We start from the raw sequence: 57,671 nt of genomic DNA on the forward strand, positions 1-57,671 counted from the left end.
GTTGGGTATAAAATTAGACGAGTTTTCAAAGGTAAAACCGGGAATCAATGAAGTGGTTAAGATAGATGTTTCAGGATTGTCTTTATATGATTTAATTATAGCAATTTCTGAAGAACATCAATTAAACGTGAGTGTGGATAACAGTTTGAATACTCCTGTTGTAAATAATTTTCATGATGTTACTGTGAAAGATATCTTTTTGTTTTTAGTCCAAAAATACGATTTGGAAGCTACTTTTATGAGTAATATCATCCTATTTAAGAAACGAAAAGAAGTGCCAATCATTGTAAAAAAAGAACTTAAAGTTGTTGATGTTAGTTACAATGCGCAAAATGATTTCTTATCGGTTAAACTGGAAAACGATTCTTTGCCTGCAGTAGCTCAAGCTATCATTGATAAATCGGGTAAAAATGTAGTTTTAGCTCCAGATATTAAAACGTTAAAAGTTTCCTCTTATATTTTAAATCGCCCTTTTGATCAAGTGATTGAAATGATGGCCAAATCAAATGATTTAATTGCTACTAAAGACGATAATGGGTTTTATTATTTGGAAAAAAACAACCAGCCGAAAGAAGCAAACAATACTATAAATTCAAACAACAGAAATTCATCTAGAAACAAATCTAAACCAGCTTCTGGATCGGAAGGATTCTATGACATTGAAGTTGATAATCAAGGTTTTTTAACAGTAAAAGCCAATGTAGCCGACGCAACCGATTTATTAATTGAAGCGGCTGAAAAATTAAACGTTAATTACTTTATTTACAACAAACCTGAGAACGAAAAAACATCACTTTTAGCCAATAAAATTACGTTTGATGACTTATTAAATCATATTTTTAAAGGAAAAAAATACACCTACAGAAATCAAGAAGGTTTTTATATCATTGGAGAACAATCTACTGAAGGATTGCGCTCTACTGAAATTATTCCTTTAGAAAACCGTTCAATTGAATCCGTTTTACAGTCGTTACCAAAGATTTTTAATGATAAGGTTGAGATCAAAGAATTTATTGAATTGAATTCCTTAATAGTTTCAGGTTCCAAATCAACTATTGAAGAATTAAAATTATATATTAAGCAAATAGACAAAGTTGTGCCATTGGTACAAATTGAAGTCATTATTGTGCAATATAACAAGTCTTATGACATTCAAACGGGTTTAAAAGCAGGATTGGATAAAATTAATAAAGCACAAACTAGTGGTGTCTTATTCCCAACAACTGATATGACTTTAGGAAGTTCATCCGTTAATAACTTAATTGATGCCTTTAATGGTTTAGGATTCATTAAGCTTGGAAAAGTTACTGACGCTTTTTATTTGAACTTACAAGTATTAGAAAACAACTCCATAATCAAAATTGAATCTACTCCAAAAATTGCAACCTTAAGTGGTCATGAAGCGACTTTGTCCATTGGTGAAACTAATTATTACTTTGAACAAAACAACCGTATTTTAAATAATAATCTAGGAAATGGTGGTGATATTTTGCAATCTGGAACTTGGAAACCAACAGAGGCCAACTTAGCGGTTAAAATAAAACCTTTTGTCTCAACCGATGAAAATGTAACTTTGAGTATTAATGTAGAAAAAAGTTCTTTTTTAGGAAGAGCTGGAGAAAATGCTCCTCCTGGAAAAGCAACTCAACAGTTTGAATCGTTAGTAAGGGTTCGTAACAACGAAATGGTTTTGCTAGGAGGTTTAGACGAATTAAAAAGAGAAAATTCTGGAACTGGTGTACCTCTTATCTCTAGAATTCCGATTTTAAAATGGTTTTTTAGTAGTAAAAAGAAAGCGAAAGGGAATTCGAAATTACATATTTTTATTAAACCAACAATAGTTTATTAATGATAACTATTCTTTCTAAAATATTCAAAATTAACTGTATTCAAGTTGTGGGTATCTTTCAAGATGCCGATACTGAGAAATATACGTTGCTTACGTTTAAAAAAACGAAAGATAAATTGGATATAATAGAAAATAAATCTTTTACAAATTTTAATTCTCTAATAGAAGTTATTGATGTAAAAATACCAGTTATACTTTCAGTTGATGTAAGAGGTGTTTTAAATAAAAAGATAGACGTTACCAGCGAAATTGATTTGGCTTGGCAAAAAAATATTGATTTCGACTCTATTTATCACACTAGTTATACTCTGAAAAACAACATTTTTATGAGTTTTTGCAGAAAAAATGTGGTAGAAGATTGGTTGGCAATTTTGGAAAGTAAAAAAATACAAATAATTGAGGTTTATACAGGTTCTCTACTTTCTGTTTTATTAGCTGATAACTTAAATACAAATATTATAGTTTCAGGTAATTTGAGCTTGAATTTGGAGCAAAATGAATTGCTTAACTTTACAAAACTAGAGTCAATTCCTGATTTGAATTATACTATTGGTGAAAACTTGGTTTCCAATTACACATTGCCTTTATATGGTATAGCATTACATTATTTTGTTCAAAACGAGTCGGTTTCAAAATCAGAATGGAAAAATAAGTCAATAGATGAAGTAGTCTATAGGAAAGTTTTTTCAACATTTGGATTGACTATGTTAGTTGTTTTTTTAGTAACCTTACTAATTAGTTATTTGTTAATCCAACATTATTCCTCAAAAAATGCAGAATTAAATATTCAGAATGTTTATTCAAACAAAGCATATCAACGAATAATATCTTTAGAAGAACAAAAAAAAGACAAAGAAAAAATAATCAAAGATTCAGGTTTTTTATCCGATAAATTTTTATCGTATTATTCTTACGAAATCGTCAAATCAATACCTAATTCTATTTCTTTAAATGAATTAAATAGTGCTCCTTTACAAAGAGTAGTAAAACATAATGAAAAAGTAGAAATTACTCCAGGAGTTATCTTGGTAAAAGGAATAACAATTGACGAAGATGGATTTAATAATTGGTTAAGAAATTTAAAAAAATTTGACTGGATAGCTAAATTCGAATTAGAAAGCTTAAAAAAAGACAAAAGAAACAATACACTGTTTAGTCTAAAAATTCTCATTAAATAATGTTTGAACAGTACACATATAAACAAAAATGCATTGCTTTAATGATAGTGTTTTTTATGCTAACTTATACTGCATACAAGCGTTCTTTTAAAAACTTAATTGAAGTTTTTAAAGAAAATAAAGAACTTACAGCACGGTCAAATGATATAGCAAGTAAATCTGAAAACTTAGAGCTTTTAGCAATGGAAATTGCTAGCTATGATAAGTATTTAGGTAACCAAAATATTGCTAGAGATATTGTACAACAAGAAGTCATTGCTTTTTCAACACAACATCAAGGAATTTCTATTAATGATTTACAGGCTATACATATGTTTGAAGGTGAAAATTATTCCATTTACACCAATCAGTTAGATGTTACTGGAAATATTAATGATTTAATGAGACTAGCTTATGATTTTGAAACAAAATTTAACTTTTCAAGAGTTGTAAGCACAAATTATTACACTGTTAAAAAGAATAATAAAAACGAAATATTACATTTGAAAATACTATTTCAAAATTACGAGATGAAATCAAAAAAATAAATTTAGAATAGATGAAAATAATAAACAAATTGATACTAATTGGATTAATAGCAATATCTTTTTCCTGCGAAGATATATTAGAAGAAGATATTACCAATGACATAGTACAAATAGTATATCCTACTGAAGGCATAACTATTGAAAGTAATGTTGCTACATTTCAATGGAATCATTTAGATGGAGCAGATGATTATCGTGTACAAATATATACAGGAAATCAATTTCAAGTATTTGACACTTTGGTAAATACAAACACAGTAACCCTTCCTTTAATTCAAGGAACTTATCAATGGAGAGTAAGAGGAGAAAATTCTGCTTATGAATCTACTTATACTTTCCCTATTACTTTTGATGTTAATGAATCAGAAGATTTAACAAATCAGCTAGTCATTTTATCTGCTCCTTCAAGTACTTTTGCAACGAATCAGAATAGCATAACACTTTCATGGGAAACTTTGACAGCAGCAGATTATTATGAAGTTCTTGTTACTAATACAACTTCTGGAAATATTGCATTTACAGATAACAATGTTACAGCAACAAATATTACTTTAAATAGTTCAAATATAACAGGAGATGGACAATATTCATGGAAAGTGAAAGCTTATAATAATACAACCAGTACAGAAACACAGTTTTCTACTAGGAATTTTTTAGTAGATACAGTTGTTCCAAATCAGCCACAAAATAATCAGCCAGCAAATAATACTTCACAAACTATAAATCAGACTGTTAGTTTTAGCTGGACCATTCCATTAGATTCTGGAATTATACAATCTGCTATTTCTTATGAAATACAAATTGCTTCTGATATTAATTTTACCACCATTATACAGTCTTCTCCTGTTTCAGTAACGAGTTTTCAGCAATCGTTTACTGCTGCTGGGATTTATTATTGGAGAGTTAGAGCAAAAGACGCAGCTTTAAATACAGGAGCTTACAGTTCTGGATATAAATTGACAATTAATTAAAAATGGAAACCAAGAAAGCGATTAATATAGTTTTGATAATTGTAGTACTTTCCTTGTGGGGAACAGTTAGCTATAAGTATATTAATCGCTTTTTTGGAAATGACGAAATTGCTATAAATCTTTCTAATGACTATAATTATAATGCAATTTCAATAATAAAGAAAGATACTTTTGCTTTAGAACCCTTAACTAAAGATCCTTTTTTAAATAAAGTGTTTTCAAAACCTAAAGAGCAAACAATAAGGACAATTACAATTCCAAAACCCAAAATAGATCCGAAACCAAAAGAGGGTATTCTATTTCCCAGTGTTCAATATTTTGGCTATATTAAATCAAAAGATAAAAAAGAAGAACTTATATTGATTAAAATAAATAATCGCTTAGAACGTGTAAGGCTGAATGATAATATTGATGGACTTATAATAAATAAAATATATAAAGATTCGATTGTAGTCCATTTTAATAAAGAGACAAGAAGTTTCAAAAAAAATAAAGGCTAGTACTAAATTTTAGTTTCGTTTTTATATATAAATCTAATTAGCGCATCATTAATACTTGATTTGTTTGGGTAGCAATTGGGTAGCATTGCCATATTTAGCCATATTTAGTAGTATATTTTTTATTTTAAATATTTATTTTGCAAGCTTTTAAAATAAATATTCATGATGAAAAAAATTGGCTGCTTTATTTTCCTTTTTAATGTTTTTAATTTTGTAACTGCGCAAGTTGGAGTGAATACAACTAGTCCAAAAGCGAGTTTGGATATTCAAATTAACGATGCTACAAATCCTACAAACGAAGATGGAATTTTAATTCCAAGAATTGATACTTTCCCTTCTAGCAACCCAACCGCAGATCAAAATGCTATGTTAGTCTATTTAACCACTGTAGTTGGTACAAATAATCCAGGTTTTTACTATTGGGATAATGCCACTACAACTTGGATTGGTTTACAAAAAACAGGCACTATTTCTAAAATTATAGATGCCGATTTAGATACTCAAATTCAAGTGGAAGCATCTGCAGATGAAGATATTATAAGATTTAAAACTACTGGAATTGAGTTCTTTAACATGAATAATGGTCGAATAAATGTTGCAAATACGGGGCATTCAACATTTTTAGGTTTAAATGCAGGAGCAAATGATGATTTAACTACAAATTCTAATACAGCTGTAGGAAGTCATGCTTTATATTTAAATGTAAATGGCATTCAAAATGTAGCATTAGGTAGAACCGCTTTATACAGCAACACATCAAATGGTAATACCGCTGTAGGTACTTTTGCTTCAAGATTATTGACAACGGGTGCATTTAACACATCTATAGGTATTGCAACTTTAGAATTTAATGTTTCTGGTTCTTATAATACTGCTTTAGGAGCAAACGCAGGTAAAAACAATCCAAATGGTAGCAATAATACCTTACTTGGATTTTATGCAGGTGAAAATTCGACAGGTTCAGGAAATGTATTTGTAGGATATTCATCAGGGAGAAATGAGACAGGAAGTAATAAATTATATATCGACAACTCCAATACAACTTCTCCATTAATTTATGGAGAATTTGACAACGATTATTTACAAATAAATGGCAACTTCGATGTAGGGGTTTCTGGAGATGGAACTGTGGCTCGTTCTAATGCTTGGAATACTTTTAGTGACCGTCGTTGGAAAACCAATTTTAAAAAGATTGATAACGCTTTAGATAAATTAAATCAAATTAACGGGTATTATTACAAGTGGAAAGATAAAAAAGACCAATCTCTCCAAATTGGGGTGATTGCTCAAGAAATAGAAGCTGTTTTACCTGAAATAGTTAGTACAGACAAAAACGGCTATAAAAGTGTTGATTATTCTAAAATTTCAGCATTATTAATTCAAGTAGCCAAAGAGCAACAAAGCATCATTGAAAATCAAGAAACAAAAATCGAAGAACTGAGTAACAAATACACCAATTTGGCTAAAGAAATTGAAAACATGAAACAACTATTATCTTCAAAAAAAGAATAAAATTGTAACAATATAAATAAAAAAAACCACTCATTGAGTGGTTTTTTTGTGGTACCTCCAGGAATCGAACCAGGGACACATGGATTTTCAGTCCATTGCTCTACCAACTGAGCTAAGGTACCTTGCTTTGTTTTAGCGAGTGCAAATATAGAACCCTTTTTGTAATTTCCAAAACATTTTTTTAAAAAAATCAATTTGTATATTTGTTAACTCAAAAAACGAAACATGCTTTTAACTATAGATATAGGGAACACAAGAATTAAATGTGCTGTATTTGAACAAAATACACTTTTTGAAAAATTTGTTTTTACTAAAGAAGACGCTTTAAAAAATTTTAAAAAAATTTTAAAAAAAAATAAGACTATTGAGTTTTCCATCTCATCTTCGGTAGGAAAATTAGAAAAAGAGTGTTTAGAATACATAAATGCACATTCAAAATTAATAATCGTTTCACATGAATTAATTTTTCCTTTTAAAAACTTATATAGTACTCCTAAAACGTTAGGAATTGATAGAATGGTTTTAGCTGCTGGAGCAAATCTATTGTATCCAAACTCAAATTGTTTAATCATTGATGCGGGAACATGTGTTACTTATGATTTTATTGATGATAATAATTATTATCTAGGAGGAGCTATTTCTCCAGGAATTAATCTTAGATATCAAGCTTTACACAATTACACAGCAAAACTACCGTTATTAGAAAAAAAAGATATAAATCAATTTATTGGAATTTCAACAGATGAATCTATCCATTCAGGAATAGTTAATGGACTAGTGTATGAAATTGAGGGCTTTGTTACCCAATATTTTCATAAATATGAACATTTAACAATAATTTTAACAGGAGGAGATGCAGATTTTTTGGCTAAAAGATTAAAAAGCACCATATTTGCCAATTCAAATTTTTTACTAGAAAGTTTGAATTTATTATTTAATTATGTACAAACACAAAATGATTAAAAAATGTATAATTTGTATAACACTTTTAACTAGTGTTATTGCTTTTTCTCAAAGGAATACTTCTTCACCATATTCTTTTTATGGATTAGGAGAAGTGAAATTTAGAGGAACGGAGAGTTCTAGAGCGATGGGTGGTTTAGGTATTGAAGGAGATAGTATTAGTTTAAATTTATTAAACCCAGCATCTTACTCTTCATTAAGACTAACTTCTTTTGCTGTTGGTGGGACGACTACTTTTTCAAACTTAAAAAATGAGTCTGAAAAAGAAAAAGCAAAAAGCACGAGTTTGGATTATATCGCTGTTGGTATTCCAATGGGTGATTTCGGAGCTTCTTTTGGACTTATACCTTTCAGTGCTGTAGGTTATAATATATCAAATTCTGGGGAAGACGAATTTGGTAACCAAACAAATAAAACATCTTTTGGAGAAGGAAATATTAACAGATTTTTTGTTGGAGGTTCATATAGCGTGAATAAAAATTTAAGTTTAGGGGTTGATCTACAATATAATTTTGGTAATATTGACACAGAGACCATTGAAGGAATTTCAATATTACAATTGCAGTCTAGAGAAAGAAATTCGTCTAGAATTACAGGAACATCTTTTAATTTTGGTGCTTTGTATAACAGAAAAATTACAGATAAGTACAAGTTATATGCAAGTTTAACTTATTCACCTGAAGCTAAATTAACATCTAAAAATGAAAGAAATTTGGCAACAGTTACCTATTCTTCAAGTGGTTCAGAGAACATTAATAATCAAGAAGATGTTGTTGTAAATGATACAAATTTGAAAATTCCTTCTAAATTAGCAGTTGGACTGGGGATTGGGGAAACAAATAAATGGTTGATAGGAACAGAAGTTACATTTCAGAAGAATAGTCAGTTAGTAAATAGATTTGATGATTTTAATAATGGGACATATGAGGACTCTCAAAAATACGTTATAGGGGGTTATTATATCCCAAAATTTGATTCATATTCAAGTTACTTAAGTAGAGTGGTTTACAGAGCTGGTTTTAGGTATGAGAATATTGGTTTAGTCATTAAAGACCAAAGTATTGAAGATTATGGCATGAATTTTGGACTTGGATTACCACTAGGGTTCTCTAAAATAGATTTAGGCTTTGAAATGGGAGTTAGAGGAACTCAGTACAATAATTTAATTAGGGAAAACTATTTCAACATTAGTGTTGGGTTATCATTAAGTGATAAATGGTTTAAGAAACGTAAAATTGATTAGTAATTTTTTAGAATAATTATAAAATGAAAACTAAATTATCTTTATTATTTGCAATAACTATTGGGTTTTTTACAAATGCTCAAAATAACGAAGCGTGTACGGAAACGCTAAGTTTAATGGCTTCATCAGTTAAAGCTAAAGATCCTGCTGGATACGATTATTTAACAACTTTAAGAAAAGATTGCCCGTCTTTTGATAAAAGAATTTACTCTTATGGTGAATTTGCAATCAAACAAAAAATAGACAAAGCAACTGGTGCTGAAAAAGAAAAGTATGTGCGTGATTTAATGAGCTTTTACGAAGAGAATTATAAATATTTCCCAAGTGAAGGAGCTGGAGTTGATATGAAAAAAGGGTTAGCTTTGTTTAATTACAAACTTGGTACAAATGAGGAAAAATATTCCCTTTTCGACAAGGCATTTACTAATGATAAAGCAAATTTTGATTCAACAAGAGGTCTTTATGCATATTTTGAAATATTTGTAAAAGATTATGAAGCAGGAAATAAAGGAATAGAACTACAACAAGTATTTGATAAATATGATGATATTTTAGAAAAATTAACTGCTCTTGAAAAAGAATATTCTGATGCTAAAGATGTTTTAATAGCTAAAGAAGAAGCTGGACAAGAATTAGATACTAAAGAGGCTAAAGTAAAAAGTAGATATGAGTCAAATTTAGAAGATATTGCAACTGTTACCTCAAGTATGGACGGTATCATAGTGCAACTATCTACTTGTGATAAGTTAATACCATTCTATCAAAAATCATTTGAACAAAACAAAACAAATAAAGTTTGGTTATTAAGAGCTGCAGATCGTTTAGAAGCAAAAGAATGTGATGAAGATCCGTTATTTTCAAAAATCTCTGAAGCACTTCTTAAAGTTGACCCAAGTGCACCTGCTTATGAAAAACAAGCAATGGTAGAATACCAAAAGAAAAATACTGCGAAAGCAATTGAATATTTTAATAAAGCTGCTGAAATGTATTCTGACAATACTAAAAAAGCAAATGTTTACATGAAGATAGCTTCTATTTATTCAAAATCAAACAAGAGTCAATCACGTAATTACGCAAGAAAAGCATTAGCTGTAAAACCATCTTATGGTAAAGCTTATCTATTAATTGCTCAGTTATATGGAGGAAGTATTAATGATTGTGGTAAAGATCAATTTGAAAAAAGAGCGATTTACTGGTTAGCTGCTAGCTATTGTGATAAGGCTGCTATTGCAGATTCTTCATTAAAAGCAACTGCAAGTAAAATGGCTGCTGGATATAGAGCATCAGCTCCATCTAAAACAGAAATATTCAGTCATCCTAGTGGAAATATGTCTGGAAAAAGAATTTCTTTCAATTGTTGGGTTGGAGAAAGTATAACAGTTCCTTCATTATAGGATGAATCAAAAATATAGAAATAGCATATCTAATATAGTCATGATACTTAGTGTCATGACTATATTTTTTTCATGTGAGGGCTCTTTAAAAGATGTGCAAAAGTTCAATCGTTCTTCTTTTCTGCCTTCTGGTGAAGCTGATTCTATTAATTTAAAATATACCGATTCTGGACGTGTAAAATCGATCTTAACGAGTAAAAAAATGCTTGATTATAGCAATATAGAAAATGCATTTACCGAATTTCCAGAAGGTGTCGTAGTAACAATGTTTGATGAAAACAATAATACTACAATAATAGAATCGAATTACGCAATTACTTATAAAAAAACAGATATAATTGATTTACAAGGGGAAGTAACCATAACCTCTTATGATGGAAAAAAATTGGAAACACCTCAATTATATTTTGATCAAAAAAACGAATGGTTTTTTACTGAAAAGCACTTCAAATATTCTGATGGCACTGGTGGGTTTCTTCAAGGTCCAGGTGTAGATTTCAGTAAAGATTTCAAAATATTCAACATGCAAACCAGTAATGGTGAGATTAATAATGTTGAAGAATAAAACAATTGTACTATTGTCGATTTTATTTATTATTTTTGGTAAAAATTAATTAAAATGAAATATACAAAGTATATTCAGTACGCATATATGGTCTTTGCTGTTTTTTTTATTTATGATGCTTTTGTGAAATATCAAAATGATCAAAACTATATTCTTAGTGTTTTTTTTGTAGTCTTGGCAATATTTATGGCTTTCTTTAAAAGAAGATTTTACAATAAAAATGGTCAAAAGTAAAGTATGGGAATAGCCATCATCGTTATTTGTTTACTCTTATCAGCCTTTTTTTCAGGTATGGAAATTGCTTATGTTTCTTCCAATAAAGTCTATTTGTCTATTGAAAAGAAACAGAACAATTTTAATGCAAAAATCTTATCTAAACTCATAGAAAAACCTTCACAGTTCATAACAGCAATGTTGGTTGGAAACAATGTTGTTTTAGTAATTTATGGTATTTATTCAGGAGATTTATTAATGAATTGGATAATTTCTTTTAGTTACGAATTGTCCCCTTTTGTAAATCTTTTAATTCAAACCTTATTATCAACAGCTATAATTTTAATGACAGCTGAATTTTTACCAAAAGTTTTCTTTCAGATTTATGCCAATTCGTTTATTAAATTATTTGCAGCACCTGCTTATTTATTTTACCAATTATTCTTTTGGGTTTCAAAATTTATCATTTGGATTTCCGATTTTATCTTGAAAAAATTCTTTAAAACAGATGGAGATCAAGTACAAGACTATTTTAGTAAAGTAGAATTGGGTAACTATATTAGTGAACAGATGAATAGTTTTTCAGAACATGATGAAATAGATTCTGAAATACAAATTTTTCAAAACGCATTAGAGTTTTCTGATTTGAAAGCTAGAGATATTATGACACCTAGGACAGAGATTTCTGGTGTAGATATTTTGGATTCTGTTTCTGAATTAAAAGAATTATTTGTTAGTACTGGTTATTCTAAAATTATTGTTTATCAAAATTCCATTGATGATATTTTAGGATACGTTCATTCATTCGAATTATTCAAAAAACCAAAAACAATAAAATCAGTAATGATTTCTATTGAATATGTTCCTGAAACCATTTATATTAAAGATTTATTAGATATCTTAACAAAAAAAAGAAAAAGTATGGCGGTAATTTTAGATGAATATGGGGGAACATCTGGAATTATTACTGTTGAAGATATTATTGAAGAGCTATTTGGAGAAATTGAAGATGAGCACGATTTGGATGAAGAATTAATTGATGAAAAAATTGAAGAAGACGTTTATCTTTTTTCAGCTAGACTAGATGTAGAATTTATCAACCAAAAATACAATCTTAATATACCTGAAACAGATTCATACAGTACATTAGGAGGTTTTATCGTTCATAACACGAAAGAAATCCCTCAAAATAAAGAGAAAATTAAAATTGAAAATTTTGAAATAACGATACATTCTGCCTCAAATAAAAAGATAGAATTGGTCAGACTTTCAATTTTAGAGGAAAAACAATAAAAAAATCATAAAAAATTAGTAGAAATTATAACTTTTCTGTTTTATTATTAAATAGATAATTGTATTTTCGCCCACTGAATTAAATTAATATACAAAATGGCAGTTTTAAATAATATTAGAAAACGTTCTGGATTACTTATCATTATTATTGGTTTTGCATTATTTGCATTCATAATTCCGGAGTTATTTAAAAGTGGTTTTAGCATAAACAGCAACAACGTAGGAGAAGTTAATGGTACGGATATTGTTGCTCAAGAGTTTATGAAAAAGACAGCTCAACTTGAAAAACAAAGTCAGCAAAGTCAACAAGGGCAATCTATGAGTGCTACTCAGGCAATGAACTCTGTTTGGGAACAAGAAGTAAGAAGCATTTTAGTAAATGAAGAAATAGAAAAAATTGGTTTAGGTATTGGTAAAGAACAATTAATCAATGTAATTAAAGCTAATCCTTATTTTGCTCAAAATCCTCAGTTTTTGAATGAAGCAGGAACATTTGATGAAAATAAGTTTAAAGAATTTGTAAAATCTATCAAAAACGATCCTAACCAAGAACGTTGGATGCAATGGCAAGATTTTGAAAAAGAAGTTGAAAAATCAGCTGTAGAGCAATTGTATTACAACATGCTTAAAGGTGGAATTTACACAACTAAAGCTGAAGGGAAGTTCAAACATGTCTTAGATACTAAAAAAGTAGATTTTGACTATGTTACTGTATCTTTTTCAACAGTTAATGACGATCAAGTTAAAGTTTCAGACGATGAAATCATGGCTTACATGAAGAAAAATACAAAAAAATACAAATCAGATTTCACAAGAAATGTGGATTATGTGTTTTTCGAAAACAAACCTTCTGAAAAAGATGAGAAAGATTTGGAAACTCAATTTTACGGATATGTAAATGGAAGTGTTGATGGAAATGATTCTATTCTTAGTTTTAAAGATATTAAAGCTGAAAATGTTGCAGATTTCGTAAATAAAGAATCTGAAACACCTTTTGATTCTACTTATGTTGCGAAAAGTAATCTTCCAGTAGAATTTCAAGAACAACTATTTAACTTGACAAATGGTGAAGTTTTTGGACCTTATGTGAATAACGGCTATCAATCTTTATCTAGAATGATGGGAAGGAAATCTAATGCAAGTGCAAAAGCAAGTCATATCTTATTAGCTTATGAAGGTGCACAAAGTTCTTCTGCTACAAGAACTAAAGAAGAAGCAAAAGCATTAGCAAATAGTTTATTATCTCAAGTAAAAGCAGACGCAAACAGTTTTTCTGCTTTAGCTTCAGCAAATTCTGATGATCCAGGATCTAAAAACAACGGTGGTGAGTATGATAACATTACTCCTGGTCAAATGGTGCCAACTTTCAATGACTTTGTATTTGATAATACAGTAGGAACTGTTGGTGTTGTTGAAACAGATTTTGGTTTCCATGTTATTAAAGTATTAGCAAAATATGACGCTGTTCAATTAGCAACTATAACTAAAAAAATCGAGCCATCAGAACAAACAATTGATGAGAACTATAATAAGGCTAGTCAATTTGAATCTGATGTAACTGGTAAAAACTTTGAAGAAGTAGCTAAAACGGCTAAATTAACAATTGTGCCAGCTACTAATTTAAAAGCTTCAGATGAGTATGTACAAGGCTTAGGAGCGCAAAGAGAAATTATTCGTTGGACATTTAATGAAGATACCAATGCTGGAGATGTTAAGCGTTTTGAAACAGCAAAAGGGTACGTAGTAGCTATTTTAAAAAACACAAATGAAACAGGTCTATTAAGTATGGATATCGCTAGACAATCTGTTGGATTAATCTTAAAGAATGAGAAAAAAGCAGAAGAAATTAAAAAGAAAATGGCAGGTACTACTTTAGAAAATGTAGCAAAAGCAACAGGAGGTTCTGTAATGAGTGTTAGTGACGTAACATTAGGAAATCCTACAATTACAAATATAGGCTCTGAACCAAAAGTAGTAGGGACTGCATTTGATTTAGAGGCAGGAAAAACTTCAGGATTAATTGTTGGTAATGGTGGTGTTTTCATGATTAAAACTAAAAAAGTGACTAATGCACCAGAAATTAAAGATTACTCTACTTTAATTACACAGAAACAATCACAAGAAGCAAATTCTGCTCAACAAAGAGTTTACCAAGCTTTAAAAGACAAAGCTGACATAACTGATAATAGAGCTAAATATTAATCAAATAAATGGCTTAAAATATCAAAATCCCTTACTTGAATAAAGAAGGGATTTTTTTATGTCTTTTAGTAAAAAACAAACCCTATTGTAAAAATGATTTTAAAGCCTTCTAAGAAGAGTTGGTAATAAACCCAGTTTGGTTCAGGTAAAGCAATGAATACTTTTGTTAGGCTTCTCTTAGTAGGTTTTAAATCTGTTTGTAAAGCAGATGAAACCACAAACCTTTCCTTTAAAAGACAGAATGGTCATTTTTGTGAAAACCAACTACTAATACACGAAGTAAAAATCCGTACAAAGAGAACGATTGAGTATTACAGGTTGGTTAAAAACCAGAAAAGTATAATTTTAGGAGCATCACAAAAGTATTTCAGTACAAAATCCCACCCGCTTTCCGCGTTACACGGTAACTTGCTACAATCGGAGCTAGAAAAGACGTTGGTTGCTTTTAAAACTTTTTATTGAATAAATTACTTCTATTAATTTTATAATAACTCAAAACAACAAAAGCCACATCATTGTGGCTTTTTGTTTTTATATTCTTTGTGTCCACGAGCTAGAAGCTCGCGGTAGCGTTACCGATTATTTAGAGACGCTCGGACCAACTGGGGTTACTACTGTAAGTGACATTAATTACAAGTGTATTAGCGTAGGTTACAAGTGTAAGTGATATTAATTTCAAGTGTATTAGTGTAGGTTACAAGTGTAAGTGATATTAGTTACAGGTGTATTAGAGCAGGTTACAAGTGTAAGTGACACTAGTTACTAGTGTATTAGCATAGGTAACAAGTGTGTTAGTGTAGGTTACTATGGTAAGCAGTTAAAAACAGGTTTGCTTAAGATATGCTTTGATGACTATTTTTTAAACAACAAAAGCCACAATAATGTGGCTTTATATTTTTATATTCTTTCTGTCCACGAGCTAGAAGCTCGCGGTAGCGATGCCGATTATTTAGAGACGCTCGGACCAGCTGGGGGTTATAACTTCAAAGTAATCATCTCAATTTTTGTATTATAAATATCTTCAATTGAATTCAATATTGTTAAATCTTCGTCAACAACAATATATAATTTCCAATCATTTATTAACTCTACACAATCTTCATCATATTTTAGCTCAATTTTTAACTGTTTAATACAAGATAGTTTTTTATTTAATGAGACTGTCTTTTTATAGACACCACTAAAATCATTATATAAATCGATTCTTTCAAGATTACCAAACTTAACGTCAAACCAACAACAAATACTATCGAAAAAGACATATTTAGTCTTTGATGGAAAAACACTATTTACAGTTAAAAATTTATCATAATAAAAATAGTCAGGTTTGAGAAATTTATTTTCAAAAGAGTCAAAACACATTCCTAATACAAAGTCTCCTACTCGATCATCTTCAATTTTTAAACTTAAAATCTTATGTTTATCCATCTTTATTTTGATAATATTTTTCCTGCTTCTTTTAAAACCTCTCCAGTATTTCCATCAATTATTCTCCATTTCCTTTGGTTAATCCATTCACTCCTTGCATATCTTTTAGGATCAATAATTTTCGTAGGAGTATAATTCGGACCTGTTATTTTGTAATAATATGGATTTTTAGCAATTTTACCACCATGTCTGCCTCCTCCATAATTAACAACAACACTATATCTATTTCCTGCTTTTACTTCTAAAATATACTCTTCAGCATTTGATGTTCCTTTATAATCCTTAGGTTTAAATCCATCCTTTTTTAGTAAATTTTTTAAAATAGTAACATTATCACTATGAAAAAGACTTTTGACTTTCATATTCTTTAACTGAGTCAAAAAAGGTAATACATAGCCTCCAACATTCATAGCAAATTCTAACCTATCATAAAAATGCTCTTTTGCCATAAAATTATCCTCAGCATTTAAATCTCTCGCTCTAATTTGGGCTTTTAGATACATTCTATGTATTGGATCAAAACCTCTTATTTCCATTTGTTCATCAATCCAAGTCTTGTCTTCAATATCTTTTTGAGCCATTGAAATGGGATCTGTGTAATCATAATTAGCAGATGTTTTTAAACCCATAAATCTCTTCTGATAATGACTTGTTTCAAAAAAAGGTTTTTCATGCCCAGGAACGTAATTCCAAACCATAACTTCAATTAAAGGATCATTACCTTCAACCATAAAAGTCTCAGTTTTAGACACAAATAAATCACCATTTTGATGTAAATCCCAATAACAACGTACAAATTTTTTCTCTCCACCCTCTAATTCAATTGCATCAATAACTCTATTTTCACTAAAACTATATGGACTATTCCATGGGAATGAGTGCATGTAAGGATCTTTATTGAAAAACCTACCCACTCTTGGATCATGCATTCTAAAAGTATAGTTCAAAGAATTTCCTTCCCCTTTTAACTCATCATCTTTTTCTTGTCCTTGGAAGCCGTAACGGTAGGCTGTGCTTGAGTGCGTGCGACCTGGCAAGGTCATTCCAAAAGAAGATGTGTATTTACCACTAGATTTATTTGTATGAACGTGTCGTAAAAATAGTTTTTTTATGATTACAACAAAAGCAACTCTTCTAAAAGTTGCTTTTTGTTTTTTATATTCTTTGTGTCCACGAGCTAGAAGCTCGCGGTAGCGCTAACGATTATTTAAAGACGCTCGGACCAGCTGGGGGATATAACCTTTTATATTCCGAAATTATTTGGTTTAAATTCAATCTAAAAGTTTCAATCTCTATTCCATTTATCTTTGGAAAACCATGTGATTTTGCATCAAAATACAATGCTACATTTTCAAATAACAACCTATGTTTGTAGAAATTATTTTCTTCAAATAAATCCATTTGATTTCTCAATTTTTCATCTTTAATATATGCATCTGGTGATAATAAATTAAAACCATCGTTTATGTTGGTAGATGATAATGCACATTCTAAAGCAGGAATATAAAACTTAAAAAAATCTTTTTCAATCATATCTTAAATATTTAAAATCTATCCCAAAAACTCCCGTCATTCCATCCTTTTTCCCATGGTCTATGTCTACGAAGGTTATTACCTCTGCCTCTATGATAATGAAATAATTTTTTGTTTCTTAAAAAATTTGGAATAGACATAGAATTACTTGCTTTTGAAGGGTGTCCTAATTCATGAAAATCAAAACGCGGTTTTGCCCCGTAGCCAGTACCTTTTGATAAGGTGAAACCATTTATTTCTCCACCACTTGCTCTTAACCATTTAAATTTTAATCCAGCAAATAATCTATAAGCTTGATCTCCAGCTAATAAACTATAGGCACCTATATTTAAAGAATGAGATTCCCAAGTTGATTTTATATTTGTTACTTCATAATCAAAACCTACTGTAGGTTCACCATTATCGTTCCAAGCTGTTAGCATATGAATGTTGTAAGAAACCTCATAAGCTTGTTGCCCTTCATTTTTTATTAACCCCCATAAAGCATCAGTAGGAACAGTAAATTCTAATATTCCTGAATGAATTATATCTCCATAAGAAGAATTCCAGTCTAGCATATTTTTATATGCACCCTCAGATGTAGATTCTATATTAAAACCATTACCAGAAAACATATCTCCTCCAATAACATAGTGAGGTGCTCCAGGATAATTTTGACCTGAATAATTATCTAGAACAGAAGCTACATAATTACCCTTATTAGCACCACTAGATAATTTCCATGCAGTTACTAGGTTTCCATCAATCATCCCCTTGTACTGTTTTGATAAATCTACATTACTTTTTTCTACATCTGATGCGGTTGCCTCATCTTCATTCATATCCCATGTTTCATTAACTGGAACCTTTTCTAATCCTTCCAGTTCAACTGAAGCAATAACATCATTCTCACTAAAAGCATAAGGACTATTCCAAGGATAAGATTTACTTAAAGGATCCACTGCAAAAAACCTACCCACTCTTGGGTCGTGCATTCTAAAAGTATAATTTAAAGAATTTCCTCTTCCTTTTAACTCATTATCCATTTCCTGTCCTTGGAAACCATACCTGTAATCCTGCGAAGGATCTGCATGTGACCTTCCAGGCAGTAACTGACCAAAAGGATAGTAGTCAAAATGTGCTTAACATCAATGTTTACAATATGTAACAACTTTTCATAAATGCTAAAAAATGCACTTTTAGGCGCTTTTCGACATTTTTCCGACCTAAAATCGGGCTTTTTTTATGCTATTTGTAAGAACGTTTTGTTATCTCAAATATAGGTATTTTTTTGAGATGTTTTTTGTGTATTTTTTTTATGTTCTAGTAAAACAATTTTCAACATGATCATTTACCATTCCAGTAGCTTGCATGTGTGCATACACTACTGTTGAGCCTACAAATTTAAACCCGTGTTTTTTTAAATCTTTACTCAAAGCATCTGAAAGTGGAGTAGTGGCTGGAACTTCTTTTAAGGTTTCGGGTTTATTGTCTATGGGTTCATTGTTTACGAAAGCCCAAATGTATTTTGAAAAACTGCCAAACTCTTCTTGTACTTTAATAAAGGCTTGTGCGTTTGAAACAGCTGCTTTTATTTTTAAACGATTTCTAATAATTCCAGCATCTTGGCAAAGAAGTTCTATTTTTTCTTCAGAATAGTTAGCTATAGTTTTTACGTCAAAATTATCAAAAGCTTTTCTAAAGTTTTCGCGTTTTGCTAGAACAGTGTACCAACTCAATCCAGCCTGAAAGGTTTCAAGGATTAAAAATTCAAATAGGGTTGGGTCGTCATAAACAGGTTTTCCCCATTCGTTATCGTGATAATTGCGATATAAATCGTCTTTTTCGCACCAAGCACATCTTGTTTTCATTTAAAAATCGTCGTATAAATAGTTGGTATTATAATTTTCTTCTTTTTCTTTTTCATAACTGGCTCTAAAATGAGTATTGTCTAGCGATTCTTTAATAATAGATTCTATTTTTTTCTCTATATCTTCATCTTCTTCTATGGTTCTATCATAAAAAGAGGTGTAAGCTAAAGGGTTTATCTCTTTTCCATTCATGAAAAAGGCAATGGTTTTTAAGGTTTTGGTAAATACTGTATTCTCTTTTTTCTTTACTGTATAAAAATAAAAGCTAATTTTTTCTTTTTGATAATCGACTGTTCTTTTCTTGATAAAAGTTACAGAATCGGATTTGTTTATTTCATAAAAGTTATGCAGGGCAGCAATTGCTATACTGTCATTATTGATTTTAAATGACATGTTTCTATTGGCTAACAATTGTATTGTGATAAAAGTAGTTTTAGGATTATTTAGACCTTTTTTTATAGTTTCGTTTGAAATGTTGTTATTTACAAAATTTAAGCGCATTAATTCCAAGTTTAATTCTTCAATGTCCAGAGCTTTTATTTTGGCAATAAATTCTTCACGATTTTTATCTTTTGGATACTTGTATATGATGTTTAGAAAGGTGATAATGTCTTCCACAGGAGCATTTTCTTCATAATAATCATCAGGATTTTTTTCCTCTTCTTCCAAAATATTATTGGTTTTCCAACTTTTAATTCTTTTGTACTCCAATTTCGCATTGGTCAAAATCATTTTTTGATACGCTTTTATTTTTTTTACGGAAATTAAGTCTTTTTCTAATAATTCATAGCAAAATTCTAGGAGTGGATTTTGATATTCTTTAATGCTGTAAAACTGAAAAATACTAGGAAATAGTTCTTTTGCATTTTCCTGATTTCTACTAAAATTAGTAAACATACTAGTAATATCATACTTGTTATCAGAAAGAGGTAAGTCGTATTCTAGAAGTTCAATTATTTTTTGATAGCTCTCTTTTGTATTTTGATTTGAAAGTGCTATTAAAATGTTAATTTGTGTTTCGGAATTGGTTTTCTCTTCTTTGTATGTTTTTTCTAAAAAAGGAATTACTTTCTTGTTTTTAAGATTTCCCAATTCTTTTATTAAGTTGTTTTTTGCATGTAATTCACTTTTTTTGAAATCATATGAATAAATGAAATTGGCTATTTTATCGAAATCGGTTTCAGTGATTTTTAGTTTGTATATGGCACTAAATGTGTTTTTACGTAAAGTATCATTCTTACTAGAAGCATCTTCAATAAAACGGTCTATTTTAGTATCAAATACAGAATTAGCACCTTTAAATGGTAATGGCTTAAAAGTGTTAAATGCTTTCTCAATAAAGACATCTTCTTTTTTATAGTCTTTTGGTACTAAAGCTTGTAAAATATAGTATCTGTTGGTATCGAATATTAATTTATATTTAACAGCTTGAGTCGCTTTTTTTGTTGAAACTAATGCTTCATAAGTGTAGGTGTTTTTTTCAAATTTTTCTTTTTCTTCCAATATGATTTTTGGTTCCTCTTTTTCTTGGAATAATTTCGACCATGAAGAAATGGTAAATCCTGTTTTTGTGTAAATAGAGTGATTTAATAGTGAGGTTTTATTGGTACTATATTCTTCATAATCATTATGTCTATATGGATTATAAGTGTTGTAATGGAATAAATTATTTCTTACTTCTAAAACATAATCTTTAAAAAAGTGTTTAATAGAATCGATGTTTTTTAAAGTTTCATATTCATGGAATTTAATATATTCAAGAGATACTGTTTTACCACTTTGAGATTTAAAGTCATAGTCACTGATTTTAGCCATCAAAGGATTGTCATTTATTTTGTCTTTGTTAATGTTTAAAAATAATTTCTTGTTTTGATTTTCAGGAATATCAATTTTAAAATGAGCAATCGTATCTGAATAAGTTATAAAAGAATCGGTATAACTGTTTTTCTTTAGTTCAAAAGAATTAAAAAACAGTTCATTATTGCTTGGTGAAGCATTTATAGAACCAAGTAAGTAGTATTTATTTCCAGAAATTACCGATTTCAATTTTATATTTTTGGCTCCAATTTTAGATTCTGACAAGAAAGTGTTTTTGTTAAAAACAGTTTTGGTAGAATCAATATTGTGTTGCAAGTAAAATTGATAATGAATTTGCTTGTGTTCAAATTGAGTGTTCTCCAAGGTGCGATTATCGTTTAAGTTTCTTTCCATTACAAAATAAAAACTGCTATCTTGTTTTAAATACGATTGAACAGTATGACTATTACTTTTTTCATTGTCGTTTTCACGAATGGAATAAAAGCTGGGTAATTTTACTTTGAAAGAGGCTTTTTTTTCATCTAATTCTTCCCAAGTATTTGAAATTTTCTTCAATTTTATTTTTTCAAAAACATCACTTTCAAAAAGTGTAGTGTAATTATTTAATCCAGACATAGAGACCATAATGATTTCTAGAGGAGTGATGTAAAAACGATAATGTTGATTGTTGCCTGTTTTTGAGATATTTTTAATATCATAATAAGAAATGCCCTCTTTTTCATGGTACTCTTTATTGAGTATGGTTCCAGGAATGTTTTCGTAAAATAAGCTATCTAGAGATTTAGGATTGTAAAAATTAGAATCCTTTTTTATAAAATAATTATGATTATTACGGATAATACGAATTAGACCACCATTTGCATAATCTGGAGAGCCAATGATGCCTTCTGCAGTAATTTCGTTAGTTAATAATGGAATTTCCAGCATTTTATCTGGAGTTATATAATTTGAAAAATTGGGTTTTTTAAAGAAATTTTCAATTTGTTTCTTCTGTTTTTCACCTTTTTCAGTCAATTGACTAAAAACAGGTTTTACTGTATATCCTTTTTGAATTAATAAGTTAATAATTCCTTCTTTGCCAGCTAAATGTGCTGCACCGACAGCTGCAAACAAACTACCTCTTTTGGAGATTGAGGAAATACTATCTGTCATTACCTTATTTCTATTAATAATTAAAGCCTCATGTGCTTTTTTAGAAAAGGCAAGCTTATAAATAGAGTCTAATATGGTTATGTTTTTTTCTCGATAGTAATCTACTGTAGCTTCACCAAAAGATTTTCTTTTTAGTATTTTATATAAAAGTTGAATGTTTTCTTCTTTAGGAGTAGCATCATTGGCATTAATTTGAAGAATTGGAATCATAGATGCTACAGCATCTTCAAGACCTGTTATTTCTTTATCATATTTTCTTCCAGCTTGACTTATGAACATGTCTAAAACAGCATTTTCCTCATGATCTGCATTTTTAGTTTCAGAAAGAGATAAATAGTTATAGAAAAAATGACTTTTGTTGTTAAAAATTGCAAGAACGTTTTTTTTACTTATAGGTTTTATATAAAATGAATTGTATAACTGATCAGAATAGATGTATTCTTTTTCTTTCATTAATTCGGAAACTATTCCCCAAGTTTCAGGATTACTTTCATTAGCGACTATATCTGCATTAAGTAATGCTTCGAAAAAGGAATCGGATAGATTATAAGATACTTTATTGCTTACATGCATTGTTCCATATAGGTATGACTTTTTTTGCAAACCATTACCGCTTATTTCCCAGAGCATGCTGTTTTCTGTTTGAGCAAATAGAAAACTATAAATGAATAGAGTTAAGGTTAGGGCGGTTTTTTTCAAAGTGACATAATTTATTATAACAAATATATTATAAAAAAACCTCAATCAGAAGCCTGATTGAGGTTTTGTATTGAATTAAGTAAGTTAAAAAACTATCCTAAAGCAACTCTTTTGAATCCTGTTACTGTTAAATCAGCATTTACTGATTTTACGTAAGTAGCAACATTCATAGAACCATCTTTAATATAATCTTGATTAACTAAAGTATTATCTTTGTAGAAACGTTGGATTTTACCTTTAGAGATATTATCTAACATAGCTTCTGGCTTACCTTCAGCTCTTAATTGTTCTTTTGCGATTTCGATTTCTTTTTCAATTATTGCAGCATCAACACCAGCTTCATTTAAAGCGATAGGGTTCATTGCAGCAGCTTGCATAGAAACATTTCTTGCAGCTTCTTCAGCACCTTCTACATTAGCAGATAAAGAAGTTAAAACAGCAATTTTGTTACCAGCATGAATGTAAGAACCTACGAAAGCTCCTTCTAATCTTTCAAAAGAACCTATTTCGATTTTTTCTCCAATTACTCCAGTTTGTTCAATTAATTTGTCTGCAACAGTAATTCCATTGAAATCTGAAGCTAATAATTCTTCTTTAGTAGCAAAGTTTAATGCTTGATTTGCTATTTCAGTTGCTAATTTTACGAAGCTTTCATTTTTTCCTACGAAATCAGTTTCACAGTTTAATGTAATTACAACACCAGCAGTTTTGTCAGCATTTACAACAGCAATTGCAGCACCTTCTGTAGATTCTCTATCAGAACGATTAGCAGCTACTTTTTGTCCTTTTTTACGAAGGTTTTCGATAGCTAAATCAAAATCTCCATCTGCTTCAACAAGTGCTTTTTTGCAATCCATCATACCAGCACCAGTAGCAGTTCTTAATTTATTTACGTCTGCAGCAGTAATTGTTGCCATATTGTTTTTATTTTAAGATTAAATTTTTTGTAAAAAAAAGAAATTCCAATCATAAAATCCAAATTCCAATTTTATTAAATCATCAACATTAGTTTTTGATTCTTTCGGAATTTGGAATTTTATTTTTGGAATTTATAGTATTTATTCTTCAGTTTCAGTTTTAGGAGCTTGTGCAGCTGCTACTTCTTTAACTGGTTGCTCTTCATCTTTTTCAGACTTTCTATCAGAAAGGCCATCAATGATAGCGTTAGAAACTAAACCTAGAACTTTTTCAATTGATTTAGAAGCATCATCATTTGCTGGAATAACAAAATCAATAGGACGTGGGTCCGAATTTGTGTCAACCATTGCAAAAACTGGAATGTTTAATTTTTGAGCTTCTTTTATTGCGATATGTTCAGCTTTAACATCTACTACAAATAGAGCAGCAGGTAATCTAGACATGTCTGAAATTGAACCTAAGTTTTTCTCTAATTTTGCACGTAGACGATCTACTTGTAATTTTTCTTTTTTAGAAAGAGTATTGAAAGTACCATCTTTTTTCATTCTATCAATAGAAGCCATTTTTTTAACCGCTTTACGGATAGTGATGAAGTTTGTTAGCATACCACCTGGCCATCTTTCAGTGATATAAGGCATGTTACAAGCTGCTGCTTTTTCAGCAACGATATCTTTAGCTTGTTTTTTTGTAGCTACAAATAATACTTTTCTTCCTGATGCTGCAATTTTTTTCAAGGCTTCATTTGCTTCTTCAATTTTTGCAGCAGTTTTATATAGGTTAATGATATGAATACCATTACGCTCCATATAAATGTAAGGAGCCATGTTTGGGTCCCATTTACGAGTCATGTGTCCAAAATGTACACCTGCTTCTAATAATTCTTTAACGTCAATTTTGTTTGCCATTGTGTAATAGTTTACGTTCCGTGTTATAGCAATTTTCAAGTAGTCACTTTACTAGTTAGTCTTGAGAATTTAGATGCTAAACTATTCCCTTTTTACAAGGAATATCGACAACTTTGTTTAAATTCAATTTTAATTGTAATAATCTGTTGAAAAAATATTCGGATAAAATTCGAATATTAACGTTTCGAGAATTGGAATCTCTTACGTGCTTTTTTCTGACCAAATTTCTTACGTTCAACCATTCTAGGATCTCTTGTTAGTAATCCTTCTGGTTTTAAAATAGCTCTGTTTTCAGCTTCTACTTCACACATAACTCTAGCTAAAGCCATTCTTACAGCTTCTGCTTGTCCTGTACTTCCTCCTCCATAAACATTTACTTTTACGTCAAAGTTTTCTGCATTTTCTGTCATTGCTAACGGTTGCATTACTTTGTATTGTAAAGTAGCAGTAGGGAAGTAAGTTGTAAATTCTTTTTTGTTAACAGTGATTTTTCCTGTTCCTTCTGTAACATAAACACGTGCAACAGCACATTTTCTTCTACCGATTTTGTGGATAACTGCCATTACTTAAGATCGTTTAGGTTAACGGTTTTAGGCTTTTGAGCACCATGAGTATGCTCAGTACCTACAAATACATTTAAATTTCGGAATAATTCAGCACCTAATTTATTTTTAGGCAACATTCCTTTTACAGCTTTTTCTACTAAAATAGCTGGGTTTTTTTGCTGCTGTACTTTAGCAGTTAAAGTTCTTTGTCCTCCTGGGTAACCTGTATGACGCATATAGATTTTATCGTCAAGCTTGTTACCAGTAAGGTTGATTTTTTCTGCGTTGATAACAATTACGTTATCTCCACAGTCAACATGTGGTGTATAACTTGGTTTGTATTTACCTCTTAAGATCATAGCGACCTTTGAAGCAAAACGACCTAAGTTATGACCTTCAGCATCTACAACTATCCATTCTTTTGAAACGGTCGCTTTGTTTGCAGATACAGTCTTGTAGCTTAATGTGTTCACAATAATTTATTTAAATTAAACATTCCATTCCCAATTAAGGGAGTGCAAAAGTACAATTATTTATTATAAATACAAATGCTAGTGTAATAATATTTTTCATTTTATTTTTTCATTAATAGATTGATAGTAAATAGTTTTAGGAATTGAATGAATATTAATTATTAAACTTGATTTAAATTATTATTTTTACAATTTAAATTTTAATTATGAAAGCCAAAGCAACCTTAAAACAAATTGCAAAAGAACTAGGAGTATCGGTTTCAACTGTCTCTAAAGCGTTAAGTGATAGTCAAGAAATAAGCCAAGCTACCAAAGATAAGATCAAAGAGTTTGCTGCTTTAAAGAATTATAAGCCTAATTTAATGGCGAAAAATTTAAAATACCAAAAGACGAACACTATTGGAGTTATTATCCCCAATATATTAAATTCTTTTTTTGCTAAAGTTTTTAGTGGTATTGAAGATGTAGCTAGAAAAAGAGGATATAATATAGTTGTAGTTATTTCCAATGAATCACTTGAAAGAGAAAAACAGTTAATGGAGATGTTGAATAATGGTGCAGTGGATGGTTTTATTTTATCCATTGCTGAAGAAACTCAAATGACTAAAAATTTCCAACACTATAATTCTATTATAAAAAGCGGAACACCTATAGTAATGTTTGATAGAATCACTGATTTAGTTCAATCAGATAAAGTTATAGTTGATGATTTAGACTCTGCTTTTGATGCTACTCAGCATTTATTAAATATAGGATGTAAAAAGATTGCATTAATTTCTTCGATTGATAATCTTAGTGTTGGTAAGTTACGCTTTGAAGGGTATAAAAAGGCATTGGAGTTAAATAAAATACCTTTTGAAAGTGACTTGATTGTTATTGAAAATGATGAAGAAATATCAGATGGAAGAATAAATGAACTTTTAGGATATGAAGGAATAGATGGTGTTTTTGCAATTGATGAATTATCGGCTACCAAAACAATGAAATTAGCTTTGCAAAAAGGGTTTAAAATTCCTGAACAATTGAATATTATTGGTTTTGCTGATGGGTTATGGTCTAGAAGATTAACTCCAAGTTTATCAACAGTTAGTCAACATGCACCTGAAATTGGTCAAAGGTCTGCTGATTTATTAATTGATAGACTAATGGCTAAAACTGATGAAGTATTAGAGTATAAAACAGTTGTAATAAAAACAGAATTGAGACAACGAGATTCAACTAGAAAGCTATAATTGCTTTGCCTTGTCATCTCTCCATGTGATGTATCCAATAGATGCATTAAATAAATAAAACACATATTTTACGGTATTGGCAATATTTAAAAGCATGATGTTTTGAATTATTTTAAAAATATTATAAGCTTGCCAATTAATCCAATTATCAGGATACATTCTTCCTAAATTAAATGTTCCTCCAAAACTTATTCCTGCTGGAATGGCTATTGCAAAAAAGAGTTTCCATTCTATATCTTTGTCTGAAAAACAAGTGAAAGCGATATAGTTTAATAAAACAGAAAGAAATAAACCTAAAAACATATTTTTAAAAAAAATAAAATCAATCGAATTTAGATATTGTTTTTTCTTCCAAATTTTAAATGCAACATAATTCCCTAAAAAAGAGATAGGATATGTTAAAATGGCACCGACATTTCCAAGAAGGTAATCAATTGCTCCACTAAGTAAAGTATTACAAGTACTTATTAAATTACCTAGATTGTTTTTTTTTGTTACCAATCTTGTTGCAGTCATTGATAAACAAGTATTAATGATAGAGAAATAACCTAAATAAAAGACATACTCTTTATTGTTGAAGTGAAAGTTGTAAGTTGTTTTATAATATTTTAAATAAACAGAAACACCAATAACAAGTAATACTCCTATGATATCAAGGTATTTACTATTGGTTATAGCTTTGATTGACGTTACTAATGACATTATTTTTCTTTTTCGAACATAAATTTTCCACCACCTTGATGTAAAATAAAACTATTATCACCGAAAACTATTTCAATTCCAGCTTGTGCAAAAATAAATGTTTTTTCGTCTTTTAATGTTAATGGAAACGAACTTTGTCCTGTTGCTTGTGCTAAAAGTTCTCCTTCTTTCTCAAAAATAGTTATTTTTAGAGGAATGTCTTTTGATGCATAAGTACCAGAATATTTATTAATTAATTCTTGGTTTATTTTTTTAAAACTTGGAAAAGGGAAAGGAATTTTATAATAAATACTTAGAATGCCAATCATAATGTCGTTTCTGTTAAAATTTTCACCATTTACTATTAAAGAGACGCCTAGTTGTTCACTTGGGTAATAACCCACATTAGATCGAAAACTCTCAATTCCTCCAGTATGACCATAAAAACGTCTTTCTCCAAAAGGAAATTGAATTAAAGCTTTACCATAGCTGTCTTTCATTGTAGTCATTTGTTCTAAACTAGTTTTTTTTACTAATTTCCCTTGAAATAAAGCATAAATAAACTGAGTTAAATCAGTTGGGTTTGAAACCACTTCACCTGCTGCATAAGCAATGTCGTTTTTCCATTCTTCCGCTTGTTCCCATTCTGAACCATTATATAGATATGAAAAACTTTCATTATTGGTTATTCGAGCTCCTTGAGTAGGGTAAAGTGTGTTTTTCAAGCCAATTTTTTTAATGATTCTTTTCTCAATATTTTCAGCATATGATTTTTTGGTTAGTTGTTCAATAATTCCTCCTAACAAATAATAATTTGAATTGCTATATTGAAATTTACTATCTGGTTCAAAAAGAGAATCGTAATTAGTAATTTTATTAAAAACAACTTCCTTTAAATCGGGTGCTTTTAATTCTTCACTTGTAATAGAATCTTGATTGATATAATCAGGAATTCCAGTGCGATGATGTAACAACTCTTCTATGGTAATTTTATCAGCATTTTTTACCTTAGGATAAAAAGTAGAAAGTTTTGTGTCTAATTTTAGCTTTTTCTCTTCCACTAATTGCATAATAATCACTGCAGTAAATGTCTTAGTTATAGAGCCTATTTTGTATTTGGTTTCGTTGTTTGCTTTAGATTTAGAATTAATATCACTATAACCATACCCTTTTGAAAAAACCAATTTGTCTTCTTCTCGTATTGCTAAAGAGCCCATGAATTTATTATTGAGTTCTAAATAAGTTAGTAAACTGTCAATACGTTGTAATCGAGGTTGTATTTGGGCAGAAACTGTAATTCCAAAATAAAGGAATGTTAGTAAAAGAAGTTTTTTCATGGTGTTTGTTTAATTAGTTTGTTTATTAGACAAAGTATTTTTTATTTGTTACAAATAATGGAGTAGATGTAATTTTTTTCTTTGAATATAGTCCTCTCTTTTAGTATTTTAAAATATAAATTGTTTTTTAGAGCAATACTTTCAATTTTAGAAATTTCACAATCTTCAGATAGAATCATAAAAGTATTTTGAAATTCAACTTTCGAACTGAGTTGATAAAAAAGCGTTTCAAAATACTCAAAATTTTCTCCACAAAACCAAGCTTGCTCTTTTCTGTTTTTTGGTTTTTTAGGATAGTATGGTGGATTGATAAGGATGTAATCGAAGTTTAAATTTTCAATACTATCGAACAAATCAGATTGAATCGTTATAACGGAAAGATTGTTTTTTGTTGCGTTTTTATTGAGAAATTCTAGAGCAATCTCATTAATATCTGATGCCAAAACTTTGGCTCCTTTTTTGGATGCTAAAAGAGAAATGATTCCACTTCCACAACCTAATTCTAGGAAAGTTTTATTTTTTAAATCAATTGGTAAAATAAAATCAAGAAGGATTTTTGTACTAAATGTTAAATGAGGAGGAAAAACATCAGGATGTACTAGAATTTTAATTCCGTCATAACTGTATTTTCTTGGTTTATAATAATAAAATTTAAGGCCAAGTTTCAAAAAAGGATGTGTTATTTTTTTTAAAAATTGTCTCATTTTACTCCGAATAAAAACCTTCAATCTCAGGTTGACGGTATTTCCACAGTTTGTGTAAAGCTTTTATTTCGTAAGGGTAATGATAAATTCCCGTTTTGTATCTAATTCCAGAAACTAACTGTAATACTTGTTTCTTATAGCCTTTAATTCTAAAATCGGAAACAGTAGGGTAATAGCCATTTAAAACAGTTTCAAAATTTTTAATAGTATCAATCATATAAGGTTTTAACCAAGGTGTTAATGGGTTTTTTCGTAAATCAAAGTTTTCCCAACTTGGAGAAATCCAGTCTTCTAATTGTTCGGGAAATGAAAATCCAGCATCTAAAATTTGTTGGTATAAATCAGAACCTTCAGTAGGAACAGGACTAAAAAGATAAATAATTATTTCAGCATTAGGATTGATTTCTTTTATTTCTTTAATAAAATTAATGTCCCATAAAATTTGGTCATAGACTTCTTTTTCGGTTTTTGCAGGCATTCCTAAAACAAAAGACAATTCAGGGATAATATCAGCATTTTTCATTCGCAACACAAAATCTTTAATCATTAGACCTGTTTGTGTTCCTCCTTTATTCATTTGTTTTAGAACAGCATCATTTCCTGTTTCTGCGCCAAGAAAAATCATTTTACAACCTGCTTTTCGCATGAGTTTTAAATCATCATCACTATACATGTTGATAGTGTCGATTCTACCTTCTCCCCAATAACTGATATTGTCGTTTAGAATCAATTCGGAAAATTCTAATACTCTCTTTTTAGAAGTAAAGAAATTGTTGTCGTGAAACTCTACAGCATCGATGCCATGTTTTTTTTTGAAATATTTTACGTCTTCATAAATTCTATTGGCTGACATTCCTTTCCATTTCGCATTATAAATGGGAACAACTGCACAAAAGGAACAGGAAAAAGGACAACCCATACTAGAATGATAAGATAAAGTCTTATTTCCCATAAAGGTTTTTGCTAAATAATTCTTTACAGGATAAAAGGAGTTTAAATAGTCATAAGGAAATTTAGGTAGCGTATCTTGATCTAATAAAGCTTCAACTGCGGTTTTTACTATTTTACTATTTTCATCTTTATAAATTAGATTTTTTATAAGTATTAAATTTTCTTTCTTATTGGCTTCTAAAGTTTGAATTAATTCTGGGAATGTATTGTCACCAGGGCCATTAATCACATAATCAACGTATCCAGAGTTTAAGGAAACTTTATATTGGTTAGAAGCAAAATAACCACCCCAAACAGTTACAACTTCAGGAAATTGTTCTTTAATTTTTTTAGTAAAAGGAATGGCTTGACGTAATTGTGGTCCAGGCATAACTGTGGAACCAAAATATTTAAATTTACCCGTTTTTAAATAATTTTCAATGGTTTGCCAAGGATTGTTTTCTAGATTTCCATCCACAAAAACGTAATCATATTTTCCATGAATGGATGCTCCTACTTGTAAAATGGAGTTGGGAATTCGGTGCTTACCGCTGGCACTTTTGGGGTTGAATATTATGGTTTTGTTGTTCATTAGAAACTAATATTGTATTTTAATGCTCTATATGAATAAGTGAATTTGTCTTGATTGTTAGTAAAACTTATATCTAGTAGTATATTTCCTTGATAGTCGATTTCAGTAAGATCAGTTCGGCTAGCGTTTTGTTGAGATGTAGTATTACCACCCCAGCCTATGAAAAAATTATTATTGTTAAGCTTTTGTACTGATCCCATAATATTCATAAAAGCGCCTTCAGGATGATATTCTTTTATAACTTCTATATCGAATGTGTTTTCATTTATTGAATACTCTACTATTCGTGTTTTTTGATCTAGTGTCACATTATTGTCAAATAACAGAAGAGTACCGTCTTTACTTATGGTCGCATGATGTTGGTGAGAAAAATTTTCGTTTGTATTAAGAGGAAAATCACTGTTTGTGCCACCTAGTTTCCAAATAATTTCACCAGTGATTCTATCTATTTTATATACTTGATCCGTATGACGTGCAGAAACAATAAAATTATTATCTAATGGGTCAATCGAAATTGAGTTCAGATGAAAGTAGTCAATTGGTCCTACAGTATTGAATTGTTGTACAAATTCTGTTGATACGGAATTAAATATTTCGGGATAATTTGCGCTATTCCATTCAAATATCACTTGTCCGTTCTTGATTTCTTGAAAAACACCATCAATTAAGGTAGTTGAATTGATGCCTCCAAAAGCTGTTAAGTCAACATTTTCCCTATTGACATAAGCAGAAACTATATAGTGATTATCATTTAAATAAATGAAATCATGATTGTCTGCAGGATATTCTCCATGCCCATTATGAGGTAACAAGTTTATCTTTTTGATTTCTTCAAAATTTTCATCCATTAGCACAATTTCTCGATTATTAATGCCGTATGAAAATCGTTTTTGGTTACCGTCAATAGTATGAAAATTAAAATTACCGACTCTTTGATAAGGCACTTTTTTATAGTAAACAGGGAAACCATTATTATTTAGAATGGCAATATAGGTATAGTCTTTAAATCCTGAAACTAGTGAAAATTCATAATAATTAACAAAAACATACCCATCTGATGGATTATTATTTATGACACTATTTGCTTTAGGTAAATCTTCTGGTAAATAATGTATGGTGTAAATTATCTCTTCGTTATTTAAAGAACTATATTTTACAACAATATCTTCATTTATATTTAGTTTTATAGTTGTATTTTTATTTATCACTCTAACACCATTTAGAAATATTGTTTTTTCAGCATTAAAATTTTCTAAAGTTACTTGAATGTTATTTAATGTATTAATTGAAGTAATATAATAGTCTTTAATATTAGGATTAAATTCGGGATATATTTCTCCAGTAGATACTTTTATAGAATTTATAGAGTTGTCTACAATCATTTGATCATCATCTGAACAAGATAAAAATAGTATAAAAATGAATGTTGCAAAAATAAATTTTAAAAATTTAGATATCATAAGTGTTTTTAAGATTAATATTGTTAAAATGCACTACAACAACGACTACATGCTGGTAAAAGTCCTCCATTCTTAATTAAATCTTTTCGAAACTTTTTTAAAATATGACCTTTCCATATTTCTTCTAGTGAATTATCATAGATGTTTCCTAAATTTAAATTATAACATCTACCATGAGAAGGAATCACACTGCCATCAGACTTGATCATAATATTTGAAAAAACGTCATTACATCTTTTTCCTATAATTTTTTTTGGATTGTGATAGAATTCTATTAATTTTTCTTTAGAACTAATTTCAGGAGAAAACGAAATATTTAAAGAAGATTTTTCTTTTTTTATTTCTTGAATTTCATTCCAAAGCAACTCTAAATTATAATTATCAATATTTATCTCATCTATATTTGAAGCTGTAGCAGGATATGAGTTAAACCATTTTTCATTATGAATATCAGCTACATTTTGAGTAGTGAAATTAGTATGCATAAAGCCTAAATGAGTTAATGGATATTTTTTGAAAAAATCTGCAAACTCTTTTAAATGACCAATATTCCATTCGGTTATAACACAAAAAACAGCTATTTTTTGTGTTGGATTTAGTCTCAGAATTTCTTCTATTCCTTCTATGGCTTTTTGGAAGGATTTTTGGTGACCTCTAATTTCATTATGAATATCTTGAGGGCCATCTAAAGAAATAAATAATTCATTAAGTTTTCCATTTACTAAAGATTTAGCCTTTTGTTTTAAGCTTAAAGCATTTGTGGTTATTGATGTTTTAATTTTTTTACTATTAGCATAAAGAAGAGATTCTTCAAGAAAAGGATATACTAGTGGTTCTGTAAAAGCATAACCTATTTTTGTTTTTGGATAATGTAAAGAGACTTGATCTATAATTTTTTTAATCAACTCCAAAGGCATATTTAATGGATGGGTGCCCACAAGATTTTGAGCAAAATTAGTTTCATTATTATTAGTTCCTACATCACACATCTTGCAATGTAAATTACAAACATTATTAACTCCTAAAACTATCCATTCTGGTGAAAATAGATAATTATTAGTGAAAATTTTTTTATTTATATTTTTTAGTAGAGTAGTACTCATTATGATTTCTATGTGCTTGTCAAGTTACATAAAATTTTGTATTTAAAGAAAAATGATTTTAAATACCATCGATTAAATACTGAATTTTGATTTATGATTTTGTTTATATGTGATAGAGCTATGTTTTTTTGTTTGTCTTTTAGGTAGTATTTAGCAATTTTAAAATTCATAAAATTAATTCCAAGTAGATACAATTTAGTGTTTTTAGGATCTATTTCCCTCATTTTTTCATAAGAAATGATAGCGTCTAAAGAGTGAATAATATCAAAATTTTTAGTTAAGTTGTTTTCATGTCTTCTCATTAAAGTTAATACTTTATCTAGATAAAATATTTTATATTTTGAAGCTACTCTTAAATAGTAATCGTGTTGACCTTCCATTATTGCTTCATCAAAGAAGCCTATTTCTTCAAGTAATGATTTTTTGAATGAAAAAATTGGAAATGCTAAAATTTCACTAACAATAATTTTTTTTAGAATAAATGAATGAAAGTCTTTTTTTATTTCATAGAATGGTTTAGTTGGTTTCATTACATCAGTAAAGTGAACTAAATTATGTATCATAAAATGAATTTTTTTATTTTCTGAAAAAACAGTAAAGACTTCTTTAAGTTTATCCTCAGTCCATAAATCATCTGAATCTAAAATTGTAATTATATCACCTTTTGCTTGTTGTAATCCAATATTTCTTAGTTTACTTGGAATCCCTATTCTTTCATTTTTTAGGTATGTTATTTGTCCAATATTATTTTTGATGTATCTAGTTACAACTTCTTCAGTATTGTCTGTAGAACCATCATCGATGATTAGTAACTCAAAATTTTTATAAGTTTGTGATAAAACACTTTCAATTGTTTCACCAATTAGATTAGCTCTGTTATGTGTAATAGTTATTATACTAAACTTCATAGTTGTCTAAATTGATAATAGATGAATATAAATTTTCTGTAGTTTTAATAAAATGTGAAATTAAAACAACTGTAATATTGTGTTTTTTAGTAAAATTATATATAAAACGAATAATTATTTCTTCAGAATGTTTATCTAAACTATTTGTGGCTTCATCTAGAATTAAAATTTCAGTTTTATTAAGTAAAGCTCTTGCTATACAAATTCTTTGTAACTGTCCACCAGATAAAATATTACCTTCTGAACCAATAAAACTGTTAAAACCATTTGGTAGATTATCAATTGTATCTTTTAAATCTAATCCAATTATGATTTCATCGAGTAAATCTGTATTAGAGATTTCATTATTTAAATTAATGTTTTCAATAATTGTGCCTTCATAAATGAAAGGTTTTTGGGTTAAATAAGTTATCATATTAAAATAATCGTACTTATTCTTTTCATCTATTTCAACATTATCTAAGTATATTTTTCCAAAATTGGCATTAATTAATTTGGCAATGATATTTAATAAAGTTGTTTTGCCTTTTCCAGATTTTCCAATTATAGCTGTAAAACTTCCTTTTTTTAAACTTAGATTTAATTCTTTTAAAATAGGAGTATGCGGTTCATAATAAAAACTAATATCTTTTAACGTTATTGATTCTGAAAAGCCTAAAACTTTATTTGTAGTATTGTTTTTCGATATTGAGGCAACTTTTTTTTCTAATATATTAAGCGAATACAGATGAGAGTAAAAGTTGGTAAAACCTAAATTTAATTTATTAATTGATGGAATAGTTTTAAAAAATAAAGCTGCAAATAATGATAAAAATGATACTATTTCAGTATTTTTAATAGGAAATGTAATGAGATAAAAATAACCAATACAAATAATCAATATTACTAGTATTTCTGTTTGTCTTGAGATATTTATTCTTTTAGCGTGAAGAATGGCATAATTTGAATTCAATTGCTGATTTGAATTTTTAAATTTTTCTAAAAAAAACTTAATTTGTGACTCCGATTTAATGGATAAGTAACCATTTAAAAGGTTGTTAAGGTTGCTAATGTTTTTATCATAGTCATTAGATTTTATTTTATTTATTTTATTAAGTGTTTTTTTATTGTAATACTTTATTGTTATTACTATTGAGCCTATTAAGATGACTGTTACAGCCGTTGCTTGTGTGTAATAAATTAATCCAATTAAGATAAAAGCAGTTAATACTAGCACTTCCGAAAAAATGGTGTTTAAAGATAGTAACAGATTACTCACAAAATCATTTGCTACAAAAAGAATTTCTTTAATTAAGGATGATTTTTTTTCTTTCACAAAGTTTGAATAGTTTCCTAGTATATAATTTTTAGATAGCAATAAAGAATATTCTGAACTTAAGTTAAAAGCGATTTTAGCTTGTTTTCTATTCAAATACATACTGATGTAATTTTTTAATAGGAAAAATAGAATAACACCAGCAAGAAAAGCATAAATATACTGATTTTTAACTTTTAAAGAAAAGAAAACTATTTCTGAATTTGAATTAAGCACAGAAATTAGTATAGGAATTAATAAAAAAATAGAGAATATATCTAGTATAGATAGTATCAAGGACGATATCAAAAAAAGAATACTTTTTCTTCTATAATTATGTGGTATTATATTCCATATACGTATTATGGATTTTATGAAAATATGCATTTATTTAAAAATTTGAATCATACAAATTAGAATATAGATTGATAGTATTTTCAGGGCAATTTAGTACAATTCTTGTTTTTTTATTTTCAATTTTATTTATAATATTTAAACAAGTGATTTTAAACATTTCAAGAGTTGAACAAATATACCACTCTTCAATGGATTTTCTTGCCCCAACATCAAAAGATATGATATGCATTCCTGCATAAAGTGCTTCAGCAAAAATGAAACCAAAGGATTCATAAGTGCTTGTATGAACTAAGATTTTTGATTCACTCATTTTTTCTAAAACTTTTATTCTAGATAGTTTGCCTGTTAATGTTATGGTGTTTTGCAAATTATGGGTTTTAATCATTCTTTTAATTTTAAAATATGCTTTTCCTTCTCCAATGATTTCAACTTTTAATTCTGGTTTTTCTTTGACTACTTCCCTAATAATTTGAATAAATAAAGGATAATTTTTTATTTTACTTAATGAGCCAACACCTAAAATATCAATTTTATTTTCTTTTAGATTTGGAAAATCATTTTTATCTATAAACCAAGGGATAATTTCAGATTCTAAATGATGATTTACTAGCAATATATCATGATGGTTTTGAGATAAAGTAATGATTTTTGATTTCGATTTCCTTAAATGAAACACATATCTATTCTTTTTACAAACGTCTTGTCCCATTGCGGTTACAATATGTTTTAATTTGTTGTTTTCTGCGAATTTATCTCCTAAAAAAGAGCATTCTCCTATCCAAAAACTATGAAGAACTGAAATTGGATTTTCTAGATTAAGTTTCTTTAAAACTCTATTAGCTTTATGCCAAATAAAGAGTTTTTTTATTTTACTGTTTTTCCCATTTAGAGGAATAACCGTAATTCCGTTCCAGTTGTAAGTTTGAGTAGTAAAAGGAAATTGAAAAGAGATTATAGTTATATTTAGTTTTGGGGTAGCTTTTATTAATGTTTTTAAATAAACTTGCATAGCAGGAATTGTAGTAGAATCTTCTTCAGATGCTGCAAATCCAGGTGTTAAAATAACAATATGTTTTGTGTCAAAATTCAAATTAAAAAGTATCTAAATCTCCAAAGGTTAATTTTAGGTTTTCTAAAGGAAATGAAGATGAAAAATTTTTATATCCTACAATCCAAGAATCAAATCTATTCCAGTTTGTTTTGTTCATTAATTCTTCAATAAGAGTGTTAGGTGATGCCTGAATTGTAATTTCATGAAGACCATTTTTGAAAGCTATTTTTTTTAGTATGTTTAACGCAATATAAAATTGATTAGGTGAAGGAGTTTCAATATCACCTATAAGTAACCCATTTTTTATTTTAATCCAAAATTTTACTTTTTCAATTTCAATTACAAAGTTTTGATTCAAAGATTTATATTTATAAAATTCTTTACTTCTTGTAGTTGAAACAATAGTATTGTTTTTATATACACTTCCTGTCAGTGAATTTGCACATTTGTATTTATAAAAGACCTTTTCAATGTGTTTTTTATATAATAATTTAGTTTTTGAGTTTATTTTAGAGATTTTTTCTAAAGAAATTATTGGATTCTTAGATTTAAACCCAACAATTCTTTCTTTAAATTTCCAATCTAATTTATTAAGGTAACCATATTCAGAGTTTTGATTTGGAAATCCCCAAACAAATTTTATATCTTTTTTTTTAAGTACAGCATCTGTTAATTTGCCTAATTTAGTAAACAAACCTTTGCCATTATGATTGGATAAAGTCATTGCGTCTCCATATTGTGCGGCAATTTCATAAACTCCATTATATTGCATCAATATGGGTATTGCTCCATGAAATGCAACGGGTTCTTCATTAAAATAAGCAATATGTCCAAAATAACCATCAATCAAATATGAAGTATCATATTTTTTAGTGATATATGCAATGGAATATTCATTTTCAAAAACTAATTTGTATAGTTTTTGAACATCTTGTAGATTGTTTTTAGTTAAAGGTTGAAAAGTATATGCCATTTTTAATAATAGGAGCCTCTAAGCAAATATGCAATTTGATTTTCTAATGTAATATAAGGATTAATTACGAATCGATTCTGAGTAAAAACATTATTTTTTTCATTGATGTTGTTATAGTCTACTAAGAGAATTTTTTTAAATCCTATTTCTAAACAATAATCAATTAATTCATTAGTGTAGTAACCAAAAGGAAATGCAAATTCATCAATTTGTTGCTTGCAAATTTTTTCTAATATATTTTTACTCTGTAAGATTTCATTTTTAGCTTCTTCAATAGGTATTCTAATCAAATTAGTATGTGTAGAACTATGCGCTCCAATAGTAAAAAGCTTATTTTTATTTATTTCCTCTATTTGTTTCAATTGCATTAATTGCCAATAATCATTTAAACTCTTTTTTTGTATTTCAGTCCATTCCTCTTCGAAAATAGTATAAATCACTTCTATTTTTTCATAAGACAGTGTTTTTAAAATTGATTTTAATGAAATACCATTTGATATAAATTCACTTTTTTTATTTTTCATAAATTGAATTCCATTGAAATTTATTGTTGTTTTTTGGCTAATGTGAGAAACTAAATCGATATAATCTGCCCATAAATAGTTAGCTTGACTGTGAATAGTAGTAATGTAGAAATTTGCTGGAACTTTATATTTTTCCAAAATTGGAATAGCGTATTCATAATTGTTTGCATAGCCATCATCAAATGTTAGGGCAATATTTAAAGTGTTTTTTTTAAACTTTTTAGCATAAAAATCATCTAATGAAATCACATTAAAATGGGTACTGATATATTGTATAAAATTTTCAAAATATACTTTTGATACAAATCGACTATTAAATCGAGTTTCTCCTTTTTGATCAATTCCATGAAAGACAATAATTCGTTCTCCATATCGATTTCTTAGTAACATTTTTTTGAAACCATACTTTAGCAACAAGTTATTACCAAATAATAAGAAACGATATTTTATCTTTATCCACAACATATATTATTTTTTTGATATCAGTTGATACAGTTTCCAGTTATCATCAAAAGTTTTAATTACTTTGAGATGATATGATTTTTCCATTAGGTTCCAGTTAATCATAGGATTTTTTCCATTCCATTGTTTCTTTAGTAGTATAGGATTGAAAAAAACGAATTCATTTTCTTTAAAATCATTATACAATTTATTATACATGTTTCTATAATTAAAATTTAATCCACGTCCTTTGAGTGCAACATCGTATTCGAAGCCGTATAAAACAGATCCTTGATAAGGTTCTAATGTGATGGATAATTCTTTTTCAAACAAAGTTCTTTTATAAACGGTCTTAAACGCATAAATACAAAATGTTACTTGTACCAAAATAACTACAATACTTAGAGTAACAACATTTTTTTGAATCCATTTAAACTGAGTCAATTTATGAAATGTAGGATAAAAAAACAGTAAAACTAAAGGGAATACAAGTGTTAAAACACGAGTGTTTTGAAACGGTATTCCAGCTAAAAAAGACAAATACATCGCAATACTAAGAATTGTAGTTTTATGAAAAAAGGTGATTCTTGATTTAAGGTTAGAAAAAATAATAAATAGCAGTATTAATCCAGTAAAAATAAATCCAGGGTTTACGAAAACAGAAAAAACAAAGACTAAGTTCGGAAGTAAATACGATTGCATTCCATCGATTGTTTCATAACTGGATTTAAAATAATTGGAAAAAGACCAAGCATTTAAAAAATAGTTTGAAGTTCCACTAGATAGGTTTTTCCATTGTAAAACAATAAATGGAATACATATCAGTAAACTTAATAAACTTCCTAAAATAAAATCTTTTATAGCTTTTCTTTTAAGTACAAAATAAGTAGCTAGTATGATGATTGGGAATGTTATTACAAGTGAAGCATATCTTGACATTAAAGCACAACTTGCAAAGAAAAAAACATAAGTAAATGCAGAATTTAATAGGAATGATTTATAAAAATGATAAAACGTTATAACAATGAATAACATTGACAACATATCAGACATAACAACTAATCCAGACCTTAAAAAATAGGGAGAAAGTAAACCGAAAGCGAGTATGTAATAAAAGTTTGTTTTTGTGTGATGAGGATAAAATAATTCTAAAGTTTTGAATAAGTAGGTACAAGTGATTCCAACAGTAATACAAGTTAAAAAATGCAATCCTACTGCTGCGCTTCCAAAAGCAAAACCAAGTAGACTTCCAAAAAAAGGATATAAAACAGGCCAATAAAATGCACCAGGATGTTCACCGGTTTTGATATAGTTTTGAATAGATTCACTATATCGAAGGTACTCGTAAGAATCTTGACCATATAAGCCATCAAATCCAAGCCATTGCAACATTACAAAAAGGAGTAATGACATTCCTAAAAAAAAATAGAATTTAGAGCTTATAAGACGCTGAATTTTCAATGTTTATTTTATTTTTGTATATCTTGGAAAGCTTTTATTAATCTAAAATAGTATCTAGAATCTAGATTAGGTTACATTTATATAATGTTAGTTTCAAAGCTATAAAAATATAAGGAAATTTGTTCTAAAAACTTAAAAAAAATCGAGGAATAAAAATTATCTTATTTGCCTAGCTATTTTTAATATAATTTAATTAATTGGGAAATTGTATCTTTTGTAATGGAATTCAGCAAAATGTGTTTTTTGAAATAAAAAATGCTAACTCTTCATTTGAAATTTTGAAATGTGAAAATTGTAATGCTTATACATTAGATCCCATTCCTACTGAAACAGAATTAGCTGAAGTTTATAATACGGGTTATTATGGTAAAGGTGGAGCAAAGTTTATCCTTTTTGTAGAATACTTTGTTGATGCTTTTCGAGGTATTAGAGCAAAAAGAGCCATAAATAGAATTCCTCAAAATGGTACTGTTCTAGATATTGGATGTGGTAGTGGTGCATTTTTAAATTACCTTAAAAAGAGATACAATTTTAGTTTATCTGGAATTGAAATTAAAGGAGATGCAGCGATACGTGCCGCTGATTGTAACCAAGGATTTGAATTACATATTGGGTTTTTACAAGATATTGATTTTGGAATTAAAACATTTGATTTGATTACTATGTATCATGTTTTTGAACATTTAATTACTCCAAAAGAGGACATTAAAAAAATAAGCTCACTCATAAAAAATAACGGAAGATTAATAATTTCGATGCCAAATATAAACAGTTGGCAAGCAACTCTATTTAAAGATAAATGGTTTCATTTGGATTTCCCAAGGCATTTAATCTTCTTTAAACCAAAGGATTTTAAAGAAGTTATGCAATTAAATGGATTTTATTTAGAAAGTGAACATTATATTTCTTGGGAGCAAAATCCATTTGGATATATACAATCAAGTTTGAATGTGGTTTGTAAAAATCAAAATTTTTTATACGAATTTTTGAAGACTAATGCCAAAAGTAATTATACTCTTAGTGATTGGTTTCAATTGAGTTTGCAAATTTTATTTGCAGGAGTTACATTACCTTTATTTTTAATTATAGACGTTTTTGAAAGCTTTTTTAAAAAGTCAGCTACTGTCGAATATACGTTTAAATATCAATCAAAAAATGATTAATTCAAAAAGAATAATAGTTGTTTTACCTGCATATAATGCCTCTAAAACATTAAAAAAAACTTATTTAGAAATTCCATTTGATATTGTTGATGATGTTGTTTTAGTTGATGATAATAGTGTGGATGAGACATTGCAAGTTGCAAAAGAGTTAGGGATAAAACATGTTTTAAAGCATCAAAAAAACAAAGGTTATGGAGCGAATCAAAAAAGTTGTTATAAAAAAGCGCTGTCTTTAGATGCAGACATAGTTGTTATGTTACATCCAGATTATCAATACTCACCTAAACTAATTCATTCTATGGCTTATTTGATTGCAAATGATGTTTATAAAGTTGTAATTGGCTCAAGGATTTTAGGAAAAGGAGCTATTAGTGGAGGAATGCCTATTTATAAATATGTTGCCAATCGATTTTTAACGCTTTTCCAAAATATAGTGATTGGTCAAAAACTATCTGAATACCATAGTGGATATAGGGTTTTTTCAAAAGAGGTTTTAAATACTCTATATCTCGAATGTAATTCAGATGATTTCATTTTTGATAATCAAATGATTTGTCAAATTTTCAATAAAGGCTATGAAATTGCTGAGATCACTTGTCCTACAAAGTATAATAAAGAAAGTTCTTCAATAAATTTTAGAAGAAGTCTTATTTATGGATTTGGTGTCATAAAAGTTTCATTTCAATATTTCTTACATAAAAATAAAATTAAAAATTTTGAATTGTTTAAATAAAAAAAAGTGAATTAATTATTTGTTAATCAATGTCTTGAAAACAGCTGTTCTTATGTGAAATTTTATTAAATAATTTTATTAGTTTTTTCTCTCGTTATGAGATATATTATGAAATAGGTAATTTTTTCTATTTTTTGAAGCTCCATTTTTTATGTCCTAAAAAATCATAATAACTTATGATAAATCATCAATCCACTAACCAAAATAGCTTTTGTTTTATGCTTTAAAGCTTGGGTTATATTCGTGCTTTTCTTTTTATAATACTCTACCTCATTTACCACTTTACTTACTGCATAATCATAATATTTTCGAGAATAAGTTCTTTTAAAATCAATTTCTCTATCAGTTGAGGTTTCCCAATCAGGAGCTCTTGTTATTTTATCTTCTATTTCTGTGTAAAGTGACGTACCTTTTATAGGATAGGCTATTGTTATGGTATAATGCGTTGGGTTGGCTTCTTTTAGGTATTGAATCGTTTCAGTAATGTCTTCTTCTGTTTCTCCAGGGTAGCCTAGCATAATGAACGTTCCCGTTTCAATGCCTAATTGATTGGTTTTTTGAATGGCTTCTTTCACGACAGTCACATCCACACGACGATCCATTAAATCAATAATTCTTTGCGAACCACTTTCGGCTCCAATCCAAATTCTAAAACAACCTATTTCTTTTAATAGTGTTAGTATTTCATCATTTAGTCGCTCTGCACGTGTAATGCATTCAAAAGGAATTATAGCTTCTTGTTTTAGTACTTCTTCTCTAAAAGCCAATAACCATTTGTGACTAACAGTAAACACGTCATCCACAAACCAAATGGCATCTGGTTGATATTTTTCTTTTAGCATTTTCATTTCAGCAGCTACTTGTTCTGCGGGTCTTCGTCTGTAACTTTGACCGTAAACCGCAGTGCTACACCATTTACAAGTATAAGGACAACCTCTTTGGGTTGAAATAGTCATCGAACTTTGTCCGTGATTGTTTTTCCAAGTGTCCAAGTATTTTTGCATGCTTATAGCTTCTCTATTGGGAAATGGTAATTCGTCGAGTTCCTTAAATTTGGTTCTGGTTTTGGTTTGAACTACTTTTTCATTTTCCACAAAAGCAATTCCGTTTATTTCGTTATAATTTTGATTGCTTAAAATAGCATTGTATAATTCAAAAGTGGTTTCTTCTCCTTCACCAATGACTAAAAAATCGGCTCTTGCTTTTAAATAATTTTCAATATTATAAGAAACATCTGGACCACCAAGAACAATTTTTGGATAGTTGAACTTTTCTGTTCTAAGTATTTTAATCAGTTTAATGACTTCAATTTTGGTCATTAAATTCGTATAAATACAAATGACTTTTGGCTTTTTATCTAAAATAAATTGAAGTTGGGCTTCCTGATTGGAAAACGTACTATCAAATACATCATTAGGAATGTTTTTATTCACTAAATAAGCAGACACATACAATAACCCTAATGGAGGGTAAGGTTTCATTATCTTTTGTTCCTTAGGATCATCCGATAAATAATAAGCATGCGTAAATAAAACACTCATTTTTTTTGTAAGATTATGATGTAATGATCTGCATATTTTGAAAGAAATGATTTGTTCTTAATTTTGTTTTCCAAATAATTTAAAATTTTAAATAAACGAATCTTATTTTGAAAAAATGGCTCTAAATAAGAAGGTGGAATAAAAAAACCAATGGGTTTGCTTTCGATGAAATTAAAATTTATTTTTGCTAAATTTACAATATCTTTTGGATTATAATAATAAGTGGCAACATTTTCTCCATCAACATTAGCTATTGCTACCTCTTTTCTTCGTCTAAAAACTTTTGATAGTTTTCCTTTTAAAAGAAAATAACATTGTTCCCAAATCGTATTTTTTGGCATGATTACTAAGGCTAATTTCCCCTTTTCATTAAGGTGATTTGGGATGTTAGTAAAGAAATTTTGTAATTCGTTTTTTGGTAAACAATTTAAACCACCAAAATTAGAAAAAACGAGATCAAATGTTCCTAAACTTTCTCTGTTAGCCAATAAAGTAAGGTCTAATTGATTAAAAGTAAGGTTTTGATAGTGATTTTTCGATTTTCCAATAGCAATCATGTTTTCAGAAATATCTGTTGCCAAAACATTAAAATTTCGTTGCGCTAACCAAATGGCATCTTCACCTGTTCCACAATTAATTTCTAGTATGTCGGTACAAGTATTCAAATGTTTGCTTAGCATTTTATAAACCGAATTCCGTTGCGATTTTCCAATCTTAGTATTTGTAAAAGATTGGTCATAGTTTTGAGCAGCTATATCGAAACTAGCTTTCATTTTGAAGTGTTTTCAAAACCAATTTGTCCAAAAAGGCACTAGGAATATAATAACCTAATTTCATAATAGCTTTTATTTTCTTAATAGAAAACGAAAAGTTTTTTAAATGATAAATGCCTTGGCTTTTTCTATATTCTTTATGAACAAATCGTTGTAATTTTCGGTAATAATTTGATGAATAAGTGCCATGGAACATCATGTCTAAATCATCCGAGTCTTTCCAGTTGGACTTTAGTTTTAAATCATCTTTTACTTTTTCATAAAATTTAGTACCAGGTAAAGGATAGGAAACAGAAATACCAATATTATCTGGCAAAAGTTCTTTCACCATAGCTATGGTCTTTTCAATATCTTCTTGAGTTTCGGTTAAATAACCAAATTGCAAAAAGAAAGCAACTTTAATATTTTTTTGTTTCAGAAGGCGAGTAGCATCATAAATTTCGGAAACTTGCGTTCCTTTGTCCATAGCATCCAAAATTCTCTGTGAAGCACTTTCAGCACCTACCCAAACTTCTTCTAAGCCACTTTCGGATAAAGCGTCAATAGTGTCTTCTTTTAATAGTAAATCCACTCGACTTTGAATGAAATAGCCAATTTGTATTTTCTTTTTCTGTAATTCTACATTAAATTCTTGTACCCAATTGGGCTTTAAGCCAAAAATATCGTCACACATCCAAAAACGTTTTACACCAAATTCTTGTTGTAAATAAGCAATTTCGTTTACAATATATTCTGGTGAATGTGCATTGTATCGATTTCCGTAAATGGGTTTGGCACACCAATTACATTTATAAGGACAACCTCTTGTAGTAGCTAAGTTTAAAGTAAACTCTTGGCCACTTTGCTTCCAATTTTTTTTATATGTTTCTATGTTGACCAAATCCCAAGCTGGTAGAGGTAATTCGTCTAAATTTTGTAAAACAGCTCTAGGTTTATTGACTTTTACGGATTTTTTTTCTTGATAAGCTATTCCGTTAATTTCTGTAATAGAATTATTTCTTTCTAAATTAGTTATAAGTTCTAAAAGCGTAATTTCTCCTTCACCTTTAATAACAAAGTCAGCTCCTTTTTCTAAATATTCGGTATAATGATCGGTTGAGTCTGAACTAGAAATGATAACGATGCAATTGTGTTTTTTTCCAATTTTTATCATTTCAAAGCAAGCTTCACGCATGTTTGTTAGGCACATTTTAGTTAAATAATTAAAACCATCATCATAGATGACTAAATATTTTGGTTTTGATTTTTCTAAAATAGGAACAATTGAATTTGGAGAATCCAATAAATTAGTGTCAAATAAATCTACTTCAAATCCTTTTTTACGCATAAATGAAGCAGCATATAAAGTGCCTAATGGAGGAAACGGCATATTGTTTTTCCATTGTTTTGGATCTAATTTATAGTAGTACGAATGCGAAAAAAGAATTTTAGACATGTTCTTTTGGGATATCTATTTGAAAATTTTCTTTAACAAAATCATATTTTAAATTGATAGCATCAATTATCTTTTTTTGAAAATTGGAAGGATGATGTTTAGATACTTTTTTAGATGATTTGAAAGCTAGTGCAAAGTCTTCTGATGTCATTTTTTTTCTAAACTTTATTTTCCAAAAATACAAAGTCAAGCTAAATGACGTCTTTTCGATTATTTTGCCAAATAATCCAGAATAAAAATACTCTGAAAATTGAATCATTTTTGATTTACGAAAAGGAATAAGGTTTTTAGTACTGATTTTTTTATTAGGGATAAAATTTTGATACCACTTATTTTTTTCGAAAAAAGCCTGAAATATTTTATCGCCATAGAGCGGAATCAAGGTAGCTATTTCTGTAGCTGTAAAAATATTTTTTTCTTCAATTTCTAAATATTCTGAAGAAATAAAATAATTCATACAAAAATATTTTCTAGAGTTGAACAGAAATATTTTTTTAAAGAGAACTAAAAATGTTCTGCAAGTCCACAAATGATTTGGTTTTGTAATTATAAAGTAATCAACATCACTATTTTCATCAAAATACCCTTTTGAAAGAGAACCAGAAATAGCAATACCTTCAATGAATGGAAAAAAACGAGTTATAAATTTAGCTCTTTTTTTTGCCTTAAGCAGGGCGATTTCAGCATTAATATTTCCTTTTTTTCTTTTTTCTATGGATTCTCTTGAAAGATGTGTATGGTAAAAATCTTCTGTTTTTTCAATAATCCCTTTCGACAAAGCTATTTCGAGCTCTTCCACAACAAATTTCAATTCTTTGTGTGGGGAATACAAGTAAACTTCTTCCTCTTTTAATGGGTGATTAAAAATTGAAAAATATAATAATGGTTTTAATATTTTCAAATCTGTGTTTTATAGTTGTTTGTTTTGTTTTGTCAAATTTACTAAATCAGTAACATTAAAAATAGCAAACTAAAAGATAATTGTAAATTTAAAATCTTTTAAATTTTAAAGAGTATACGGAAAACTAGGGTTTTTAAAAGGTTTTAATTTTTCAAAATCTACTAAGAAAGCCATTTCACAACTTCTAGCTACTCTTGCAAAAACTGGAGTAAATTCAATCCCTTTTTCGGTAAAATTCCATTGTGGAAAATCCCAAATTTCATTTTCTGTATAATCACAATAATCATCTTCATTATTTGATGTTCCAAATTTCTCATTTTGATTGATTAGTTTAAATAATTTTGGAGCAAAAAATGTTGCTCTATATGTTGAAAATTGCTCAAAATTTTCATCTCCATAACTAGTAACACTTTTATCAAAAGCTAGAATAGAATCGATATCATAATTTTTCCCAGTATGCATATCAATTAAATTACCTTCTCCGCCAAAATCTGGGTGAGCTCCACCACAGAAATAAGAGGAGAAAATTTGATACCCAAGAAGATTATCATTCAAAAAACCAATTGAAATGCTATACTCAATACCATTTCCTTCATTATAACTAAAAGGAGAGGAACAACTTAATTGATTTAATGTCATTTCTGTGTGAGTTTTAGCTAAAATGGTGTTTATGTTTTTTTTAGTCTCTTCTGAAAAAGTTTTTCCAAGTCTAAAAAAAGGAGCGTTACAATGTGTCTCTTTTAACCAAATAATTTCTTGGTTTTTATAGGTTGAAATGGAGTCTTGAGTAAAATTTAAAAGACTTAATTTTACTAAATCAAGATTATTTTCAATTTCTTGATTATTTAAAGAGTTGTATTTATTGAAATCAATTTTTTTAAGCTGAACTGCTATTGTCTTTCCTGCTTTGTTCTTCCATTTTCCTGAAAAATCGTTTGTTGTTTTTAAGAGTTCAAATTTTTCTTGATATTCTTCTTCTCCATAATCATTGCCAAAAAACAGTACGTAAGTAGCTTCATTAAATTTACCATTTAGTCGAATGTCTTTTAAGGATTTTTGATAGAAATAATTACCTTCAATATAATTATTGTCATATTCCGTTATTTCCATAAAAATGGTAGATTTACCTAATTTACCTTCTAAATAATATGTGTTTTGAGAAAATAAAGGTAAACTAAATAGTAATGTAAGACATATTTGTAAATAGAATTTCATTTATAACGCTAGTTTATTAATTTGTGAAACTGTGCAGTCAAAGGTATATAAAAGAGAAATAATATTTCAATTTCTCTTTTTTATTTTGGTTACTTTTTTATTGAATTATGGAACAAATGCCATCAATACATTCTATATTTTCAGGAGGATCTACAACAGTACAGTCAGAATAAATATTGTATAATTCATTATACTGAGCTTCATCTGAGTTGTAGTTATTGACTAAGTTGGTTAAAAGGTTTATGTCTATAGCATTAGAATATACTAAATATTCCCAAGGACCACCACAAGGTTTTGAACCAAAAGCAATGAAATTACATCCTGAAGTTTCATCACAAGGAACAGAAGCAATATAATCTAAAATCTCTTGTTTTTCGTTTTGTAATTTTTCAAACTGTCCTTTTTTATTTCTATCTCCACGATCTTCTTCACATTGAAAACTTTGAAATAAGAACACAATTGCAACTAATTTTACTATATTTTTCATGTTGTTTTTATTTCAAGATGCTTTAAAAAGAACTTGGTTGCGTAAAATGTAATTTTTATTAATGATTTAGCGACCAAACTGAACTCTAATTATAGCTATGTATTAATGTGCTTCTAGCCAATCTTTTCCTAATCCTAAATCAACGGTTAATGGTACTTCCAATTTGAAAGCATTTTCCATTTCACTTTTAATCATAGGTTGTATTTTTTCTAACTCACTATTGTGTACGTCAAAAACAAGTTCATCATGAACTTGTAATAGCATTTTTGATTTCCACTCTTCTGATTTCAAACGTTTATGGATATTGATCATGGCAATTTTAATAATATCTGCTGCACTTCCTTGAATAGGTGCATTTACAGCATTTCGTTCTGCTCCACCACGAACCACTGCATTAGCCGAATTGATGTCTTTTAAATAACGTCTTCTGCCTAAAACGGTTTCAACATAACCATTTTCTCTTGCAAAATCGACTTGGTCACTCATGTAAGCTCTCAATTTAGGATAGGTTTTGTAATATGCATCAATCAAATCAGCACTTTCACTTCTGCTTAAATCGGTTTGGTTACTTAATCCAAAAGCTGAAACACCGTAGATTATTCCAAAGTTTACAGTTTTAGCATTACTACGTTGTTCTTTAGTTACTTCTTCTAAAGGGACATTGAACACTTTTGAAGCAGTAGACTTATGAATATCTTCTCCGTTTTTAAAAGCTTCAATCATTGTAGTTTCTCCTGATAAAGCAGCAATAATACGTAATTCTATTTGGGAATAATCGGCTGCTAATAAAGTGTAGTTTTCATCACGAGCAATAAAGGCTTTTCTTATTTGACGACCTCTTTCTGTTCGAATAGGAATGTTCTGTAGATTAGGATTATTAGAACTTAATCGACCTGTTGCTGCAACAGTTTGCATATAATCAGTATGAACACGATGTGTTTTTAAATCAACCTGATTAGGTAAAGCATCAACGTAGGTACTTTTTAGTTTTACTAATTGTCTCCATTCTAAAATATAACGTACAATTTCGTTGTCTTTTGCCAAATAACTTAAAATTTCTTCACCAGTTGCATATTGACCCGTTTTGGTTTTCTTTTGTTTGGCTCCACCAATTTTTAATTTGTCAAATAAAATATCACCTAATTGTTTTGGCGAGGCTAAATTGAATGTTTCACCAGCAATTTCGTATATTTTACTTTCGAATGCATCAATTTCAACTTGCATATCTTTAGACATACTATTTAAGAAAGTAACGTCTAAATTAATTCCTTCGCTTTCCATTGCAGCTAAAACTTCAACCAAAGGGATTTCGATTGTATCAAATAATTTTTTGGTACCTACCTTTTCTAAAATAGGTTGAAAATGTTCTTTTAATTGGTATGTTACATCAGCATCTTCAACAGCATATTCCTTTACTTCTTCGATGGCAACATCTCGCATCGATTTTTGATTTTTTCCTTTTTTGCCAATTAAAGTTTCTATAGATTTGGGAGCATATTTTAAATAAGTTTCTGATAAAACATCCATATTATGACGCATATCAGGATTGATTAAATAATGTGCAATCATTGTATCGAAGAACTTTCCTTTAACTTCAATACCATAATTGGCTAATATTTTAAGATCATATTTTAAGTTTTGACCTGTTTTTTCAATAGTATCATTCTCAAAAAAACCTATAAATTTCTGTGCCAATGCTTTTGCTTCTTCTTGGTTTTCTGGAAATGGTACATAAAAGCCTTTTCCTTTTTCCCATGAAAAAGCAATTCCAACTAGCTCTGCGTTTAAAGCATCTAAACCAGTTGTTTCGGTGTCAAAACAAACAGAAGATTGTTTTTCTAAATTTTGTAATAATAGTTTGACAGCCAAATCTCCTTGTACAATTTGATAAAAATGTTCTGTGCTTTCCAAAGTAGCGTAAAATGAATTATGCATTACTTCTTCTGAAGGTTCATCAGAAAAACCAAATAAATCAAATTGATTTTCGTTTTTTGGAGGTGATTTTTTTATTGGTTTATCCTTAGTATTGTTTTCTAAATCATTTGTAGAGGCATCTGAACCAAAAATTTTATCAAATTGCGCTTTCATTTGACGAAATTCTAATTCTTGGAAGATTTCGTCTGTTTTTTCTACATCAGGTTTAGAAAGCTCAAAGTCTGTTTCATTAAATTGAACTGGGCAATCGAGTAGGATAGTGGCTAATTTTTTAGAAAGAATCCCTTTTTCTTTATTAGCTTCTATGTTTTCTTTCATTTTGCCTTTTAGTTCATGGGTGCTTTCTAAAAGTTTTTCCATTGAACCATATTCTGCTAAAAACTTTTTAGCTGTTTTTTCACCTACACCTGGTAAACCTGGAATATTGTCTACTGAATCACCCATCATTCCGAGGAAATCGATTACTTGTAGAGGATGTTCCACTTCAAATTTAGCTTGTACTTCTGGAATTCCCCAAATTTCTATTCCGTTACCCATACGAGCAGGTTTATACATGAAAATATTTTCAGAAACTAATTGAGCAAAATCTTTATCAGGAGTTACCATGAAAACTTGGTATCCCTCTTTTTCTGCTTGTTTTGCCAGAGTTCCAATTAAATCATCTGCTTCGAAACCTGCTTTTTCCATGATAGGAATGTGCATTGCTTTTAATAGTTCCTGTATATAAGGAATAGCAATTTTAATAGCCTCTGGTGTAGCATCTCTATTGGCCTTGTACTCTGGAAACATTTCGTTTCTTATGTCACTTCCTCCTTTATCAAACGCTACAGCTAAATGGTCTGGTTTTTCCCGTTTAATTACATCCATTAAAGAATTCATAAATCCCATAATGGCTGAGGTATCCATTCCTTTTGAGTTGATTCTTGGATTTTTTATAAATGCATAATAACCTCTAAAGATTAAAGCATAAGCATCGAGAAGAAATAATCGTTTCTGTGACATGAAGTGTTATTTTAATTCAAAAATGTAAAAATACAATTCTTTGAAAGATTTATTGAAATAATTAGATGTAAAAATACATTAACAAAAAATACATTAAAATTATAATATTTGTTAAATTTTTATTTTTAACATTTTTAATATGATTTGTTTATTGAATTTTGTATATTTAAAATGTAAATTAATTGTGATATTATGAAAAAAGAACTATTTAAATTTGAATTATGCTATTTGGTAATTGTACTATTTTTTTCGACACAAAATTCGACTGCTCAAATTGGAATTAATACAACCTCACCAGATGCTTCCTCTGCATTAGATATTACATCTACTACACAAGGTATTTTAGCACCAAGGATGACTACTGCTCAAAAATTAGCGATAACTTCTCCAGCAAATGGGTTGTTAGTTTATGATACCGATTTTAAAGAATATAGTTATTATGATTTACCAGCAACGACTTGGGTAAATATTAAGCAGGGTAGATCTAAGTTTAAAAGAGTTAAATCTACAGATGTCTTGGCTACAGTTTTAGCATCTGAGTTGGCAGCAGGAGGAGGCTCTAAATATTTATTAGATACAGGAACATTGTATGAGATTAACGGTACAGTTTTAGTTGATTTACCTATAGAATTAAATAATGCCTATTTAGTTGGTTTAGATGCTGGTGAGGATAAATTAGTAAAAAGCACTGGAGATTTATTTACAGGGACTACAGGTGGAACTATTAAAGTATTGACATTAGTAGCTTCTAGTGGTAATGTATTTAATATTAATGGAGGAGGCACTCAAAATTTTATTTTTAGAGATGCTATTATTGCAAGTTCTGCTAATGTTGGAGTGCTTCAAAATTTTGCTTTAGTCTTTGGAAGTATTATTCAATTTGCAGGAAATACCAACGGAATTATCTATAGAGATATTTCAAAATTATTATTAGATAATCAAGCATGGTTTGGGAATAATACAGGGACATTTGAAAAATTTGAAGGAACTTTTAGTTCAATTCAAAAGCAAGGAGGGTTTTGTGACGTTAATGGAGCAGCAATAGGTGTGGATGTTTCTTCAAACCCTACAATTTCAGTTTCTGGAGACTTAGAAGGAGTAAATTTTTCAGGAACTCTTTCAACTGGTTTTTATGTAAAACGCTACACAGTAGGTTCATATACAGGTTATAACTTTAATAATACGTGGGATGTTAATTGTACGGGTATTCCTTTTGAAGGGGATAGTTTCACCGTTGGAGATGTAAGTTTTGATTATGGTGTAGGTACAGGGTTTTTAACAACATTAACTACAAGTACACCAATTAAAATATTAGGAGCTACTTCTTCGAATAATTTTTTTAGAGCTTCTAATGGTTCAGCAGATAATAGAATCCAATATTTAGGAAGTAAGAAGCGATTTTTTACAGTAAATGCTGCGGCTTCTTTTCAGGCTACAAGTAGTAGTAATACTATTTATGTTTTTTATATAGCTAAAAATGGTACAGTTATAAATCGTTCTAAAACATATATATATACCACTAATACTAATGATATTTTTGCTTTTCCATTGCAAACAGTTGTGGAGATGTCTCCAAATGATTATGTGGAAGTTTATGTAGAAAGATATAGTGGGACTAGTAATATGCTTACAGTTTCTTTAAGTTTGTATTTGAGATAATATACAATAATCTCACTTGTAAACAAAAAAGACTATTGTTACTTACAGTAGTCTTTTTTGCTTTTTGAGTTAAAATTTTAATAATTACTATTTTCAACTGATTGAATATTTGTTACTTTGTGTAAAATTATTTCAAATGCTTCGTTGGTTAATACCTTTGTTACTAATTTCCTTATTAGAGTTTTATTCTTTTCAAGCTGTTAAAACAGTTGTAAAATCTAAGTGGGTTTTAGGAATTTATCTTTTAGTGTCTGTTGGTGTTATAGTTTATATAACTTATTTTTTTTTAACTCATGATAGAGGATCAGGGCAAAATAAACAGTCACTTTTTGCAATAGGGTTGTTTTTAATAACCTTTGTTCCTAAAATTTTTTTAACCCTTATTTTATTGGGTGAAGATATATATAGATTATTTTCGGGTTGTTTGAATTATTTTATAGGAAATAATCGTGGAGATTATTTCTTTCCTCAGAGAAGACGATTTGTAAGTCAAATTGCACTTGGTCTTGCAGCGGTTCCATTTGGTTCTTTATTGTATGGAATGACTATTGGTAAGTATAATTTTAAAGTTAGAAAGCAGACCTTATTTTTTCCAGATTTACCACCAGAATTTGATGGGACAACGATTACTCAAATTTCAGACATTCATAGTGGAAGTTTTGATAATCCTGAAAAAATTCAATATGCAATCGATTTAATTAATGAACAAAACTCTGATTTAGTATTGTTTACAGGAGATATAGTAAATACTCATGCTAAAGAAATGCATCCGTGGATAGATACTTTTAAAAGGATTCATAATCCTAAATTAGGTAAATTTTCGGTTTTAGGAAATCATGATTATGGCGAATATTTTGATTGGAGTTCTAATGAAGAAAAGTTAGCTAATTTTAATGAGATTAAAGATTTGCATCAACAAATTGATTTTGATTTGCTTTTAAATAGAAACGTAGAGATTAAAAAAGGGCAAGATTCTATAAGACTTATTGGTGTTGAAAATTGGGGTAAACATTTTAAAAAAGCTGGAGACTTAGAACTTGCTTCTAAAGGAGTTAAAAAAGAAGATTTTAAGATATTAATGAGCCATGATCCAAGTCATTGGGACGCAGAAGTGCAACATGATGATAATCATTATCATTTAACGCTTTCAGGTCACACACATGGATTTCAATTTGGCATAGAGATACCTGGTTGGATTAAATGGAGTCCTGTACAATATGTATACAAACAATGGGCTGGATTATATGAAAATGTAGGTAGATATGTATATGTAAATAGAGGGTTTGGATTTCATGCCTATCCAGGAAGAGTAGGAATCATGCCAGAAATAACTGTTATAGAACTAAAAAAAGGTGAAAATGTAGCTTAATTCAGTAAAAATGCTACATTTGTATATTATTTTTGCTTAAAAATTTCGATTTATGTCAAAATTTGGGGAACTTATCGATGCTCATGTACCTGTATTGATAGATTTTTTTACAGAATGGAACGAGCCTTCGGTTGCGATGAACGAAGTTATTCGTGATGTTGCAGCAGCTTTAGGAGATAAAGCCAGAGTTATTAAAATTGATGTGGATAAAAATCGTGAACTTGCTGAAGCTTTGCGAGTTAAAGGTTTGCCTACATTAATGATTTATAAAGAAGGTCAAATGGTTTGGAGACAAAGTGGTGAAATGGATGCTAATACTTTAATAGCATTGGTTACAGAACAAGCTTAAGTTATAGTTTCAAAAACAAAGCCCTTTTCTTTTAATTCTTGTATTGCTTTTGGTAATGCATACTCTAAGTTTTTTTTAGCTTTTAAGCTATCGTGAAAGACGATTATACTTCCAGTAGTAGTGTTTTTAACAACATTTTTTAAGCAATTTTCTGGTGTAATATTTTGATCAAAATCATAACTTAAAACATCCCACATTATTATTTGGTATCCTTCCGCTTTAATTCTTTTTGCCTGTTGTTTTTTTATTTTACCATAAGGTGGGCGAAATAATTTATGATTTGCTAAATCAAAACTTTCAATTTCAATTTTACATAAATTAAAATTTTCTAAATAATCTTTAGTGTTGGTTTTCCAACCCTTCAAATGATTGAAAGTGTGATTTCCAATAGAATGATTCTCTTGCGCTATTCTTTTGAAGATTTGTGGATTTTTTTTTATATTATCTCCAATGCAGAAAAAAGTTGCTTTTATGTTTTCTTTTTTTAAAATATCTAATACCCATTCCGTTACTTGAGGAATAGGACCATCGTCAAAAGTTAAAAATATTTTTTGTTCAGTATTTTTTATTTTCCAGCTATAATTTGGAAATAAATATTGAATAAATGAAGGTATTTTAATCCAAAAAGTACTCATAATGTAAATGTAAAAAATAAAAAAGTGTGATAAGAAGCCCTTATCACACTTTTTAGGTTTTTAAAACAAAAATCACTCCATATCTCTGTCGTATTCAGGAAACATCTTGTTATAATTATTGAATTTTGTTTTTTCTTGGTTATAGAACTCTAAGTCATCAGCACGCTTCATTATTTCTAATAGGCTTCTGTAGCGTTCAATATTAGAAACTATCGTCATCATAGTTTCTCTGTCTATTTGATTTCTATTAATGCCTTTGTAATAAGTTAATTCTTCTTGGTATTTGATAATTAATTGCTTTAATACTAATCTAGCCTTTTCTTTCTTTCCTATTTCGTAATAGCCTTCTGCAAATGGATCAACTAAAGTATAATATTCAAAATAATCAATTGGCATTTTTTCCATTGCTAAATCAATTATGTTTTCAGCTTTCTCATTTTTACCTTCATTTATTAATATTTCCATTAGTCTCGCAAGGTTAGTTCTATATGTAATACCATTTTTACGTGTTTCAGGGTCGTGATACATATCTGGATTACCACTATTTCCCCAATCCCACTTTCTAATAATGTTATACATTTTGTCAGAATCGATGAATCCCATTTCTAAAGGGTTTGGACCGTCATTACTGTTTTTTGTTTTTATAGGAACTAACTTAAAGCACATAGCATCAAGTTCTAAATAATCCTTCATCCATAGATAGTCTTCATCTCCAAAACTTCCACCAGTAAAATAAATTGGTCGTTTCCAGTTGTTTGCGTTAATAATGTCAAGCATCATCAATCTGTTTTTATATAAAGCATCTCCTTTAATCTTAAACTGCATATAAGGAACAATTGAGTCATAGTATTTTGGAGAAACAACTTTGTTCTTAATAATTGTTTCTTTGTCAATAGGTATAACAATCTTGTTAGATGGAAAGTAATTAACAGATTGGCCACTTTTTAAATCAATTTTTGCTCTTTCATCTTCTAAAGACATAAATCGAATTAAATCTTGTAAAAGAATAGAATCCTTAGTTTTTTCAATAAAGAAACTATAATCTCTATTACTTCCTCTGTATAAATCACTTGACATGGTAAGTGGAATTGGGTCAGATTCATAAGCCTTTCTTCTCATTTGATCGATGTACCAATCTGTCATAAATAAACTTGTATTTACGATTCTAACATCTGTTCGGTATCCTTCAATTTCTTGTGCATACCAAAGAGGGAAGGTGTCATTATCTCCAATGGTGAATAATATAGCATTTTCATCGCATGAGTCTAAATAGGCTTTTGCATTAGCTAAAGCAGTATACTTATTGGCACGAGAATGATCGTTCCAGTTTTGAGAAGCCATTAAAACGGGTGCTGCTAATAATGTTAATCCAAGTACAACTGGAATGGTAAGTTTAGGGTTTAGGAAATTTTTAATACCGTCATATAAAGAATATACTCCAAAAGCTATCCACATAGCAAATACATAAAAAGAACCAACTAAAGCGTAATCACGTTCTCTAGGTTCAAAAGGTCTTTCGTTTAAATATATTTTTAGAGCTAATCCAGTAAATAAGAATAAAACAAGTAAAACATAAAAACTTTTTACATCTTTCTTAGCATGATAAATCATTCCGATTATCGCTAGTATGAAAGGCAAGAAAAAATAAGTATTTCTACCTTTATTGTTAAGCATATCAGAAGTTAAGTTTTTTTG

The 57,671-nt window shown here is 29.0% G+C and carries 48 protein-coding genes, 1 tRNA gene and 1 pseudogene (1 of these 50 running past the window's edge); 18 read left to right on the plus strand and 32 right to left on the minus strand.

Annotation, left to right across the window (positions count from 1 at the left end):
* The 6 genes from FIA58_RS17140 to FIA58_RS17165 all read left to right on the plus strand — a co-directional run.
* The coding region (locus FIA58_RS17140) for a type II secretion system protein GspD (protein ID WP_140963923.1) at window positions 1-1,849 on the plus strand (1,849 nt) is incomplete at its 5' end.
* Window positions 1,849-3,027: a hypothetical protein gene (locus FIA58_RS17145; RefSeq protein WP_140963924.1), complete on the plus strand. Its 1,179-nt coding sequence runs from the start codon at window positions 1,849-1,851 to the stop codon at window positions 3,025-3,027. The genes FIA58_RS17140 and FIA58_RS17145, both read left to right, overlap by 1 nt.
* Complete coding sequence (locus tag FIA58_RS17150; protein WP_208022829.1) at window positions 3,027-3,554, plus strand: hypothetical protein; 528 nt, start codon at window positions 3,027-3,029, stop codon at window positions 3,552-3,554. Before FIA58_RS17145 ends, FIA58_RS17150 begins: the two co-directional genes overlap by 1 nt.
* A gap of 11 nt (window positions 3,555-3,565) precedes the next feature.
* On the plus strand, window positions 3,566-4,525 hold the full coding sequence (locus FIA58_RS17155) for a phage tail protein (RefSeq protein ID WP_140963926.1): 960 nt from the start codon (window positions 3,566-3,568) through the stop codon (window positions 4,523-4,525).
* A 2-nt stretch (window positions 4,526-4,527) separates the two neighbouring features.
* Complete coding sequence (locus FIA58_RS17160) at window positions 4,528-5,025, plus strand: hypothetical protein (RefSeq protein ID WP_140963927.1); 498 nt, start codon at window positions 4,528-4,530, stop codon at window positions 5,023-5,025.
* A 162-nt stretch (window positions 5,026-5,187) separates the two neighbouring features.
* Window positions 5,188-6,537: a tail fiber domain-containing protein gene (locus tag FIA58_RS17165; protein WP_140963928.1), complete on the plus strand. Its 1,350-nt coding sequence runs from the start codon at window positions 5,188-5,190 to the stop codon at window positions 6,535-6,537.
* 49 nt (window positions 6,538-6,586) lie between these two features.
* On the opposite strand, the gene FIA58_RS17170 is transcribed toward FIA58_RS17165, so the two are convergent.
* Window positions 6,587-6,659: transfer RNA gene (locus tag FIA58_RS17170), tRNA-Phe, on the minus strand.
* A gap of 103 nt (window positions 6,660-6,762) precedes the next feature.
* On the opposite strand from FIA58_RS17170, the gene FIA58_RS17175 reads away from it, so the two are divergent.
* The 6 genes from FIA58_RS17175 to FIA58_RS17200 all read left to right on the plus strand — a co-directional run bounded on the left by FIA58_RS17175 (window position 6,763) and on the right by FIA58_RS17200 (window position 14,410).
* Window positions 6,763-7,500 (plus strand): type III pantothenate kinase, encoded by a 738-nt coding sequence (locus FIA58_RS17175; RefSeq protein WP_140963929.1) that lies wholly within the window; start codon window positions 6,763-6,765, stop codon window positions 7,498-7,500.
* Window positions 7,493-8,743 (plus strand): hypothetical protein, encoded by a 1,251-nt coding sequence (locus FIA58_RS17180; protein WP_140963930.1) that lies wholly within the window; start codon window positions 7,493-7,495, stop codon window positions 8,741-8,743. The genes FIA58_RS17175 and FIA58_RS17180 overlap by 8 nt, the downstream gene beginning before the upstream one ends.
* A gap of 23 nt (window positions 8,744-8,766) precedes the next feature.
* On the plus strand, window positions 8,767-10,137 hold the full coding sequence (locus tag FIA58_RS17185; RefSeq protein WP_140963931.1) for a tetratricopeptide repeat protein: 1,371 nt from the start codon (window positions 8,767-8,769) through the stop codon (window positions 10,135-10,137).
* 55 nt (window positions 10,138-10,192) lie between these two features.
* Complete coding sequence (gene lptC, locus FIA58_RS17190; protein WP_243754695.1) at window positions 10,193-10,702, plus strand: LPS export ABC transporter periplasmic protein LptC; 510 nt, start codon at window positions 10,193-10,195, stop codon at window positions 10,700-10,702.
* A gap of 237 nt (window positions 10,703-10,939) precedes the next feature.
* On the plus strand, window positions 10,940-12,208 hold the full coding sequence (locus FIA58_RS17195) for a hemolysin family protein (RefSeq protein WP_140963934.1): 1,269 nt from the start codon (window positions 10,940-10,942) through the stop codon (window positions 12,206-12,208).
* 96 nt (window positions 12,209-12,304) lie between these two features.
* A complete protein-coding gene (locus tag FIA58_RS17200; protein ID WP_140963935.1) occupies window positions 12,305-14,410 on the plus strand; it encodes a peptidylprolyl isomerase in 2,106 nt (701 codons plus the stop codon).
* A 975-nt stretch (window positions 14,411-15,385) separates the two neighbouring features.
* Here FIA58_RS17200 and FIA58_RS17205 read toward each other — a convergent pair.
* The 10 genes and pseudogenes from FIA58_RS17205 to rplM form a co-directional block, all read right to left on the minus strand.
* On the minus strand, window positions 15,386-15,838 hold the full coding sequence (locus tag FIA58_RS17205) for a hypothetical protein (RefSeq protein WP_140963936.1): 453 nt from the start codon (window positions 15,836-15,838) through the stop codon (window positions 15,386-15,388).
* A 2-nt stretch (window positions 15,839-15,840) separates the two neighbouring features.
* Window positions 15,841-16,881 (minus strand): hypothetical protein, encoded by a 1,041-nt coding sequence (locus FIA58_RS17210; protein ID WP_140963937.1) that lies wholly within the window; start codon window positions 16,879-16,881, stop codon window positions 15,841-15,843.
* Between the two features lie 160 nt (window positions 16,882-17,041).
* Window positions 17,042-17,371 (minus strand): hypothetical protein, encoded by a 330-nt coding sequence (locus FIA58_RS17215; RefSeq protein ID WP_140963938.1) that lies wholly within the window; start codon window positions 17,369-17,371, stop codon window positions 17,042-17,044.
* Between the two features lie 11 nt (window positions 17,372-17,382).
* A pseudogene (locus FIA58_RS17220) lies at window positions 17,383-18,468 on the minus strand (RHS repeat-associated core domain-containing protein); the annotation flags it as partial.
* A gap of 198 nt (window positions 18,469-18,666) precedes the next feature.
* The gene (locus FIA58_RS17225; protein WP_140963940.1) at window positions 18,667-19,221 is read right to left on the minus strand and encodes a DNA-3-methyladenine glycosylase I; all 555 of its coding nucleotides are present in this window, start codon (window positions 19,219-19,221) and stop codon (window positions 18,667-18,669) included.
* Window positions 19,222-22,890 carry a TraB/GumN family protein gene (locus tag FIA58_RS17230; RefSeq protein ID WP_140963941.1) on the minus strand — a complete coding sequence of 1,223 codons (3,669 nt, stop codon included), beginning with the start codon at window positions 22,888-22,890 and terminating at the stop codon, window positions 19,222-19,224.
* Between the two features lie 92 nt (window positions 22,891-22,982).
* Window positions 22,983-23,807, minus strand: coding sequence for a translation elongation factor Ts (gene tsf / locus FIA58_RS17235; RefSeq protein ID WP_140963942.1), 825 nt, complete (start codon window positions 23,805-23,807; stop codon window positions 22,983-22,985).
* A 141-nt stretch (window positions 23,808-23,948) separates the two neighbouring features.
* Window positions 23,949-24,713 (minus strand): 30S ribosomal protein S2, encoded by a 765-nt coding sequence (rpsB, locus tag FIA58_RS17240; RefSeq protein WP_140963943.1) that lies wholly within the window; start codon window positions 24,711-24,713, stop codon window positions 23,949-23,951.
* Between the two features lie 176 nt (window positions 24,714-24,889).
* Window positions 24,890-25,276 (minus strand): 30S ribosomal protein S9, encoded by a 387-nt coding sequence (gene rpsI / locus FIA58_RS17245; RefSeq protein WP_140963944.1) that lies wholly within the window; start codon window positions 25,274-25,276, stop codon window positions 24,890-24,892.
* The gene (rplM, locus tag FIA58_RS17250) at window positions 25,276-25,731 is read right to left on the minus strand and encodes a 50S ribosomal protein L13 (protein WP_140963945.1); all 456 of its coding nucleotides are present in this window, start codon (window positions 25,729-25,731) and stop codon (window positions 25,276-25,278) included. The genes rpsI and rplM overlap by 1 nt, the downstream gene beginning before the upstream one ends.
* 206 nt (window positions 25,732-25,937) lie before the next feature.
* Here rplM and FIA58_RS17255 point away from each other — a divergent pair, with 206 nt between their 5' ends.
* Window positions 25,938-26,963, plus strand: a complete 1,026-nt coding sequence (locus tag FIA58_RS17255) for a LacI family DNA-binding transcriptional regulator (RefSeq protein WP_140963946.1) — start codon at window positions 25,938-25,940, stop codon at window positions 26,961-26,963.
* On the opposite strand, the gene FIA58_RS17260 is transcribed toward FIA58_RS17255, so the two are convergent.
* The 12 genes from FIA58_RS17260 to FIA58_RS17315 all read right to left on the minus strand — a co-directional run bounded on the left by FIA58_RS17260 (window position 26,958) and on the right by FIA58_RS17315 (window position 40,731).
* Window positions 26,958-27,665, minus strand: coding sequence for a nicotinamide mononucleotide transporter family protein (locus tag FIA58_RS17260; RefSeq protein WP_140963947.1), 708 nt, complete (start codon window positions 27,663-27,665; stop codon window positions 26,958-26,960). The genes FIA58_RS17255 and FIA58_RS17260 overlap by 6 nt on opposite strands.
* The gene (locus tag FIA58_RS17265) at window positions 27,665-28,981 is read right to left on the minus strand and encodes a serine hydrolase domain-containing protein (RefSeq protein ID WP_140963948.1); all 1,317 of its coding nucleotides are present in this window, start codon (window positions 28,979-28,981) and stop codon (window positions 27,665-27,667) included. The genes FIA58_RS17260 and FIA58_RS17265 overlap by 1 nt, the downstream gene beginning before the upstream one ends.
* A gap of 41 nt (window positions 28,982-29,022) precedes the next feature.
* On the minus strand, window positions 29,023-29,685 hold the full coding sequence (locus tag FIA58_RS17270) for a methyltransferase (protein ID WP_140963949.1): 663 nt from the start codon (window positions 29,683-29,685) through the stop codon (window positions 29,023-29,025).
* A gap of 1 nt (window position 29,686) precedes the next feature.
* On the minus strand, window positions 29,687-31,207 hold the full coding sequence (locus tag FIA58_RS17275; protein ID WP_140963950.1) for a B12-binding domain-containing radical SAM protein: 1,521 nt from the start codon (window positions 31,205-31,207) through the stop codon (window positions 29,687-29,689).
* Window positions 31,207-32,667 carry an aryl-sulfate sulfotransferase gene (locus FIA58_RS17280; RefSeq protein ID WP_140963951.1) on the minus strand — a complete coding sequence of 487 codons (1,461 nt, stop codon included), beginning with the start codon at window positions 32,665-32,667 and terminating at the stop codon, window positions 31,207-31,209. The genes FIA58_RS17275 and FIA58_RS17280 overlap by 1 nt, the downstream gene beginning before the upstream one ends.
* Before the next feature lie 23 nt (window positions 32,668-32,690).
* Window positions 32,691-33,770: a radical SAM protein gene (locus tag FIA58_RS17285; protein WP_140963952.1), complete on the minus strand. Its 1,080-nt coding sequence runs from the start codon at window positions 33,768-33,770 to the stop codon at window positions 32,691-32,693.
* An 8-nt stretch (window positions 33,771-33,778) separates the two neighbouring features.
* On the minus strand, window positions 33,779-34,678 hold the full coding sequence (locus FIA58_RS17290; RefSeq protein WP_140963953.1) for a glycosyltransferase family 2 protein: 900 nt from the start codon (window positions 34,676-34,678) through the stop codon (window positions 33,779-33,781).
* The gene (locus FIA58_RS17295; RefSeq protein WP_165928944.1) at window positions 34,668-36,095 is read right to left on the minus strand and encodes an ATP-binding cassette domain-containing protein; all 1,428 of its coding nucleotides are present in this window, start codon (window positions 36,093-36,095) and stop codon (window positions 34,668-34,670) included. The genes FIA58_RS17290 and FIA58_RS17295 overlap by 11 nt, the downstream gene beginning before the upstream one ends.
* Window positions 36,096-36,363: 268 nt before the next feature.
* Window positions 36,364-37,419: a glycosyltransferase family 4 protein gene (locus FIA58_RS17300; protein WP_140963955.1), complete on the minus strand. Its 1,056-nt coding sequence runs from the start codon at window positions 37,417-37,419 to the stop codon at window positions 36,364-36,366.
* A 1-nt stretch (window position 37,420) separates the two neighbouring features.
* Window positions 37,421-38,353 (minus strand): GNAT family N-acetyltransferase, encoded by a 933-nt coding sequence (locus tag FIA58_RS17305; RefSeq protein ID WP_140963956.1) that lies wholly within the window; start codon window positions 38,351-38,353, stop codon window positions 37,421-37,423.
* Between the two features lie 2 nt (window positions 38,354-38,355).
* A complete protein-coding gene (locus tag FIA58_RS17310) occupies window positions 38,356-39,267 on the minus strand; it encodes a polysaccharide deacetylase family protein (RefSeq protein ID WP_165928945.1) in 912 nt (303 codons plus the stop codon).
* A gap of 78 nt (window positions 39,268-39,345) precedes the next feature.
* Window positions 39,346-40,731, minus strand: coding sequence for a hypothetical protein (locus FIA58_RS17315; RefSeq protein WP_140963958.1), 1,386 nt, complete (start codon window positions 40,729-40,731; stop codon window positions 39,346-39,348).
* 245 nt (window positions 40,732-40,976) lie between these two features.
* On the opposite strand from FIA58_RS17315, the gene FIA58_RS17320 reads away from it, so the two are divergent.
* Together FIA58_RS17320 and FIA58_RS17325 are read left to right on the plus strand one after the other, a co-directional pair.
* Window positions 40,977-41,942, plus strand: coding sequence for a class I SAM-dependent methyltransferase (locus FIA58_RS17320; RefSeq protein ID WP_140963959.1), 966 nt, complete (start codon window positions 40,977-40,979; stop codon window positions 41,940-41,942).
* Window positions 41,935-42,675 (plus strand): glycosyltransferase family 2 protein, encoded by a 741-nt coding sequence (locus tag FIA58_RS17325; protein WP_140963960.1) that lies wholly within the window; start codon window positions 41,935-41,937, stop codon window positions 42,673-42,675. The genes FIA58_RS17320 and FIA58_RS17325 overlap by 8 nt, the downstream gene beginning before the upstream one ends.
* Before the next feature lie 164 nt (window positions 42,676-42,839).
* On the opposite strand, the gene FIA58_RS17330 is transcribed toward FIA58_RS17325, so the two are convergent.
* The 7 genes from FIA58_RS17330 to polA all read right to left on the minus strand — a co-directional run bounded on the left by FIA58_RS17330 (window position 42,840) and on the right by polA (window position 51,964).
* Window positions 42,840-44,216 carry a B12-binding domain-containing radical SAM protein gene (locus tag FIA58_RS17330; RefSeq protein WP_140963961.1) on the minus strand — a complete coding sequence of 459 codons (1,377 nt, stop codon included), beginning with the start codon at window positions 44,214-44,216 and terminating at the stop codon, window positions 42,840-42,842.
* On the minus strand, window positions 44,213-44,989 hold the full coding sequence (locus FIA58_RS17335) for a class I SAM-dependent DNA methyltransferase (protein ID WP_140963962.1): 777 nt from the start codon (window positions 44,987-44,989) through the stop codon (window positions 44,213-44,215). Before FIA58_RS17335 ends, FIA58_RS17330 begins: the two co-directional genes overlap by 4 nt.
* A complete protein-coding gene (locus FIA58_RS17340) occupies window positions 44,979-46,424 on the minus strand; it encodes a B12-binding domain-containing radical SAM protein (RefSeq protein WP_140963963.1) in 1,446 nt (481 codons plus the stop codon). Before FIA58_RS17340 ends, FIA58_RS17335 begins: the two co-directional genes overlap by 11 nt.
* On the minus strand, window positions 46,417-47,325 hold the full coding sequence (locus FIA58_RS17345; protein WP_140963964.1) for a nucleotidyltransferase domain-containing protein: 909 nt from the start codon (window positions 47,323-47,325) through the stop codon (window positions 46,417-46,419). The genes FIA58_RS17340 and FIA58_RS17345 overlap by 8 nt, the downstream gene beginning before the upstream one ends.
* A 105-nt stretch (window positions 47,326-47,430) precedes the next feature.
* Window positions 47,431-48,540 (minus strand): hypothetical protein, encoded by a 1,110-nt coding sequence (locus FIA58_RS17350; RefSeq protein ID WP_140963965.1) that lies wholly within the window; start codon window positions 48,538-48,540, stop codon window positions 47,431-47,433.
* Between the two features lie 97 nt (window positions 48,541-48,637).
* Window positions 48,638-49,027 carry a hypothetical protein gene (locus FIA58_RS17355; RefSeq protein WP_140963966.1) on the minus strand — a complete coding sequence of 130 codons (390 nt, stop codon included), beginning with the start codon at window positions 49,025-49,027 and terminating at the stop codon, window positions 48,638-48,640.
* Window positions 49,028-49,129: 102 nt separating this feature from the next.
* On the minus strand, window positions 49,130-51,964 hold the full coding sequence (gene polA, locus FIA58_RS17360) for a DNA polymerase I (RefSeq protein ID WP_140963967.1): 2,835 nt from the start codon (window positions 51,962-51,964) through the stop codon (window positions 49,130-49,132).
* A 192-nt stretch (window positions 51,965-52,156) separates the two neighbouring features.
* On the opposite strand from polA, the gene FIA58_RS17365 reads away from it, so the two are divergent.
* The 3 genes from FIA58_RS17365 (at window position 52,157) to FIA58_RS17375 (ending at window position 55,341) form a co-directional block, all read left to right on the plus strand.
* On the plus strand, window positions 52,157-53,623 hold the full coding sequence (locus tag FIA58_RS17365) for a hypothetical protein (RefSeq protein WP_140963968.1): 1,467 nt from the start codon (window positions 52,157-52,159) through the stop codon (window positions 53,621-53,623).
* A gap of 136 nt (window positions 53,624-53,759) precedes the next feature.
* A complete protein-coding gene (locus FIA58_RS17370) occupies window positions 53,760-54,992 on the plus strand; it encodes a metallophosphoesterase (RefSeq protein WP_140963969.1) in 1,233 nt (410 codons plus the stop codon).
* Between the two features lie 52 nt (window positions 54,993-55,044).
* The gene (locus tag FIA58_RS17375) at window positions 55,045-55,341 is read left to right on the plus strand and encodes a thioredoxin family protein (protein WP_140963970.1); all 297 of its coding nucleotides are present in this window, start codon (window positions 55,045-55,047) and stop codon (window positions 55,339-55,341) included.
* Here the strand turns inward: FIA58_RS17375 and FIA58_RS17380 are convergent.
* Together FIA58_RS17380 and FIA58_RS17385 are read right to left on the minus strand one after the other, a co-directional pair.
* Window positions 55,338-55,976: a polysaccharide deacetylase family protein gene (locus tag FIA58_RS17380; protein WP_140963971.1), complete on the minus strand. Its 639-nt coding sequence runs from the start codon at window positions 55,974-55,976 to the stop codon at window positions 55,338-55,340. The two genes, FIA58_RS17375 and FIA58_RS17380, sit on opposite strands and share 4 nt — an antisense overlap.
* Window positions 55,977-56,048: 72 nt before the next feature.
* Window positions 56,049-57,671: the 3' portion of a glycosyltransferase family 117 protein gene (locus FIA58_RS17385; protein WP_140963972.1), read on the minus strand. It continues 1,593 nt past the right edge of the window; only the last 1,623 of its 3,216 coding nucleotides appear in the window; its start codon lies off the right edge, out of view — the gene reads right to left on this strand; it ends in the stop codon at window positions 56,049-56,051.

The organism is Flavobacterium jejuense (assembly GCF_006491595.2).
Lineage (GTDB): Bacteria > Bacteroidota > Bacteroidia > Flavobacteriales > Flavobacteriaceae > Flavobacterium > Flavobacterium jejuense.

Coding starts and splice junctions, on each gene's coding strand:
- FIA58_RS17155 (WP_140963926.1), top strand. CDS start 3,566: ATGAAAATAATAAACAAATTGATACTAATTGGATTAATAGCAATATCT.
- FIA58_RS17290 (WP_140963953.1), bottom strand. CDS start 34,678: ATGAAGTTTAGTATAATAACTATTACACATAACAGAGCTAATCTAATT.
- FIA58_RS17350 (WP_140963965.1), bottom strand. CDS start 48,540: ATGAAATTCTATTTACAAATATGTCTTACATTACTATTTAGTTTACCT.
- FIA58_RS17340 (WP_140963963.1), bottom strand. CDS start 46,424: ATGTCTAAAATTCTTTTTTCGCATTCGTACTACTATAAATTAGATCCA.
- FIA58_RS17185 (WP_140963931.1), top strand. CDS start 8,767: ATGAAAACTAAATTATCTTTATTATTTGCAATAACTATTGGGTTTTTT.
- FIA58_RS17270 (WP_140963949.1), bottom strand. CDS start 29,685: ATGAGACAATTTTTAAAAAAAATAACACATCCTTTTTTGAAACTTGGC.
- FIA58_RS17265 (WP_140963948.1), bottom strand. CDS start 28,981: ATGAAAAAACTTCTTTTACTAACATTCCTTTATTTTGGAATTACAGTT.
- FIA58_RS17175 (WP_140963929.1), top strand. CDS start 6,763: ATGCTTTTAACTATAGATATAGGGAACACAAGAATTAAATGTGCTGTA.
- FIA58_RS17165 (WP_140963928.1), top strand. CDS start 5,188: ATGATGAAAAAAATTGGCTGCTTTATTTTCCTTTTTAATGTTTTTAAT.
- FIA58_RS17210 (WP_140963937.1), bottom strand. CDS start 16,881: ATGACCTTGCCAGGTCGCACGCACTCAAGCACAGCCTACCGTTACGGC.
- FIA58_RS17285 (WP_140963952.1), bottom strand. CDS start 33,770: ATGAGTACTACTCTACTAAAAAATATAAATAAAAAAATTTTCACTAAT.
- FIA58_RS17205 (WP_140963936.1), bottom strand. CDS start 15,838: ATGGATAAACATAAGATTTTAAGTTTAAAAATTGAAGATGATCGAGTA.
- FIA58_RS17380 (WP_140963971.1), bottom strand. CDS start 55,976: ATGAGTACTTTTTGGATTAAAATACCTTCATTTATTCAATATTTATTT.
- FIA58_RS17335 (WP_140963962.1), bottom strand. CDS start 44,989: ATGAAAGCTAGTTTCGATATAGCTGCTCAAAACTATGACCAATCTTTT.
- FIA58_RS17310 (WP_165928945.1), bottom strand. CDS start 39,267: ATGTTACTAAGAAATCGATATGGAGAACGAATTATTGTCTTTCATGGA.
- FIA58_RS17225 (WP_140963940.1), bottom strand. CDS start 19,221: ATGAAAACAAGATGTGCTTGGTGCGAAAAAGACGATTTATATCGCAAT.
- FIA58_RS17305 (WP_140963956.1), bottom strand. CDS start 38,353: ATGGCATATACTTTTCAACCTTTAACTAAAAACAATCTACAAGATGTT.
- lptC (WP_243754695.1), top strand. CDS start 10,193: ATGACTATATTTTTTTCATGTGAGGGCTCTTTAAAAGATGTGCAAAAG.
- FIA58_RS17160 (WP_140963927.1), top strand. CDS start 4,528: ATGGAAACCAAGAAAGCGATTAATATAGTTTTGATAATTGTAGTACTT.
- rpsB (WP_140963943.1), bottom strand. CDS start 24,713: ATGGCAAACAAAATTGACGTTAAAGAATTATTAGAAGCAGGTGTACAT.
- FIA58_RS17325 (WP_140963960.1), top strand. CDS start 41,935: ATGATTAATTCAAAAAGAATAATAGTTGTTTTACCTGCATATAATGCC.
- FIA58_RS17370 (WP_140963969.1), top strand. CDS start 53,760: ATGCTTCGTTGGTTAATACCTTTGTTACTAATTTCCTTATTAGAGTTT.
- FIA58_RS17180 (WP_140963930.1), top strand. CDS start 7,493: ATGATTAAAAAATGTATAATTTGTATAACACTTTTAACTAGTGTTATT.
- FIA58_RS17145 (WP_140963924.1), top strand. CDS start 1,849: ATGATAACTATTCTTTCTAAAATATTCAAAATTAACTGTATTCAAGTT.
- tsf (WP_140963942.1), bottom strand. CDS start 23,807: ATGGCAACAATTACTGCTGCAGACGTAAATAAATTAAGAACTGCTACT.
- FIA58_RS17150 (WP_208022829.1), top strand. CDS start 3,027: ATGTTTGAACAGTACACATATAAACAAAAATGCATTGCTTTAATGATA.
- FIA58_RS17255 (WP_140963946.1), top strand. CDS start 25,938: ATGAAAGCCAAAGCAACCTTAAAACAAATTGCAAAAGAACTAGGAGTA.
- FIA58_RS17260 (WP_140963947.1), bottom strand. CDS start 27,665: ATGTCATTAGTAACGTCAATCAAAGCTATAACCAATAGTAAATACCTT.
- rpsI (WP_140963944.1), bottom strand. CDS start 25,276: ATGGCAGTTATCCACAAAATCGGTAGAAGAAAATGTGCTGTTGCACGT.
- FIA58_RS17315 (WP_140963958.1), bottom strand. CDS start 40,731: ATGTCATTACTCCTTTTTGTAATGTTGCAATGGCTTGGATTTGATGGC.
- FIA58_RS17365 (WP_140963968.1), top strand. CDS start 52,157: ATGAAAAAAGAACTATTTAAATTTGAATTATGCTATTTGGTAATTGTA.
- FIA58_RS17275 (WP_140963950.1), bottom strand. CDS start 31,207: ATGAACAACAAAACCATAATATTCAACCCCAAAAGTGCCAGCGGTAAG.
- FIA58_RS17280 (WP_140963951.1), bottom strand. CDS start 32,667: ATGATATCTAAATTTTTAAAATTTATTTTTGCAACATTCATTTTTATA.
- FIA58_RS17355 (WP_140963966.1), bottom strand. CDS start 49,027: ATGAAAAATATAGTAAAATTAGTTGCAATTGTGTTCTTATTTCAAAGT.
- polA (WP_140963967.1), bottom strand. CDS start 51,964: ATGTCACAGAAACGATTATTTCTTCTCGATGCTTATGCTTTAATCTTT.
- FIA58_RS17200 (WP_140963935.1), top strand. CDS start 12,305: ATGGCAGTTTTAAATAATATTAGAAAACGTTCTGGATTACTTATCATT.
- FIA58_RS17195 (WP_140963934.1), top strand. CDS start 10,940: ATGGGAATAGCCATCATCGTTATTTGTTTACTCTTATCAGCCTTTTTT.
- FIA58_RS17295 (WP_165928944.1), bottom strand. CDS start 36,095: ATGTATTTGAATAGAAAACAAGCTAAAATCGCTTTTAACTTAAGTTCA.
- FIA58_RS17330 (WP_140963961.1), bottom strand. CDS start 44,216: ATGAGTGTTTTATTTACGCATGCTTATTATTTATCGGATGATCCTAAG.
- FIA58_RS17215 (WP_140963938.1), bottom strand. CDS start 17,371: ATGATTGAAAAAGATTTTTTTAAGTTTTATATTCCTGCTTTAGAATGT.
- FIA58_RS17375 (WP_140963970.1), top strand. CDS start 55,045: ATGTCAAAATTTGGGGAACTTATCGATGCTCATGTACCTGTATTGATA.